Raw genomic sequence first — 45,404 nt, forward strand, 5'->3', positions numbered from 1 at the left:
CGGAGATCGAAGACGAATTCGCCGCGGTCACCGTGCCATCCTTGCGGAACGCAGGCTTGAGGCTGCCTATCTTGTCCAGTTGCGCCTTCAGCGGCTGCTCGTCCTTGTCCACCACGACATCGCCCTTGCGCCCGGCCACGGTCACCGGCGCCACCTCCCAGGTGAAGGCACCGCCATTGATCGCGTTCTGCGCACGTGTGGTGGAGACCACCGCAAATTCGTCCTGCGCCGCGCGGGTGAAGTCGAAGTGCGACGCGCAATCCTCGGCGAAGGTGCCCATCAGGCGCCCCCTGGTCTCTTTCGAGTAGCTGTCTTCGAGGCCGTCGAGGAACATGTGATCCAGCATCTGCCCGTGGCCGAGACGGTATCCACCGCGCGCCTTCGGCAACAGGTAGGGGGCGTTCGACATCGACTCCATGCCACCCGACACCATGATGTCGTTGGTGCCGGCCAGCAGCAGGTCGTGCGCCAGCATGGTGGCCTTCATGCCCGAACCGCACACCTTGTTGACCGTAGTGCAACCAGCCGACAGCGGCAGGCCCGCACCCAGCGACGCCTGGCGGGCGGGCGCCTGCCCCACCCCTGCGGGCAGCACGCAACCCATGATGACTTCCTGCACCTGCTCCGGCGACAGACGTGCACGCTCGACCGCGGCCTTGATGGCAACGGCCCCCAGCTGCGGCCCGGTCAGGCCGGAAAGCTCGCCCTGAAAGCCCCCCATGGGGGTGCGGGCGACGGAAACGATAACGACGGGATCAGACATGCGATTCTCCATTGTGGTCAGTAAGTGCACTCTTTGCCGAGTGCTTCGAGCGCCGCGGCATAGCGCGGCATCAGGTCTTCGCTGCGGCTGACGTTAATCCCCAGATCACGAATCAGCCCATTCTTCAAACCGTAGATCCAGCCATGCACGGTCAGGCGCTGACCGCGCGCCCAGGCGTCCTGCACCACCACGGTCTGCACGACATTCACCACCTGCTCCATGACATTGAACTCGCACAGGCGATCATGACGCAGCGGCGCCGGCAAGCTGTCCACTGCCTGCTGATGCTTGACGTGCACATCCTGGACATGGCGCAGCCACAGATCGACGAGGCCTACGCGGTCGCGATTGAGCGCCGACTTCACGCCGCCACAGCCGTAATGGCCGACGACCATGATGTGCTTGACCTTGAGCACATCGACCGCGAACTGGATCACCGAGAGGCAGTTAAGGTCGGTGTGCACTACCACATTGGCCACATTGCGGTGAACGAACACCTCACCCGGCAGCAGGCCGACGATCTGGTTGGCCGGCACGCGCGAATCCGAGCAGCCGATCCAGAGATATTCCGGACTTTGCAGATGCGACAGCTTCTCGAAGAAACCCGGGTCGACCTGCTGCATCTGGCGCGCCCAGGCCACATTGAAGTCGAACAGGTGAAACAGGTTCTCGTTGTTCACTTCGGTCTCGGACCAGTTGTCGAGGTCGAGCGTCAGGAATACCGTGCCCTCGATTGGCGTCTGGTAATAGGCCGGGGCCTCGGTGAAGCCGAGTTCACGATACAGCTTCACCGCGATCCGCATCGCCGGCAGGGTGTCGAGCATCACCTTGCGGTAGCCCAGCGCCTTGGCCGCCTGAATCGCCGCCATCGCGAGCTGGCGCCCCACGCCAGCGCCCCGCATATCGGGCTCCACGTAGAGCCGTTTCATCTCGCACACACCTTCGGACAGCCGACGCACGCCCACGCAACCGGCCGGACGCTCATCGACCTCGGCATAGAACAGGCGTCCATTGGCAGCGCCGTACGCACCGGGCAGATTGGCAAGCTCATCGGCAAAGCCCTGAAAGCTCAGATCGACGCCCAGCCACGCCGCATAGTTGCGAAAGAACTGGCGCACATGGGCGAGTTCGGACGCATCGCTGGCGGTGATGTTGAGCAGGCGAACGCTCATGCTTCGGTCTCCTCGTTGTCCTTGTTCCGACGACGGCACACTTGCCGCCCCGGCTTCAGGCGACGCCGTCCTTCTTTCCATGCATGGCGATGATGGTCTGCTGCATCACCGCACACAAGGTCCAGTTTTCGTCGCGCACCGCAAACACCTCGGCGCGCGTGATCAACAGCGTGCGCCCGGGCTTGATCACCTCGCCGCGCGCCACCAGACGCTGACCGTGGGCCGGCGCCACCAGGTTGAGCTTGTACTCGACCGTCAGCACGCTGGTGTCGTGCGGCGTCAGCGTGTTTGCCGCATAGCCCGCCGCCGAGTCGGCGATCATGCCCACCACCCCTCCATGGATATAACCGTGCTGCTGGGTGATCTCCGGCCGATGCGGCAGATGAATTTCCGCATAGCCCGGCTCCAGCTCGGCCAACTCCGCCCCGATCAGGCGCATGGCCTGCTGCATGTCGAAACTGGCTCGCACCCGGGCGGCGTAGTCCGGGTCCTTGGGCTGAAACAGCGGCGGCTCGTGTCGCATGAGGTCTCCTGCTGGGGATGTTCTTTATTTGACGTTTACGTTAACGTAAACTAAATCACAAGAAAATCAAGTGTGGCCCCATCCGGGCGATCAGGCGGTACTTGCGCTGTCGATATGCTTTACCAGTTCGGCCCGTGCCGCCGCCGCGCCCTCCGGGTTGTGACCAAGCAAGGCGTTGCACTGGCGTTCGAGACTGTCGATCTCGATCAGCACCGCCTCGATATCGATGCGCTGCTGCTCAAGTGCGGCGCGGCGCTGGGCCAGTACCTTGGTGAAGCGTTCGAGCTGGGGTGCGGAGTTGCGCACCCCACCGTACATGTCGAGCAGTTCGTTGATTTCGGCCAGTGACAGGCCGAGACGCTTGCCGCGCAGGATGAGTTTGAGCCGCGTACGATCGGACTTGGAATAGACGCGGGCGCGTCCGGTGCGCGCAGGCGCAAGCAGGCCCTGGTCTTCGTAAAAGCGGATTGCGCGCGGCGTGATATCGAACTCGCGCGCAAGGTCGGTGATGGTGTAGGTCTGTTCGCTGGCCATATTGAGCTGTCGAGGTTGCCGGCTCAGGGCATCGACCTGGACACGGTGCATGCGTTACAAGGATTGACAATCGCTTCAGTACTGCGGAAAAGTTAAGCAGATTCCGGGAATTTGGGCAACGTGCATATCGCCCGCCGGACACCCATTCGAGACACAAGATGACAATTACCGACGAAATCGACTACCCCATCGACACCCTGCCCGCCCCCGGGACAGCAGCTTCGGTGGCACCCGGCATCGCCTGGGTCCGCATGCCACTGCCGTTTGCACTGGACCACATCAACCTGTGGCTGCTGGACGACGGTGACGCCCTGACCGCAGTCGACACCGGTTTCGGCCTCGACCCGATCAAGACCCACTGGTCGCAGATCCTCGATGCCGACCCGCGCCCGCTGTCGCGCCTTATCGTGACCCACTGCCATCCCGACCACCTCGGGCTGGCCACCTGGCTGTGTGCGCGCGACGGCGCCAGTCTGCACATGACCCAGGGAGAATTCCTCGGTGGGCACGCGCTATGGCATCAACAGCCAGGGTATTCCGTGATCGACATGATCGAGCAGTTCCGCCGCCACGGTCTCGACGCGGCCCGCCTCGACGCGCTCGCGGACCGCGGCAACGGATATCGCCGCGGCGTGCCGGAAATGCCGCAGCACTATCACCGCCTGTTTGCAGGCGACAGGCTCACTGTCGGCGCACACGAGTGGGAGGTCATCGTCGGCTACGGCCATGCGCCGGAGCATGCCAGTCTGTACTGCGCGGCGCTCGGCGTCCTGATCTCGGGAGACATGCTGCTGCCACGCATCTCGACCAATATCAGTGTTTTTGCGGCGACTCCGGACGACGACCCACTGGGCTGGTTTCTCGATTCATTGCATCGCATCAATCACTTGCCCCGTAACACGCTCGTGCTACCATCCCACGGCAAGCCTTTCCGGGGAATTCAGGCACGTGTCGCTCAGTTGGTCGAACATCACCGCGAACGCTGCGCCGCACTATTGGCTGAATGCACCACCGCACGGAGCGCCGGCGAGTTGCTGGGTACGCTTTTTCCGCGCGAACTCGACACCCACCAGGTGATGTTTGCCATGGGTGAGGCAATCGCCCATATGAACCATCTCGTGAAGCAGGGAGTGCTTCGCAGGGTGGAGGGAGAGGATGGAACGATCCGTTTCATCAAGACTGGCTGAATGGTCCATCGGACCGTTCCAACAAGGAGCAAAAAGACAATGGCCGCACCTAACGAGAATGCTCACACCGAGCTGCCGGACCCACAAGAAGTCGCAAAGACCTATGCAGAGGTCGCCAAGCGCGCTTCGCACCTGATCAGCGAGCACGTCCAGCGCCAGCTGAAGAAGGGCGTCTCCGCGCCAGCCGACGAGCTCGGCATCGCCCAGGCCTTCATGGACATGATGGCCAAGCTGCTGTCGAATCCGTACAAGCTCGCCCAGACGCAGATGAACCTGGTGTGGGACTACTTCTCCCTTTGGCAGCATTCAATGCTGCGTTTCGCCGGCATGAATGCCGCGCCGGTGGCCACACCCGAGCGTTCCGACAAACGCTTCAAGGACGAAGAGTGGCAGGAACACTTCATGTTCGATTTCGTGAAGCAGTCCTACCTCATCGCCGCCCGGCACATTCACGATACCGTGTGCTGTGTCGATGGTCTCGACGAACAATCGCAGAAGAAAGTCAACTTCTACACCCGTCAGTACATCGACGCCCTGTCGCCGTCCAATTTCGCCCTGACCAACCCGGAGGTCTTCCGCGAAACGGTCAAGAGCCACGGTCAGAACCTGATCAAGGGCCTCAACAACCTGCTGCGCGACGTCGAGGATGGCGGCGGGCAGCTGCGTGTCAAGATGACCGACACTTCCGCCTTCGAGCTGGGCAAGAACGTTGCCACAACGCCGGGCAAAGTGGTATTCCAGACCGACATGATGCAGCTGCTGCAATACACGCCGAGCACCGACAAGGTCCTGAAGCGCCCGCTGCTGATCGTGCCGCCCTGGATCAACAAGTTCTATATCCTCGACCTGCGCGAGAAGAACTCCTACATCAAGTGGTGCGTCGACCAGGGACACACCGTATTCGTGATCTCCTGGGTCAACCCGGACGAGCGTCAGGCCGAGAAGACCTTCGAGTCCTACGTCAAGGAAGGCATCCTCGCAGCGCTCGACGCCATCGAGCAGCAGACCGGCGAGAAGGAAATCAACGCCGCGGGCTACTGTCTGGGCGGCACGCTGCTGGCCACTACGCTCGCCTACCTCGCGGGCAAGAAGCAGAAACGCATCGCCTCGGCGACCTTCTTCACCACGATGACCGACTTTTCAGATCCGGGCGAACTGGGCGTCTTCATCGACGAGCAGCAGGTCTCCAGCCTGGAGAAGAAGATGTTCGAGCGTGGCTATCTCGAGGGCTCGGAGATGGCCGGCACCTTCAACATGCTGCGATCGAACGACCTGATCTGGTCCTTCGTGGTCAACAACTACCTGATGGGCAAGGATCCCTTCCCCTTCGACCTGCTGTACTGGAACTCCGACTCCACCCGCATGCCGGCCAAGATGCACAGTTTCTACCTGCGCGGCATGTACATGGAAAACCGCCTGGTGCAGCCCGGTGGCGTGGTCATCGACGGCGTGCCGATCGATCTGGGCAAGATCAAGGTGCCGTGCTATTTCATCTCCGCGATCGAAGACCACATCGCTCCGTGGAAGAGCACCTATGCCGGCTCGCTGAATTTCGGCGGTCCAGTGCGCTTCGTGCTTGGCGGCTCGGGTCACATCGCCGGCATCGTCAACCCGCCGGTCGCTAACAAGTACGGTTACTGGGTCAACCCTGCGGCGAAGTCACCCGCCACCGCAGATGCCTGGTTCGAAGGCGCCAAGCAGCAGCCGGGCTCGTGGTGGACCGACTGGCAGGCCTGGGTATCGAGCCATGACGGCGACCAGGTCGATGCGCGCGACCCGGCCAAGGGCAAGCTCAAGACCATCGAGGACGCCCCCGGCTCTTTCGTCAAGATGCGCCTCGACACCGCCAAGGCTGCCTGATCGCCGCATTTGGCGATGCTGTACAGGGGGAAGGGCTCGCCCTTCCCCCTTTTCTTTTCGGACCCCCGATGACGGCCCCAAAGAACCTCGTCCTCGACACCAATACCGTGATGGCCCTATGGCATTTCAGGGATCCCGCGCTGCATGCACTGGACGATGCCATCCATACCGGCGACCTGATCCTGTACAGCCGCGACGATGCACTCGAGGAGTATCGCCGGGTGCTCGCATATATGCAGTTCGGCATCAGCCCGGACCGGCAGGCTGAATTGCTCGACGCCTACCGCAGCCGTGTCATCGAGGCGCCGCCGCCGACCGCCGCCCCCCTGCTCTTACCCGCGTGCCGGGACCGTGACGATCAGAAGTTCCTCGAGATTGCCCGTGACGCAGGCGTCAGCCATCTGCTGACACGAGACAAGCTACTGCTCAAGCTCGCTCGTCACCGCATTTTGCGCGACCGCTTTGCGATCCTCACGCCGGAAAGATTCATCGCCGACGTACTGGCCTGAACGCTCAATCGCCCGAGCGGCGCGCCAACCGCCGGCGCAAATTGGCAAGATAGTGCAAACCTTCGATGGCCCGATTGCCGTACCACGAGGCCATCTCGCCGTCGATCAGCGAAGCCGGCCGGGCTGCCAGCGATTCGACTTCGGCAACATGGCCGGCAGTGAAGCGATAGGGCTCTGAAGACAGGAAGACCCTATCCACGCCCTCCAGCCACGGCACAGACCATTCAAGTTCGGGATAGCGCGGCGCATCCTGCACGGGAAGCGTGTGCCAGCCAACGGCCCTGAGCATGGCCGATATGTAGGTTGCCCGCGACACCGTCATCCAGGGCTGGCGCCAGATCAGGTAGAGCACCGATTCCGGGGTGTGCTCGCGAGCGGCCGTATCGGCATCGGCAAGCGCTGCCCGCAATCGGTCCGCAAGTGCTGCGGCCTCCGCCTCGCGCGCGAAAATCCCCCCGAACAGTCGGTAGAGCTCTAAGTTGTCATGCGGCACACAGGGATGCGTCACGATCACGTGTGGCACGAATTCCGCCAACGCATCCACCGTCTCGCGCCGGTTCTCGTCGATGTTGACGATCAGGTGCGTTGGCGCCAACGCGCGCACGACGTCTATTTTCACGTCCTTAGTCCCACCCACCTTGCGCACCCTGCGCAAGGCGTCACGCGGATGAATGCAGAAACCGGTGCGCCCCACCAGTGCGTCGACCAGCCCCAGCGCGCACAGCAGCTCGGTCAGCGACGGCACCAGCGAGACGATTCGAGGCACCGCAGTCACCGTGCGATGCACGTGTCCGACCGCATCGGTCAGGGGTGCAATGGCTGGCGAGGCGTGGGACGGCGTGGGTTTCGCGGGACTCATGCGGCAGATGATAGCAAGCCTGAAGTCCGCCGCAATGCGATTGCGGGGTGCCATTGCCGCCTGAACCTTGATTGCATACCACGGCCGAATGCAATGGCGGGACAAATGGCGCATGCTCGTCACTTCGGGGTATCCCGAATAGCCAGGAACCCGGGTCTGTGCGATGGTGCACACTCTTCAAGCCCTGCTTGTCCGCCTGGGCCGGCCGTGGTTTCGTCCCGGCGGGTTGTCATACACTGAATGCAGTCTGTCATTCTTGCGTCAGTTACTCTGTTAGGAGATACCATGAAAAAATTCACCACTCTCGCTGCGGCACTCGCAATTGTCGGCTCCATGGGCATGGCGCCGGCGCATGCTCAACAGAAGTTCGTGACCATCGGTACGGGCGGCGTGACCGGCGTGTACTACGCCGCGGGCGGCGCGATCTGCCGCCTGATGAACAAGGACCGTGCCCAGCATGGCATTCGCTGCTCGGTCGAAAGCACGGGCGGCTCGGTCTACAACGTCAACACCATCAAGGCAGGTGAACTTGACTTCGGTGTCGCCCAGTCCGACGTCCAGTACAACGCCGTCAAGGGTCTGAACCAGTTCAAGGATGGCGGCGCAGTGTCTGAATTGCGTGCAGTGTTCGGCCTCCACCCGGAGCCGCTGACCGTGCTCGCCCGCAAGGAAGCAGGCGTCACGAAGTTTGAGGACTTCAAGGGCAAGCGCTTCAATATCGGCAATCCGGGGTCGGGGCAGCGCGCGACCATGGATGTGTTGCTGCCGGCGATCGGCATGAAGACGTCCGACTTTTCGCTGACGTCGGAACTGAAGCCCGATGAACATGGTGCCGCGCTATGTGACAACAAGATCGACGGCTTTGCCTATGTCGTCGGCCATCCGGCCGCCAACATCCAGGATCCGACCACGACCTGCGGCGCCAAGCTGGTGCCGATCACAGGGCCGGGCGTGGACAAGCTGATCAAGGAATTCCCATACTACGCAGCAGTTACGATCCCGGGCGGCATGTATGCGAACAACCCGGACCCGGTCAAGACCTTCGGTGTCGTCGCCACCTTCGTCACGTCGGCGAAAGTGTCGGATGACGTTGTCTATACGATGGTCAAGTCGGTGTTCGAGAACTTCGAGGATTTCAAGAAACTGCATCCGGCATTCGCCAACCTTGACCCGAAGGGCATGATCAAGGACGGTCTGTCGGCGCCGCTGCACAATGGCGCAGTCAAGTACTACAAGGAAAAGGGCTGGATGTAATCGGCTCTTCCCGGGGGCAGGCTGCGGCAACCGTGACCTGCCCCCGAATCACCCGCGGCAGCAAAGGCCAAAAGCACTCGCTCCGTTTGCGTATCACCTGAACCGGGGAGGCGCGGCGTATGACCCGCTCTGAAAAGAAAGCCACGACGCACGAACTGACCGACGAACAGCTCAAGCAGATTGTTGCCGAAGCCGACACCGGCGGCCGGAAACCTACCGGCTTTGCAGCGAAACTGCTGCTTGCGGTGGCCTTGGCATGGTCGCTGTTCCAGCTCTGGATTGCGTCGCCGCTGCCATTTTCGTTCGGTATCTTCGTTCTCAACGACACCGAATCGCGCTCCCTGCACCTTGCCTTCGCCGTGTTCATGGCGTTTGCCGCCTACCCGGCATTCAAGCGTTCTCCGCGCGCCTATGTCCCGGTGGTCGACTGGATATTGGCGATCGGAGGCGCATTCTGTGCGTCCTACCTCTTCTTCTACTACGCCGAGCTGTCCGGCCGCCCCGGGCTGCCCACGACGCTCGACCTGGTCGTGGCCGTTGGCGGCATCGTCCTGCTGCTGGAAGCAGCGCGCCGTGCGTTGGGTCTGCCGATGGTCATTCTGGCCGTGGTGTTCCTGGTGTATATCTTCTTCGGCCAGTACATGCCCGATGTCATCGCTCACCGTGGCGCTTCGTTGTCGAAAGGCATGAGCCACATGTGGCTGACGACGGAAGGCGTGTTTGGCGTGGCGCTGGGTGTGTCGGCCAGCTTCATCTTTCTGTTCGTGCTGTTCGGCGCCCTGCTCGAGACCGCCGGCGCGGGCAACTATTTCATCAAGTCGGCCATTGCACTGCTCGGCCACATGCGCGGCGGTCCGGCCAAGGCTGCGGTCGTTGCGTCGGCCTCGACCGGCCTGATCTCGGGATCCTCGATTGCCAACGTGGTCACCACCGGCACCTTCACCATTCCACTGATGAAGAGTGTCGGCTATCGCGCCGACAAGGCCGCCTCGGTCGAAGTCGCCTCGTCCGTCAACGGTCAGCTGATGCCACCGGTCATGGGCGCAGCGGCCTTCCTGATGGTCGAATACGTCGGCATCACCTACGTGGAAGTGATGAAGCACGCCATCGTGCCGGCGCTGATTTCCTATATCGCGCTGTTCTACATCGTTCACCTCGAGGCGATGAAGATGAACCTGCAGGGCCTGCCGCGTCGCGAACCCCTGCCCTGGCAACAGGCCACCGTCACCACGCTGATGACGGTCTCGGGTCTGATCATCCTGTCTGCCATCGTCTATTGGGGCTTCGGATGGCTCAAGACGGTGGTCGGCGAATCCGCCTTCATGATCGTCGGCGCGCTGATGCTCGCCGCCTATGTGGCCATCATCCGCTTTGCCGCCAAGTACCCCGAGCTGCACATGGAGAAGCCGGGCGACAAGATGGAATATCTGCCCGAAATCGGGCCCACGTTGAAGTCGGGTCTGCATTACCTGCTGCCGGTGGCCGCGCTGATCTGGAACCTGATGGTCGAACAGCTGTCTCCGGCGCTCTCGGCATTCTGGGCAACGCTGTTCCTGATCTTCATTCTCGTCACCCAGCGCCCGCTGTTCGCGTTCTTTCGCGGCCAAGGCGATTTTGGCGCTGCCGTCCGACACGGTTTCCAGGATCTGTTCGACGGCCTCGTGACCGGCGCCCGCAACATGATCGGTATCGGCATTGCCACGGCCACCGCCGGCATCATCGTCGGCACCGTCACGCTGACCGGCATCGGCCTGGCGATGACCGAACTGGTCGAGGTCCTGTCGGGCGGCAACCTGATGATCATGCTGTCGCTGGTCGCGGTCATCTGCCTGATCCTGGGCATGGGCCTGCCGACCACTGCAAACTACATCGTGGTATCGACGCTGATGGCGCCGGTCATCGTCGAGCTGGGCGCACAGCAGGGCCTGCTGGTGCCGCTGATTGCAGTCCATCTGTTCGTGTTCTACTTCGGCCTGATGGCCGACGTGACCCCTCCGGTCGGGCTCGCCTCCTACGCTGCCGCCGGCATCGCCAAGAGCGACCCGATCAAGACCGGCTTTACCGCCTTCGGCTACAGCGCGCGTACCGCCATCCTGCCGTTCATGTTCATCTTCAACACGCAGTTGCTGCTGATCGGCATCACCGACGGCATCCACCTCATCCTGACCATCGTCAGTGCCACCATCGCCAGCCTGATGTTTGCGGCGGCCACGCAGGGCTGGTTCGTCACCCGCAACCGGGTACATGAAACGCTGATCCTGCTGCTGGTCACCTTCACCCTGTTCCGCCCGGGCTTCTGGCTCGACATGGTCTATCCGGCCTACGACGAAGTGCCGACCACCGAACTCACCCGACTGATCGAGGAAGCGCCCCCGAAAGGCAACCTGCGTGTATGGGTGAATGGCCTGACGCTCGAGGGCGATGAAGTATCGAAAGGCGTGCTGCTGCCGCTGGGAGAGCCCGGCAAGGCGCGCGAACGCCTGGCGAACATCGGCCTGACGCTGATGACGCTCGGCGATGAGGTTCAGGTGGCCGCGGTGAAGTTCGGCAGCCGGGCCGAAAAGCTCGGGCTAGAACAAGGCTTCAACATCACCTCGATCGAACTGCCGGCAGCCGATCGTCCGGACAAGGAATGGATATTCGTACCCGCCCTGCTGCTGCTGGCAATGGTCTGGCTCATGCAAAAGGCACGCGCGCGCCGCGAACCGCCACGACCGGCTTTCGACCCGAACGCCCACTATTAACCCGGCAATCAATTAGATGACAAATGCTGGGGTGCAGCGCGGTCACTCCCTCCCCTTCAAGGGGGCGAAGCAGGGAATTCGGCGAGCGTCGCTCGCCGCCTGCGAAGCGGCGTAGCGCAGCGGAGACTCCCGGGCTGGGGTGGGGATGGGTTCTCCCTACGCCGCAAATCACCCACCCCCCTCCTAACCTCCCCCTTGAAGGGGGAGGAACGCGGTGCCGACAATGACTTCATCTGTTTCATTGCCGGGTTAATAGGCACGGGGCGCCCATTCAGGGCGCCCTTTTTATTCCGCGCCGAACGCGCGGTGCAATTCAGATCAGCGATGGTCCGCTGACGATCGCGGTCGCGTCGCGTTCATTGATTCTCACGGTCGCATTGGCGAGCACGTGCGCAATCAGCCACTCCTTGAGCCTTTCGACCTCTTCGCCGTCGATCTCGACAAAGCGGCAGCCCGCCTTGCGCAGGCCGCCATCGGTGATCTGGTTGACGACCTCGGCCCGACCTTCGATACGGTCGGGCACGCCTTCGCGCTGGAGCACGAAGGAAAAACTCACCCCTGCGCCCAGATCGGCGGAAACAGGCAGCGAAAATCCCTCGAGCGACAAGTCGTTGAGCGGACGGCGCACGCCATTGACCAAGGCCCAGAAACAGACGTCACCCCGACGCTTCGCGACGAATCGCTGACGCGCCCTGCGCTCTGCCGAGTCCACTTTCGCGGCGGAATTCATGCACATGCTCCAGAGACAGAATGGACGCTATGGTAGCGCAGTCGCGACCGATACATGCGTGAGGAATATCTCACAACGGTAGCCCTCGCGGCTTGCGGCCGGCGTGGGCAAACAGACGGTCATAAAGACCGCGCGGAAGCACCCGTAACAGCTTTGCGACCCAGGCCATCTGCCACGGCGTCACGGCAAAGCGATCTCCACGCTCGATGATCCGCACAATGCGAGCGGCCGCGATGTCGGCCTCGAGCATGAAGGGCATGGGGTAGGTGTTGACGGCCGTCATCGGCGTACGGATGTAGCCTGGCGCTACTGTCACCACCTTCACCCCGCTACCGTGCAGTTCCACCCGCAGACTCTCGAGATAGGCCAGCGCCCCGGCCTTCGATGCACTATAGGCACCGGCGCCCGGAAGCCCCCTGATACCGGCAACGGATGCGATGCCCGCCAACCTGCCGCTGCCGCGTTGACGCATACCTTCGATGAAGGGCTGAAACGTGGCGACCATGCCAATCAGGTTGATCTGCACCAGGCGCGCAAAGGCATCGATATCCTCCGCATGTTCGGTGAGCGTACCCACCGACACACCTGCATTCGCGATCACCACATCGGGAAGGCCAATGTCGTCAACGAAGCTTTTCGCCGCTGCCTGAATCGACTGCGCATTGGCGACATCGGCGACGAAGATCCTGTGCGTTCCCGACAGTTCATCGATAAGTCGCCGCATCGGCGCTTCGCGACGCGCGACCAGTCCAAGCACCGCGCCCTGCCCCGCGTAATGACGCGCGAGCGCGGCACCGAGGCCGCTGGAAGCCCCGGTAATGAAGACGCGCTGCGGCATCGAACGCCTCGCCGACGCGGCGCTCACGCCGCACGTGCTCCGATCAACTGCTGCGCGGCTCTTTACGCACGCGGGCAAGCAGCAGGTCGACCTGCTTCAGCGTCCCTTCGTGGCTGCCGGTCATCGACGCGGAGGTGATGAAGCGGCCATCGACAGCCATCGTCGGCACGCCCTGCAGCTTGTAGTCACGCGCCGACCGATCGGCCTGCTTGAGCATGGACTCGATACCGAAGGACTTGTACGCTGCCATGAACGACTTGGCATCGACGCCGTTCTTTTCAATCCAGCTCCGTACGCCGTCCTCCGTGTGCAGCGGCACTTTGTCGTCCTGCACCGCAGCGAATACCTTCTCGTGCAGCTTGTCGACCTGCCCCGTAATTTCGAGCGTGTAGTACAGCCGCGCGAGCGCCTGAAGCTGCGGATTGCCCCAGATCGCAGGTACGCGAACGAAGTGCACATCCGCCGGCATTTGCTTCTTCCACTGTTCGAGCAGGGGATCGAACGCGCGGCAGTGGGGGCAGCCGTAATGGAAGAACTCGATCACCTCGATCTTGCCCTTCGCCGACGTCGGCACCGCCGGGTCGAGTGTCTGATATGCCGGCCCAGCCGGATTCTGAGCAAGTACATGCCCCGCCGGGCCCACGAGCAGCGCAAGTGCGCCCAGTTGTTGCAGCGCATGACGACGATTCATTGATGACTCCTGTTCGGTTTAGGCAGCTTGAGACGGGATTACGTCGCGTTTCGTTCCATCGGTCGCGAAAAAATCACTGCCCGGCACGCGTCACGGTGGCATTGAACCCGGACGTGGCCAAGCGGCTGCGCACGGGATTCATCTCCTCCGGACTGGCAAAAGGACCAACCCGCACTCGGTGTATGGTTCGGCCGTCGGGCAACTGACCGCGCTGCGAACTCGCCTCGACCCCAGCCAGCGCGAGCCGCGCTTTGAGGTTGTCGGCCTCGGCCGCATTCTCGAACGCACCCAATTGCAGGTACATGCGCTCAGCCGGCTTCTCGTCCACCGCCGCCTTGACCGGTACTTCCGGCGTCTTGGCCTGGGGCGCAGGCACATTGTCCCCCTGCGGCAGGATCTTGTAGAACTCGAAATCCTGCTTGACCACCGGGCGATCGCCCGGCTTGCCCGGCAGAGCCACCGGGGGCTGATTCACCGCGGGCACGCGAGGCGCGACCGGGGCCGACTGAAACGGGTTGGCACGGGTAAAGTACCACGCCGCACCCGCAGCGATCAGCGCCCCCATCATCAGGCCGATGAAGATCCCGATGAGCGTTCCGCCGCCACTGCGTGCCGGCGCGCGGCCGGACTTGCGTGGCGCTGCTTTGCGTTGCTGACTCACTGCGTTCTCCTCGCTTACATCGATTCCGGCGCAGACACACCGAGTACCGTCAGACCACTGACCAGGACCTGGCGAACCGCCTCCGCCAGCGCCAGGCGGGCAAGCTTCAGGGCTTCGTCATCGACCAGCATGCGCTCGGCGTTGTACCAGCTGTGGAAATCCGCAGCGAGATCCTTCAGGTAAAACGCAATCTGGTGCGGCGCGTAGTCTGCCGCGGCCGATTGCACCAGTTCGGGAAAGGTGGATAGCCGCGCACACAGCGCGAGCTCGCGCTCATTCTGCAGCAGACCGAGATCGGCCGCGGCCAGTTCGGCGCGCTCGCCGTCCCACTGGTTGAGCACCGAGCAAAGGCGGGCGTGCGCATACTGCACGTAGTACACCGGGTTCTCGTTGCTCTGGCTCTTGGCCAGATCGAGATCGAAGTCCAGGTGCTGGTCCGACTTACGCAACACGTAGAAGAAGCGGCAGGCATCATTGCCCACCTCCTTGCGCAGTTCGCGCAGGGTCACGAACTCGCCTGACCGGGTCGACATCGACGTCTTCTGGCCGTCGCGATACAGCACCGCGAACTGCACCAGTGCCACGTTAAGCTTCTCCGGCGCCAGACCAAGTGCGGCAATCGCCCCTTTCACCCGCGGGATGTAGCCGTGATGGTCCGCCCCCCAGATATCGATCATCAGATCGAAGCCGCGTTCGTACTTGTTGAGATGGTAGGCAATGTCCGACGCAAAGTAGGTGTAGAGCCCGTTCTCACGCTGCACGACACGGTCCTTCTCGTCGCCGAAGGCGGTAGAGCGGAACCACTTGGCACCGTTCTGCACGTAGATGTGGCCCTGCTTGTCGAGTTGGGAGATCGCGCGCTCGACCAGTCCGGTATCGAACAGGCTCTGCTCCGAAAACCACTTGTCGAAGCGGACACCGAACTCCTGCAGGTCTTCACGTCCGTCGCCAAGCTGCTCATTGAGCGCAAAGCCGTGCACCCAGGGGTAGTCCTCGCCAAGCAACCGTTTCGCATTGGAGATCAGCGCATCGAGGTGCAGCTCGCGCTGCGCCTTGGCTTCGTCGTCCTTGCGCTCTGCGAGCGGCAAACCCGGCGTGCCGGCGGTGAGCTGCGCTGCGGTCACTTTTGCAAAACGGTCCTGATGGGCATTGCGCAATTCACGCGCCATGTCGACCACATAGGCGCCCTGGTAGGCGTTGGGCGGGAAGGCCACCTCGATATCGAACAGGGCCAGATAGCGCAGCCAGGTCGACAGGGCAAGAATGTCCATCTGCCGCCCGGCATCGTTCACGTAGTACTCGCGCGTCACGTCGTAGCCGGCAAAGGCCAGCACGTCCGACAGCGAAGCACCGTAGGCCGCACCGCGACCGTGACCAACGTGCAGCGGACCGGTCGGATTGGCCGAGACGAATTCGACCTGTACCTTCACGTTCTTCGCCGCCCCGCGACCGTAGTTGGCGCCTGCCGCAAGTATCGCGCTCACGACCGCCGTCTTGGCTGCCGACGCGAGGGTGAAATTTATGAAACCGGCCCCGGCAACCTCGGTCTTCGCGACCAGCGGCGAGGTCGGCAACTCGGCCAGCAGTTTCGCCGCCAGATCACGCGGATTGCGTTTCATCGGCTTGGCCAGTTGCAGCGCCAGATTGGTGGCAAAATCGCCATGGCTCGCCTGTTTCGGGCGCTCAAGCAGGATGGGGGTATCGCTCAGATCGGGCGCCACACTCTTGAGGGCGGATTGCAGGAGGCTGGTAATCAGAACTTTGGGGTCGGCGCTCATGACACGTGTAGGGACATCGAAAGGCGTGATTATAGCGGATCGCCCCTCACCTCCCCCGTTCCGCGTGTGAGCGCAGGTTTCCGGTTGCTGCTTCCACCACTTCACCTTTCCCGTTAAAGTCCGGGGTTCTCCCGCAACCGGCTTTCCAAAGTGCGTCTCCTGCGTCTCGCCAAGATCGTTTCCGTCAGCCTGCGTTTCGGTCTCGACCGCATGATTCTCGACACGGATTCGAGCGGCCGCCTGGGCCGCATCTGGCATGTGGTGTTCTTCTGGCGCACCTTCAGCGAGCCACGCGCGGTACGCCTGCGCCAGGCCCTCGAATCGCTCGGCCCAATCTTCGTCAAGTTCGGGCAAATGCTGTCTACCCGGCGCGACCTGCTGCCACCAGACCTGGCCGACGAGCTGGCCAAGTTGCAGGACCGGGTCCCTCCTTTCCCCATCGAACAGGCCCTGGCGCTGCTGCAGACCATGTACGGCAAGCCGGTCGACGAGGTCTTCGGCAACTTCAACCGCACACCGGTGGCGTCCGCATCGGTTGCGCAGGTGCATTTCGCGGAGCTGCCCGACGGCACCGAGGTAGCGGTCAAGATCCTGCGCCCGGGTATCGAACGCGTCATCGCGCATGACCTTGCACTGCTCGAAGTCGCGGCCATGCTACTGGAGAAGATCTGGATCGAAGGGCGCCGCCTGAAGCCACGCGAGGTCGTCGCCGAGTTCACCAAGTACCTCAATGACGAACTCGACCTGATGCGCGAGGCCGCCAACTGTTCGCAGCTGCGGCGCAACTTCAAGGACTCCTCGCTGATGATCGTGCCCGAGGTGTACTGGGACTGGTGCGGTCGCAACGTCATGGTCATGGAGCGCATGCATGGCATCCAGATCTCGCAGATCGAAGCGCTCAAGGCCCAGGGCACGGACTTGCCGGCGCTGTCGCGGGCGGGGGTGGAGATCTTCTTCACCCAGGTCTTCCGCGACGGCTTCTTCCATGCCGACATGCACCCCGGCAACATCTTTGTGCATCGCGACGGCCGCTACATCGCGCTCGACTTCGGCATCATGGGCACGCTCAACGAAGTCGACAAGAGTTACCTAGCGCAGAATTTCCTCGCATTCTTCCAGCGCGACTACCACCGCGTCGCGATGGCACACATCGAAGCCGGCTGGGTTCCTGCAAAAACCCGTGTGGATGAATTCGAAGCGGCCATCCGCACCGTGTGCGAACCCATCTTCGACAAGCCGCTGAAGGACATCTCCTTCGGCAAGACGCTGCTGCGCCTGTTCCAGACCGCACGCCGCTTCGAGATGGAGGTCCAGCCGCAACTGGTGCTGCTGCAAAAGACCTTGCTCAACATCGAAGGACTGGGTCGCCAGCTCGACCCCGAGCTCGACCTGTGGAAGACGGCCAAGCCCTTTCTCGAACGCTGGATGCACGAGCAGATCGGCTGGCGGGCGCTGATCCGCGAGATCAGGACCGAGGCGCCGGGCTGGGCCGGCACCCTGCCGCAACTGCCCCGGCTGATCCACCACACCCTGACCGAAAGCAACAGGCACCAGGCTGTACAGCAGGCGCAATTTGAAAAGCTCGCCCGCCAGCAACGGCGGCAAGGCTGGCTGTTGACCCTGCTGACGCTGCTGTTCTCCGCCATACTCGCGCTGGAAGCCTGGTACGTGCTGTCGGCCTGATGGCACCGCCGTTCGCGCATGGTCTCCCCCGAGTGCGAACGATTCGGCCGGTTTTCCATCCAACGCTGTAACGTCACACAAGCACCCGCCACAGGGGCGGAACGGGAGGTGCCTCATGACGAATACACGCCAATTGCCGGCTGGGCCGCACAGCCGGCTCACCATCATCGGCGCCGCCTCGGCGCTGGGTGCGCCGCACCCGGGCTCCGCCGATGCCGCGGAATTTCTTCGCGCCAACGGGCTTCCGGAACGCCTTGCCGGGACCGGCATCCGCAGCACGTGGGCCGATACCCTGTACCCGACCCGCCCCCTGCCCGAGAACGCCGACATGTCGACACGGATCGCAGCCAATGCGGCGTTTGCGACCCGTCTCGCCGACAGCGTGGCGGCACTCGACCCAACGCTCTTTCCGCTGATCCTGGGCGGCGATCATGCGGTGGCAGTCGGCACCTGGCGAGGCATTGCCAGGCGGGCCGGCGGCGCACCGGGTCTGATCTGGATCGACGCCCACCTCGACAGCCATACCGATGCCTCGACGCATTCGGGCAATATCCATGGCATGCCGCTGGCCGCCCTGCTGGGAGACGGCGACCCCAATCTGGTCGGCGTACCCGGACCGCATCTGGACCCGGCGCGCGTGTGCGTCATCGGCGCGCGGGCGTGGGAGGCCGAGGAACTCGAACGTCTGCAGCAGCTGGGCGTACGCATTTTCGACATGGATGAGGTCCGCAGCCGCGGCTTGCCGGCGGTGTTCTGTGATGCGCTGTCCATCGTCCGTGGCAATGCCAGCCAGCCCGGGTTCGGCATCAGTCTCGATCTCGACGCGCTTGATCCGGGCGCGGTTTCGGCCGTCACCTGCCCGGCAGCGGCCGGCCTCGACCCGCAAGCGCTGGCCCAAGTGCTGCTGAGTCTGCGAACCTGTGGTGACTTCATCGCCATGGAGATCACCGAATACCGCCCCGATCTCGATACCGACCTGCGCAGCGCCGCCTGGGTGGCGGAATTCGCCTGCGCCGCGCTCGGTCCCGGCAGCTACTGGCTGCGCGAGAAGGAGCGCCACTTTGGCGCCGCCAACTATGCGCCGCTGCCCGTGGTTTTCAACCGCGGCGAGGGCGTCTGGCTGTGGGATGTGGAGGGACGACGCTACCTCGACATGATGAGCGCCTATTCGGCGGTGAGTTTCGGCCACGCCCATCCACGCCTGCTGCGGGCACTCGGGGACCAGGCGCAGCGCCTTGCGCTGACCTCACGCGCGTTTTCCAATGACCGTCTGCCACTCTTCCTGGAACGCCTGTGCGGCCTGTTCGGCTACGAGCGCGCCCTCCCGGTCAATACCGGCCTCGAAGCCGTGGAGACCGCGCTCAAGGCTGCGCGCAAATGGGCCTACAAGGTCAAGGGCGTCGCACCCGACAAGGCCGAGATCATCGCCTGCGACGGCAACTTCCATGGTCGCTCGATCACCATCGTCGGATTGTCGTCGAATGCGCAGTATCGTGACGGATTCGGCCCCTTCCCGGCGGGTCTGCGCCGCATTCCGTTCGGCGATTCAGAGGCGCTCGAGGCAGCCATCACGCCGGACACGGCGGCGTTCCTGGTCGAACCCATCCAGGGCGAGGGTGGCATCATCGTTCCGCCGCCGGGCTACCTAGCGCGATGTGCGGCGATCTGTCGTCGCCACGATGTGCTGCTGATCGCCGACGAGGTGCAGACCGGGCTCGGCCGCACCGGCCGCCTGCTCGCCTGTGACCACGACGGCGTCCGCGCGGACGGCCTGATCCTGGGCAAGGCGCTGGGCGGCGGCCTGCTGCCGGTGTCCGCCTTCCTCGCCGACCGCCGGGTCATGGACGTCTTCCACCCCGGCGACCACGGCTCCACCTTCGGCGGCAATCCGCTCGGCGCGGCGGTGGCGATCGAAGTGCTGGCATTGTTGGCCGAAGACCGACCGTGGGAACACGCGGAGCGCCTCGGCGAGCAACTCCGTGCCCGCCTCACCGACGCGGACCTGGCCTGCATCCGCGAGATCCGTGGCCGCGGGCTGCTGATCGGCATTGCCCTCGATCCGGCATACGCCGACGCCGCACAGGTCGCGGAAACGCTCCTGTCGCGCGGCATCGCCACCCGCGACACGACCGGCAACGTCATCCGCCTGGCACCGCCACTTGTGATTGACGGCGCCACGCTCGACAACGCGGCAGACACCGTCATCAGTACCCTTTCGGCCTTCAGCGACGAACGTCCGGCACACGCACGAAAGTCGGCCTGACGGTGGTCAGGCATCACCGTACCTGACCAACCCGCTTGCGTTTGACCCGGGTCAAAGCACCCGGGCCGGGGGGCCACTAAGGTGGCGGGGCTTCAAATCCGCCACCCGGGTGCCCTCCAATGAATTCGTCCCAGATCGAGCTCGTCTGCCCTGCCGGCAGTCTGCCTGCGCTCAAGACCGCCATCGACAACGGCGCAAACTGCGTCTACCTAGGCTTCAAGGACGCCACCAACGCGCGCAACTTCACCGGACTCAATTTCGATCCCAAGCAGATGCGTGACGGCATTGCCTATGCACACCAGCGCGGCGGCAAGGTGCTGCTCGCACTCAACACCTATCCACAGGCCGACAACTGGTCGAGCTGGACCGCAGCGGTGGACCGCGCGGCCGAGATGGGGATCGACGCGGTCATCCTCGCCGACCCCGGCCTCATGGCCTACGCGGCCAGGACCCATCCCCAGCTGCGCCTGCATCTGTCGGTGCAGGGCTCGGCCACCAGCTACGAAGCGATCAACTTCTACCACGAACGCTTCGGCATCCAGCGCGCGGTGCTGCCGCGGGTGCTGTCGCTGCCGCAGGTGGAGCACGTCATTGCCAACACCCCGGTCGAGATCGAGGTATTCGGTTTTGGCGGCCTGTGCGTGATGGTCGAGGGACGTTGCGCGCTGTCCGCCTACGCCACCGGCGAATCGCCCAACTGCAACGGCGCCTGCTCGCCCGGCAAGCATGTGCGCTGGGAACAGACACCCAAGGGCATGGAAACCCGCCTCAACGGCATCCTCATCGACCGCTTCGCCGACGGTGAGCGGGCCGGCTACCCGACATTGTGCAAGGGCCGCTTCGAGGTCAACGACGAGACCTATTACGCGATCGAGGAGCCGACCAGTCTGAACACGCTGGAACTGCTGCCCGAACTCGCCCGCATCGGCGTGCGTGCGATCAAGATCGAAGGCCGCCAGCGCAGCCCGGCCTACGTCACCCAGGTCACCAAGGTATGGCGCGCAGCGCTCGATCAGGTCATGCGTGCGCCCGAAGCATTCAAGGCCCTGCCGGCCTGGATGGCCGATCTCAATAAGGTGTCCGAGGGCCAGAGCCATACCCTCGGCGCTTACTACCGTCCGTGGAAATGATCCCGATGAAACTCTCCCTAGGCCCCCTGCTGTACTACTGGCCCCGCCAGAGCGTGCTCGACTTCTACGCCGACATCGCCGACAGCTCGGTAGACATCGTGCATCTGGGCGAAACCGTGTGCTCGCGTCGCCACGAACTGCGTCTGGACGACTGGCTCGAGGTCGCGGCCATGCTCGCCGATGCCGGCAAGGAGGCAGTGCTCTGCACCCAGTCGCTGATCGAATCCGAATCCGACCTCAAGCCCCTGCGCCGACTGTGCGCGCAGACACGTTTCCGCGTCGAGGCCAACGACATGGGCGCGGTGCGGCTGCTCGCCGAAGCCGGCCGTCGCGACTGGATCGCCGGCCCCACACTGAATATCTTCAACCCGCACACCCTCGATCTGATGGTTGATGCCGGCGCAACGCGCTGGGTGGTGGCACCGGAGATGTCAGGCAGTCAGCTCACGGGATTGCGCAACGCCCGGCCAAGCGCAATCGAGACCGAAGTGTTCGTCTACGGCCGCCTGCCGCTGGCACACTCCGCACGCTGCTTCACCGCGCGTCACTACAACCTGCAGAAGGACACCTGCGAGTTCCGCTGCCTCGGCATCAGCGACGGACTGCGCCTGAGCACCCGCGACGGCGAGCCCTTCCTCACCCTCAACGGCGTACAGACGCAGTCGGCACGGGTGCATAACCTGCTCGCCGACCTGCCTTCGCTGGCGAACAGCGCCGAGATCCTGCGCATCAGCCCACAAGGCAGCCACACCCGCGAGATCGTCGAACTCTTCCGCGCCGCCCTCGACGCCCGTCAAACACCAAAGACCGCTTTCGACGCCAGCCTGACACTGATGCCCGACGCTCCCTGCAACGGCTTCTGGCATGGCAAGCCGGGCGTCGATCAATTGGTCAGTGCCTGAAGGAAATATCCGTGACTCGCACCCCTGCGTTTCCCGTCCCCCGTCTCTCCCATCTGCTGCCCGGCAGCCTGCGGCAGCGCATCGCGCATCGCCTCGGCGAACTCAAGCTGCCGGCCTTTACCCTGCCGGCAACGCTCGCACGCGTCGTCGCCCGGCTGCCGCAGCAGCCGCCGGCGCAGGCGCTCGTCGGCGCACTCAACCTCGCGCTCGATCGTGTTCTGCCCCGCGACCAACTCGAGCCACTGATCGGACGCAAGCTGCGCATGCGCGTGAGCGATGCCGGACTGACCCTGGACTTCACTTTCGACGAGCGTGGATTTCATCGCGGCAAAGGCATCTCGACGCCGGACCTCACCCTGTCGGCAACGGCCCGCGACTACCTCGCGCTGGCCTTGCGCGAGGAAGATGCAGACACCCTGTTCTTCAGTCGTCGTCTCATCATGGAAGGCGACACCGACCTCGGCCTCCTGGTCAAGAACACGCTGGATGCAGTGGACTGGGACGCGCTGCTGGGTCGGCGCGGCTGAGGCGGGTGTCGGTGGTAAGCAAACGCGCCACCGACATCCGCCGCCCTGATTTAGTGCATACAAATTATTGATTAATATGCGCTTGTCTGGTCACGAGGGCTGCATCAGAATCGCGCCTGATTTTTTCCCGGATCTATTGCGCGATGCCGTATCAAGACAACAGCACACAGCCCTTCTTCCCCACACCCGTCCAGATCGGCGGGACTCACCGCTATGTCGTCAATGGCGATGAGGTGACCCTCGAAGCCGAGCTTCATGTGGTCGATCCTGTCGCAGCCGGCTATCTGAACTGGAGCCTGCAACTATGGGCGGATGAGGTGCTGGTTGCCGATGCCTTCTTCGGCGCGCTCTATCCGGATTCATTCGGTATTGCACGGGTCGGCGCAACGACGGCTGCAAACCTGCCTGCGGGCACCGGTGAACACAGGATGACGCTGGCGCTTGCCGGCGACGATGGCGCCGGCCTGCAGCGTTTCGACGCGGTCTCCTACCCACGCCACGAACACTTCCCGCTGCCGCGAATCGAGGGCGCGGTAGCTTACCGGTTCGAAGAGGATCACACCGAAATCAGCGCCGAAAGTGTCCGCAACCCGCGCCCGGCCGACAACATGAGCGGCTCGCTGGTGCTCGAACTGTGGGCCTTGCCGGCCGCATACCAGGGCGGCGCCTTCAGCGGCATACTGATCGGGAGCGAGTTCATCGGCGCACTGGCCGGGCAGTCGCAGTGGAACAACATCTGCGCGCGCCTGCCCGCCTGCGAACTGCCCGAAGGCCGCTGGCATCTGGTGCTGATGCTGCGCGAATGGGTCGGCCATACCTACCTCACCCGCGACTATCGCAACTTCGCACTCATGGTCGATGGCCCACTGCCCGCGCCAAAGGCCGCGCCCGCAGTGGACGTCGCGGCACAGCCCACGACAGTCGATGAAACTGTTGCTGCATCGACAGAGGCTGCGGAAGCGAAAGCCGACCTGAAGCCTGCGACGAAGGCCGCCCCGAAGGCGGCAGTGAAGAAAAAGACAGCGGCCGCTGCCTCCGCAACCACTGCGGCAGCCCCTGTCACCGCGGCCAAACGCAACGCCAAGCAGTCGACACCGGCGCACAAGCTGGCCCGGGTTTCGGTGAATATGGCGAGCGTCAGCGACCTGAGTGCCGTGCGCGGCGTCAACAGCGCCACCGCAGAAGGCATCGTCGCCGGACGTCCGTGGAAGTCGCTGGACGACCTGATCGCAGTCAAGGGCATCGGTAGCAAGTCCCTCGACAAGCTCAAACCCCTGCTCAAGCTCTGAGGGGAAGGGCGGGCACACAGGGCGGCGCCCGCCGCACAAGACCACCCGGCCTGAGAATGGCGGAGCTCGCTGCAGGGCAATGCGACGGGCACGAAAGCTGCGTCGGCACCATATCAATCTCTCGCAGCGAACCGCCATGAACAAGCTCGACAGCGCCCTGCTCGCCATCCTGATCAAGGATGCACGCGCCTCATTTGCCGACATTGCCAGACAGCTCGGCATCTCACGCGCTCATGCCCGCACGCGGGTGCAGGCCCTGGTCGAGAGCGGTGTCATCGAACAGTTTTCGGCAGTGGTCAATCCCGAGAAACTGGGCAAGGTGGTGTCCACCTTCATCGACCTCAAGGTGACCCCGGCACGACTGGAGCCAATCGCCGACGAACTGGCCAGCTGTCCCGAAGTGGTCAGTCTCTACATCATGAGCGACCTGCAGAGCCTGCACATTCACACCCTGACCGACAGTTACGAAACCTTCGACGCCTTCGTCCGCCTGCGCATCTTCAACCGCCCCGAGATTCTCTCCGTCGATTGCAAGACCCTGATGTCGCGCGTCAAGAATCGTCGCGGCGGCGCCCGCCTGTAGCCCTTCTCGGCGGCAAGGGGGCAGCCGCTTTCGCCCATTTATGGTGCAGAAAGGCCAGCGCAGTGCATCCAAGCCATTCGACACGCTGCGCTGCCGATGCGTCGACATCCGGTGCCAAATGATCTTTCGCGCCTTCCGAATGTAATCCGACAGGCCTCGAGCCGGTCACTTGTATACCTGCCAGTTTCATCCCGCGCCCCACTTTGTGCATCGCACCACGCCTGCAGACCCATCCACCCACATCGATTAAGCCATACAAAACAATCTCTTATAAATAAATCTGAACTGGCACGGCCATTGCTAAACCTGTCTCGAGTCACATTACAAATGGCACCTCACCAAGGTGCCCACTCGAAATCCCAACAGGAGCACCTAGCCATGACCCTGAATCGCCGCAAGTTCCTCACCGGTGCAGCCGTCTCCGGCGCCATCCTCGGCGCACCTGCCATTGCCAGCGCACAATCGAAAGCCACCTTCAACTGGAAGATGACCAATGCCTATGGCCCGGGGTCGCCCTTCTATGTTCAGGGACCGGGCAGCCCGACCGACTTCTGCAAGAAGGTCGAGGAGATGTCCGGCGGACGCATGAAGATCCAGCACTTCGCCGCCGGCGAACTGATTCCCGCACTCGAGGGCTTCGACGCCGTGTCCAAGGGCATGGTCGAGATGAACGCTGCCAACGCCTATTTCTGGGCCGGCAAGATTCCCGCCGCACAGTATTTCACCACCGTCCCCTTCGGCATGAACACCCAGGGCATGAACGCCTGGATGTATCACGGCGGCGGCATTGACCTGTGGAACGAGCTCTACGCTGCGCACGGACTCGTTGCCATGCCCATGGGCAACACCGGCACCCAGATGACGGGCTGGTTCCGCAAACCCATCGAAAAAGTGGCCGACCTCGACGGTCTCAAGATGCGCATCCCCGGCCTCGCCGGCAAGGTGTATGCCCAGCTCGGTGTGGCCGTGCGTCTGCTCCCGGGTGGCGAGATCTTCCCCGCACTCGAACGGGGGGTGATTGACGCCGCCGAATTCGTGGGGCCCTACCAGGACCGGCGCATGGGCCTGCACAAAGCAGCCAAGAACTACTACACCACCGGCTGGCACGAACCCACCAACGTCACCGAGCTGATGATCAACAAGAAGGCTTGGGAAAGCCTGCCCAAGGACTTGCAGGCCATCGTCAAGGCCGCCGCCGCGGCCTGCAACGTCGAGAGCCACGCCTGGTGCGAATCGGTGAATGCCGACGCGCTCACCGACCTCGTCACCAACCAGGGCGTGATCGCGCGCCCCCTGCCCAACGACGTCATCCTCAAACTGAAGGAAGTCACTGCCGACACGCTGGAGAGCCTGGCCAAGGCCGACCCCGACACGCGCAAGGTACACGACGCCTTCATGGCCTTCCGCAAGAAACACGAGTCGTGGGCCGCCGTCAGCGAAAAGGCCTTCCTGTCGCTGTAAGCATGCTCCGGAGATTCTGATGAACAAGCTGCTGAAGCCGCTCGAACTCGCAATTGTCGGGTTCGGGTGGGTGGCACGGGCTGCGGTCCTGACGCTGGTGTTGATGGTCGCATGCAACGTGTTGCTGCGCTACGTCTTCTCGTGGAGCCCGGTCGCAGCGCAGGAGCTCGAGTGGCACCTGATCTCGCCAATCGCACTGCTCGGCATGGCCTACGCCGTCTACCACCGCGCGGACGTCCGGGTGGATTTCATCTACGACCGACTCGGCGCCAGAAGCCAGGCCGCGATCGACCTTGTCAGCGGGCTGCTCACGCTCGCTATCGGCGTGATCATCGCCTGGCTGGCAGTGCCCTACGTGATGCAGGCGTACGACATCGGTGAGATCTCACCCGACCCTGGCGGGCTTCCGATGCGCTATCTGGTCAAGGCCTTCATCCCGCTCGGCTTCTCGTTGCTTGCCATTCAGGGTCTCATCGACACGCTGCGCGCCGCCGCGACGCTGATCAGCGGTGCGCCGCACATCCCGCACGACTCGCTGGAAATACGTACATGAGCCCCAACGAATGGATTGCGCTCGGTCTCATCGGCGGCTTCCTGGCGCTGATGATGATCGGCATACCGGTGGCCATCGCCCTCGCGGTATCGGGCTTCGTCGCCGGTTATATCGGCTTCGGCGACATGCTGTTCTCACTGCTGCCGGCACGCCTGTTCGGCGTCGTCACCAACTACACCATGCTGGCGATTCCGCTGTTCGTTTTCATGGGCGTGATGCTGGAGAAATCCCGCGTCGCAGAGGACATGCTCGAGACTATCGGCCGCGCCATGGGCGGACTCAACGGCGGCATGGGTATCGCGATCATCCTGGTCGGCGTGCTGATGGGCGCCTCGACCGGCATCGTCGGCGCCACCGTGGTCACCGTCGCCATGCTCACCCTGCCGACCCTGATGCGGCGCGGCTACAAGCCCAGCATTGCCTGCGGCACGATCTGCGCTTCCGGCACGCTGGGCCAGATCATCCCGCCCAGCCTGGTGCTGATCCTGCTCGCCGAGATCGTCGGCGAATCGGTCGGCACCCTGTTTGCCGCGGCCTTCGTGCCGGGTCTGGTGCTGGCGCTGGTGTATGTGCTCTACCTGCTGGTGCTGGGCAAGCTGCGCCCATCGTGGGTACCGGCAATTCCGGCGGAGGAGCGCGCCCGTGCCATACCCGGCTCGCTGCCGCGCGACCTGCTGCGCTCGGTACTGCCGCCACTGCTGCTCGTCATCGCCGTGCTGGGCTCCATCATCGGAGGCATTGCCGCACCAACCGAGGCGGCTTCGATGGGTGCGCTGGGCAGTGCGCTGATCGCGCTGCTCGCACGTCGCATGAACTGGACGCTGATGCGCGAGACCCTTCACGGCACGCTGACGATCACCGCCATGGTGTTCTTCATCCTGTTGTGTGCGCAGCCTTTCTCGCTGGCCTTCCGCGGGCTCGGCGGCGAACAGATGGTGCACGACCTCTTCTCCCTTCTTCCCGGCGGCGAGCTCGGCGCACTGCTCTTTCTGATGGTTCTGCTGTTCGTGCTCGGCTTCTTCCTGGAGTGGATCGAGATCTCCTACATCGCACTGCCGATGTTCCTCCCGGTGTTCCAGAATTACGGCACCGACATGGTGTGGCTGGCCACCCTGGTGGCGATGAATCTGCAGATGTCCTTCCTCACGCCGCCTTTCGGCTGGGCGCTGTTCTTCCTCAAGGGCGTGGCGCCACCGGGCATTACCACGCGCGACATCTATGTCGGCGCCCTGCCCTTCGTGCTGCTGCAGATGCTCGCAGTCGCCCTCATTTTCATCTTTCCCGGCATCGCCACCTGGCTGCCCAAATTCATCGGCTGGTAAGCCTCCGGAGCGAACACAATGGAAATTTTTGACGGCTATAGTGCCACCTGGCTGACAGGGCTTGTCCTTGCCCTGATCACCACCGGGGTGGTGGCCGGCGTGCTTGCGGGACTGCTCGGCGTTGGTGGCGGCATCGTCATCGTGCCGGTGCTGTACCACCTCTTCACGCTACTCGGCATCGACGAGTCGGTGCGAATGCATGTGGCAGTGGGCACCTCACTCGCCACCATCATTCCGACCTCGATCATGTCGGCGCGTGCCCACAGGAAAAGAGGCAGTCTGGACCGCAAGCTGCTGGGAACCCTGATCCCCGCGGTCGTCATCGGGGTGGTCGTCGGCAGTGTGCTGTCGGGCTACCTCAGCGGCAAGGTGCTGACCTCCATTTTCGCCGTCATGGCGCTGCTGGTGGCCATCAACATGGCTTTCAAGCGCGACGGTTTCGCGCTTGGCGACGGTCTGCCCGGCACCGTTGGCACCGCTCTCATCGGCGGTGTGATCGGCGGGATCTCCACCCTGATGGGTATCGGCGGCGGCACGCTGTCGGTTCCCGTGCTGAGCGCTTTTCGCACGCCGATGCATACGGCCGTCGGAACGGGCGCCGCGCTCGGCATCATTATCAGCATTCCGGGAACCATCGGCTTCCTGATCAACGGCTTTGACGTTCCCCTGCGCCCGCCCGCGACCATCGGCTACGTCAATCTTCTGGGCTGGGCGCTGATCGTACCGGCGACCATGCTGACCAGCTCCTGGGGCGCAGCGCTGGCCCACTCGATCGATGCGCGCCGTCTGCGCCAGGTGTTCGCCGCCTTCCTCGCCCTCACTTCACTGCGCATGTTCTACGGCCTGCTCGCCTGACCGGGCGCAGGCCCCGCCACCAACAAGGAAACGCTTATGCTGCACACCCTTACAGCCCTCGGCGGCATGCAGGTTGCCCCTCACCACCTCGCGGCTCAGGCCGGGCGCGACATCCTGCGCGAAGGCGGCAACGCGGTCGAAGCCATGGTCGCCGCAGCGGCAGCCATCGCAGTCGTCTATCCGCACATGAACGCGATCGGCGGCGATGGCTTCTGGCTGATCCACGAACCGGGCAAGACGCCAGTCGCCATCGACGCCTGCGGTTTTGCCGCCGGACTTGCCGACCGCCAGTTTTACGCGGGCCTGGATACCATCCCGGCCCGCGGACCGAAGGCGGCCCTCACGGTTGCCGGCACGGTCGGCGGCTGGAACAAGGCCCTTGAAGTCGCTTCCGGCTGGGGAGCCGCACTGCCACTGTCGCGCCTGCTCGCCGACGCCATCCGCCACGCGCGCGACGGCGTGGCCGTCACCGCCAGCCAGGCCGCACTGACGCGTCAGAAACTCGACGGCCTGAAAGATGCCCCCGGATTTGCCGACACCTTTCTGGTCGATGGCGCACCGCCCGAAACCGGTCACCTCCTGCGCCAGCCAGCACTCGCCTCCACGCTCGAAACACTCGCGGCGCGCGGCCTCGATGACTTCTATCGCGGCAGAGTTGCCGAACTGATCGGCGCCGAACTCGAACGCGTCGGCAGCCCGGTGCGCACCCATGACCTCAACGCCTACGCGGCACAGATTGTCGATCCTCTTTCGGTGCGACTGGACGACAGCACGGTGTACAACCTGCCGCCGCCGACCCAGGGCCTGGCCGCGCTGATGATTCTTGGCATCTTCGAGCGCCTCGGCGTCGGCGAGGGTGAAGGTTTCGCCCATGTGCACGGCCTGGTCGAAGCCACCAAGCGCGCCTTCCGCGTGCGCGACCGCGTCGTCACCGACCCCCGCCGCCTGCCCGCCGACCCGTGCAGCTTCCTCGACGCGCCTGCGCTCGACGCCCGCGCCGCCGATGTGAACATGCAGGTCGCCCTGCCCTGGCCCGACCCCGCTGCGCCGGGCGACACCGTCTGGATGGGCGCGATCGACCGCGAAGGGCGCGCGGTGAGTTTCATCCAGAGCGTGTATTGGGAATTCGGTTCCGGCGTGGTGCTGCGCGACACCGGCATCACCTGGCAGAACCGCGGCACGAGCTTCTCGCTCGACCCTGCCGCGCTCAATGCACTGGAGCCCTCACGCAAGCCCTTCCATACCCTGAACCCGTCGCTGGCGCTGTTCGACGACGGCCGCGTGATGCCCTACGGCACCATGGGCGGCGAAGGTCAGCCTCAGACCCAGGCTGCCGTGTTCACCCGCTACGCCCGCTTCGGTACTCCCCTGCAGCAGGCAGTCAGCGCACCGCGCTGGCTGCTGGGGCGGACCTGGGGCGACGTCAGCACCAGTCTCAAGCTGGAGAGCCGCTTCCCGCCGGAACTGGTGCAGGCCTTGCGCGATGCGGGACATCAGGTCGAAGTGCTGGACCAAGCCTACAGTGACACCATGGGACACGCCGGTGCGCTGGTCAGACACCCGAACGGTCTGATCGAAGGCGCCGTCGACCCGCGCAGCGATGGCGTGGTGGCGGGCATCTGATCAAGACCCGGTGTGCCATCGTACCGGGCAAACCCGAACGCTCACACCGCCTTCAGCACCGGAGCTTCCCAGTCCTGATAGTCGTCGGCAGGGGTCGCCTGCAGGCTGCGTTCGGCCGAGCGCAGGGTGTTCTCGATCAGCATCGTCACCGTCATCGGCCCCACCCCACCGGGTACCGGCGTGATCCACGAGGCTTTCTCCTTCACCCCGTCGAAAACCACGTCGCCGACGATGCGGTTGTCCGCCAGGCGGTTGATGCCGACGTCGATGACGATGGCGCCTTGCTTGACCATCTGCGGCACGATCAGCCCCGGCTTGCCTGCGGCCACGATCAGGATGTCGGCCAGAATGGTGTGCTGCGCCAGGTCGCGCGTCTTCGCGTGGCAGATCGTCACCGTGGCTTCGCGCTGCAGCAGCATCAGCGCCATCGGCTTGCCGACGATGTTGCTCGCCCCCACCACCACCACGTTCTTGCCCGCGACCTCGGCGTCCGCGTGGTGGTTCGCCTCGGTGATCCAGCCCTGGTGGCTGGAGAAAAAGCTACTAACAGTGGTCACGATGCCAACCCGGTCCGGGCAGGAAAGTGACAGGGTGTAACGTCTCTCTGAGGTACTCATGGGGTACTGTTTTCCTGTTCTCGGTTTTGTTGCGCGGGGGCGTAGCGGGCGCACTCGCGGCGCCCTTGCAAGGCTTCGCCTCTCAGCCCTTGGCGGTGCGCTTGAGCTTTTCGGGATCGTCGAAAGGCAGCGTATGCGTGGTGGCTGCACAACGCAGGGTAACGCCGCGCAGTTCCAGCGCACGCCCGGGAACGGCGTAAGCGGGGTCCATGCGTGCGATGGCCATCGCGCGCCCGGTGAGCCTGGAATACATCGCACAGGTCACGAAGCCGACCTTGGTGTCGCCGTCCCAGATGGCATCGCCGCCTTGCGCGATCTCCGTGGTATCGAGCTCGACGCCGTAGATCTTGAAGCGCTCCTTCCCTTGCAGGCGGAAGTGCTCGGCCGCGCCGCGGAACTCGGTCTTGCCCGGAGACACGGTGAAGTCGAGGCCCAGCTCCCAAAGGGAGTCACCGATCGCCTCGCCTTCCATCGGGTACATGTCGGAGTTGTCGTAAGGGTAGAACAGCAGATAGCTCTCGACCCGCAGCCAGTCGAGCGCGGTGAAGGAGCAGGGCATGATGCCCATCGCCTTGCCTTCCTCAACGATCGTGTCCCAGATCAGCGGTGCATCGACGCCCTTGCAGAAGATCTCATAGCCGCGCTCACCGGTGTAACCGGTACGCGAAATCGTCACCGGGCAGCCGAAGAGCCTGGTCTGCGTGTGATGGAAATACGGCAGGTCGCGGATGCCCGGCACATGCTTCGACAGATACTCCACCGCCAGCGGCCCCTGCAACGAAAGGTCGTGCAGGTCGTCGTCGAACAGCACCGCGACGTTGCGCCCCGCCGCGCCGCGGGTCAGGATTTCGTGGCCCTGGCCCGAACCATGCACCACCATGAAGGCGTTGGGGCCGTTGCGGTAGATCACGCAGTCGTCGATGAACTTGCCGGCTTCGTTGAGCATGCAGGCATACACCGATTTGCCCGGATAGAGCTTGCCGACATCACGCGTGGTCGCATAGTTGATCAGCGCTTCCGCATGCGGTCCAACCAGATGAACTTTCTTGAGACCGGATACATCCATCAGGCCTGCGCGGGTGCGAATGGCCTCATGCTCGTCGGCGAGATCGGTGTTGTAGGTCCAGGCGGTCGCCATTCCGTTCCAGTCCGCAAGCGACGAACCCAGTGCGCGATGCCGGTCAGCCAGTGTCGACTGTCTCCATGAACTCATTTGAAGCTCCCTTCTCGGTCAAGAGTGATTTGAGTTCATTAAGCCAGTGTGCCGGGCACGCGAAAATACTCCTCTGGTACTACGCCCCGGCCTCCCCCTCACGTCAGGTCTTGTACCTTTCGTCCTCTCGCAGTTCGCGCAGCCACACCGCCGCTTCAAAGCGGTTACGCAAATTGAGTTTCTGCAGCACGTGTTTCACATGCACCTTAACCGTGCTTTCGGCAATGCCGAGCGCACGTGCCACGATCTTGTTCGACGCGCCCTTGGACACCAGTTCCAGGGTTTCCTGTTCGCGCGCAGTCAGCGACGCCCAATGCTCGTCGAGCGTTTCCCGCGACGGCGGCGAAGGCTTGGCCAGCAAACCCCCGACCTCAGCCGACAACACCGTGCCGCCGGCCGCTACCTGACGCAGCTTCATGCAGAACTCGTCGGGCTCCATGTCCTTGAGCAGATAGCCGCTGGCGCCCGAATTCAGCGCCTCCATCACGTCGAAACTGGAATCGGACACGGTGAGCATCACCAGCCGGGTGGTCGATCCGGCGGTCTTCAGTGCCCGCAGCACGGAAATGCCGTCAAGCCCCTTCATGTGCAGATCGATCAGCGCCACATCCGGCCGGTGCGTCAGCACTGCCTCGATGCCCTCCGCGCCCGACGCCGCCTCGGCGACGACCTCGACATCGTCGTACATGGCCAGCAGCTGGCTGACCCCCTTGCGAAACAGTGCGTGGTCATCCACGACCACCAGTCTGATCGGTGTGCCACTTCGATCAGGATCGATGCCTGTTGCGTTCTCCATGCCGTCCGTCCTCATCGCTCGTTCAATCCGTTTCAGGCGCTGCCCGGCCGCGGCCGAAAGCGCATCTCGACGCAGGTTCCCCGCCCACCGGCACCCGCACGCAAATTCAGTGTTCCGCCAATCTGCCCGGCGCGGTCACGCATGATCGACACCCCATGGTGCCCCTCTCCGCCGCCGCCTTCACGCAAGCCGCGACCATCGTCCTCGACCGTAAGCACGATCTGTCCGTCGTCGTCCTCATCGAAGCGCACCTGTGCGTGCCGCGCCCGCGCGTGACGGACGACATTGGTCAGCGCCTCGCGAACGATCTGCAGCAGGTGGAACTCTTCGTTGACCGACAGGTGCCGGCTGCCCAGGCGGTAATCGAAGCCGAGTTCGGTGCCCGAGCGTGCGGACAGCTCATCCACCACCTCGCGCAGCGCCTGTTGCAGGCCGCCCGGCGGCATGCTGGTGCGAAAGGCCGAGAGCAGCTCGCGCAAGTGACGGTAGGCGCTGTCGAGCCCATTCTTGATCTCGCCCGACACCTCCAGCACGCGCTCACCGGGACCACAGGCTGCGCAGCTGCGGCCGACCTCCAGCTGCAGGCGCGCCACTTGCAGCTTCATGTAGGACAGGGCCTGGGCGAGCGAATCGTGCAACTCGCCGGCGATCGCGCTGCGCTCGTCCATCAGCGCCAGACGCCGGCGCCGGTGATTGCGCTGCAGATTGCCCAGCGACAGTGCAAACAGGGAGGCCACCGCCTCGATCAGCCGGCTGTGGCGGCTCTCGAACATGAAGTCGCCCGGCGCCTCGACAATCAGCACGCCATAGATGTCGCCGGCATCGCGCACCGGCACCGCGAGCTCGACGTGTTCGCCTTCGGCCGCAGTCGATGCCCTGTGCCGGCCATTTCCACGCGACAGCTCCTCAACCGGAAACACTTCCAGCAACTGCAGGCGGCGGACATCGCCCAGCTGTGACGGCACTCCCAGCCCCTCTGCCACCGGCTCCAGCAACACCAGCGCACACGCGCGCACCGCCAGGCAGTCGGCCATGTCCTCCAGCAGGGAATTCAGCCACGGTGCGCTCGCGCTGTGCTCCGCAAGGCAGAGACTGGCCTGGCAGATGAATTCGAGTGTCCGGGTGGCGAAGCGCTCATGCTCGGACGCCTGCCGCGACAGCCGTTCGGCCTCCGCAAGGTGGCAGGCGAGCTGGGTCGACACCCCATCGAGTGCCCGATGCAGCCGGTCCACCTCATCCACGCCCTCGTCCCACGCCACCGTGGCACCAAAGACGTGCCGGTTGAGCCGCTCAAGGGCGAAATCGGTGCGCACCACGAGCATCTTGCGCGCGATCCGCAGCGTGGCCCCGCACCCGAGGAGGAACATCAGCGCGAGCAGGGTCTGCAGCAGTTGCAGAACCGCAAGACGGGACGAAAGCGTCGGGTCTGCAGCGGTTCCGAGCGTCACTTGCAGCTCGGCGGCAATGCCTGCGCTGACGAACAGGGTCGCGCACAGGCAGGCGAGACACACCAGGACAAGCACAAGACGCGAGAAAAGCGGGTGTTTTTTCAAGATGGGCGGTCAGCAGGATGCAATGATCAGGCGTTTAGCCGTTTAACCAGAAGCAACTTCTGCGCCCAACAGGAATCAAGCACCGCAGCATATTTCTGCGTGCCAGCCCTCGTACTGGAGTGAATCCTGCTTTGACTGTCATACCCGCCACCCACCTGCCGCCCTGAACATTGCAACGATGACGCTTTACCTGATCGCCACCCTCCTTGCCTGCTCGACGGCCTTGCTCGTGCTCGGCGATGGCAGCAACACCTCTCCGCTGCTGTGGATGCTGACCATGATTCCACTGCTGACCTGGATCGTGCTGCGCCAAGGCGGCCGCCACCGTGGCAGTAGCCCGACAACAGACGCGCTCTCCGCGCTGCAGTCGCTGAGCCGCTTTGCCGAGCACAGCAGCCAGCCCGCGCTGCTGCTCGACGGCGAGAACATCGCCAACGCCAACCGCGCACTGCTCAGGCTGATCGGACTGGAGGATCGCGGCGATGAACTGATCGGAATGCCGATCGACAACATCGTGCATCCAAAACATCACCGCCGGCTTGCCGCCCTCTTTTCACCCGGGGCGGACAACAGCGACGCCGGCACCCTGTCGCTGATGCGTGCCGACGGCACCCCGTGGCCTGCCCGCGTCAGTGTGTTCCAGGGGCACCGCTCACAGCTCACCCTGCTGCAGTTCTCCGCGCCCCAGAATGGTCCGGACAACAACGGACACGAGCACCTGCAGGCGACCCGGCTGACCCATTTCTCGCGCGAAATCCTGTTCTCCCTTGATGCCCAGCTGCAGCTCAGCTACGCCAATGCGCAGTGGCAACGCAGCACCGGACGCAGCGTTGCCGAAAGTGCGCAACAGCCCTTTCTCTCGACCTTCCACAGCGAAGACCGCGCAGCCCTCGGCACCGGGCTGCGGCAGCTGCAGGCCGGCAAGCGCGACGGCCTGACGCTCGAGGTGCGCATTCGCGCCACCCGCGCCCACGCCGCACGCTGGGTCGAACTGCGCGCCTGTCCAATGCCGCTGCCGGCGCTCGGCGAAACCGGGGTGAGCGGCATCCTGCTCGATATCGACCAGCGCCGCCGCAGCGAAGAGGCCTTGCGCGCACAACGCCGCGGCCTGCACACCATGCTGGACAACCTGCCGGGGATGATTTACCGCGGCCAGAACGATCGCAACTGGACGATGGAGTTCGTCAGCGAGGGCTGCTTCGAACTCACCGGCTACACCCCGCTGGAACTGGTGGATAACCACTCGGCCTGCTTTGCCGAAATGATCCACGAGGAGGACCGCGACTTCGTGTGGAACTTTGTGCAGATGCGGCTCGACCGCCGTGAACGCTACGAGCTGAGCTACCGCATCGTGGACCGCGACGGCCAGACGCGCTGGGTCTGGGAGCAGGGGCGCGGCATCTATTCCAGCCGGGGTGAGTTCCTTGGCCTGGAGGGCTTCATCACCGACGTCAGCGCCAGCCGCGGCGCTCAGGAGGAAGCGCGCAGGCGCCTGTTTTTCGACAACGCCACCGGCCTGCTGAGTCTGAGCCTGTTCCTTGATCGTCTGCAGCATCTGCACCGCCACGCAGCGATTGCCGATTATCCGTTTGCACTGATTCACATCGAAATCGCGACGATTGCAGAGATTGCGGAACGCTACGGGCCAGCGATGAGCGAACGCGTCAGCGTCGAGATCGGCAAACGCCTCCAGATCGCGCAGAACGACTGCAACGGCGTCGCCCGGCACGCCGGCGGCTTCGCCGTGCTGATCTCCGACTTTAGACCGCAAACGCTGGGCTGGGCCGGGCCGCCAAGTGCCGAGCCTGCTTCGGAAGCCGGCCTGCTGCATCTCGCCCATGCGCTCTCGGCAGTCATCAGCCGACCGCTACGCATCGACGGCCATAATCTCAGCCTGAGCGCACGCTTCGGCATCGCCAGCGATCGCGAAGCTTATGCCGATGCGCATGCCATGCTCGAACAGGCAGCGCGCCATGATCATCCCGGCGCACTGACGCCGGCCTAGCTGCGCACCCTGGACTTGGTCGGATCGTAGTGCGGAAAGGCGACGACGCGCGCGTCGAGACGCTTGCGGTGGCCGTCGAGCTGGCCTATCTGCAGTGCGGTATCCAGCGCGGAACAGGCGACATCCACCCGCGCCAGTGCGATTTGCGCATCGAGCACCGGAGAACGCACCGCACTGGTGATCTCGCCCACCCTGGCGCGACCGATATAGACGCCGTCGCCGTGATGCACCGCTTCGTTGCTGTCGATCGCAAGCCCGACCAGCTTGCGCCGCGGGTGAGCCTTGCGCTCCTCGAGCGCCGCGCGGCCGATGAAATCGTCCGGTTTGGACAAGGCCACGGTGAAGCCGATGCCGGCCTCGAAGGGATCGGTCTGGTCGCAGAACTCCTGACCGGCAAAGGCCAGCCCGGCCTCGATGCGCAGCATGTCGAGCGCGTCGAAACCGAGCGGCACCAGACCGAGCGGCGCGCCAGCCTCGGCCACGGTCTCCCACAGTTCGACACCGTCGTCGGGATGGCACCACAGTTCGAAGCCGAGTTCGCCGGTATAGCCGGTGCGGGACACCACCAGCGGACGGCCGGTGGGTCCGCCCAGACGCGCCGCCATGAAGCGGAACCAGCCCAGTTCGGCGATACCCGGCTGTGCAGGGGCCGTCCACAGGATCCTGGCCAGCAGGTCGCGGCTGCGCGGTCCCTGCACGGCAATGTTGTGCAGGCTGTCGGTGGCGTCGCGCACATGCACGTTGAAGCTCCCCGCGGCGGCCTGCTCCTTCAGCCACAGGCCGGTCGTGTCCTCACCGCACACGAAGCGGAATACATCGCGCCCGAGGCGGAAGACGGTACCGTCGTCCATCATGCCGCCGTGGGCATGGCACACCGCGGTATACACCACCTGTCCCACTGCCAGCTTGCGCATGTCGCGGGTCACCACCTTCTGCAGCAGGGCCTCCGCATCGGGCCCGGTGATGTCGAACTTGCGCAGCGCGGTCAGATCCATCACCGCGACCTTCTCGCGGCACGCCCAGTATTCGGCAATCGTGCCATGGCCGACGAAGCTGCGCGGCAGCCAAAAGCCGTGATAGTCGATGAAGTCCCGCGTCAGCGTTTCGGTCACGCCGGCAAAGGCCGTGGGACGGGTCAGGCGTACAGGGGCGTCGGGAGTCATTCGGTGGGCCATCGCGCGAGGGAATGAATGGGCCGCGTCATAGACACGGACCTCGATGTCGGTCGGCTGCCAGGCATTGGCAGGGTCGATGTCGTCGGCGCAGGACGACACTGCCACCACGAGGTCCTTGAGCGCCCTGAGCAGCACGTAGTCACCTGCTTTCGACCACGGCTCGGCAAAGCCGAGGCTGCCGCAGGGCAGGATGAAGGTATTGTAGAAAAAGTTGATCGCCGGCCAGCCTGCACGGGGACGAACGCCCATCGGTTCGAGCACCGCATTGAAGTTGTCGCTGCAGTTGGCATGACCGGGAAAGCCCTGATCCTCGTAGTACTTCGCGGTGCAGGCAAGGGCAAAGGCATCGTGCCGACCCACGGTGTCCTGCACGGTTTCGAGCAGGGGCTGCATGCGCGCGTCGAAATACTTCGCATGCAGACCGGGCATGGGATAGGACGCGCCCGCGAGGGTGCGGGTCACGGTCGGATCCAGCCCCCATTCTTCGCCGGCTGCAAGCGCTGCGGCATCGAAGGCGAGGAGATCCGAGCACTGGCGCCCCTCGACGTCGATGACCTGAATGAACTGCCCGGCCTTGAGTTCGAAGGCCCGGGCGCTCGCCGCCCCGACCCGGACCACCGTCAGCGGCGCGGGAAAGACCTGCTGCAGATCGGGCCGTACGTCCGCCTGCAGCAGGAAGGGGTCCTCTTCGATGAACGGCGGTGCCTTGTCGTTCATGCGCAGGCGTCCTTCGCAGCCAGCTTGCGATAGCCGCCCGCACAGAACACCAGCGGCTCACCGTCACGAAAGCGCAGGTTGTCGACTTCGGCGACGAAGATGACGTGGTCCCCGCCCGGGTACTGTGCAAACAGGCTGCACTCGAAACAGGCCAGGGAGTCGTCGAGCAAGGGCGCGCCAAGTTCGCCCGGCGCATAGTTCAGATCGACCCATTTGTCCCCGCCGCCACGGGCAAAGCGCGATGACAGCTCGCTCTGCTCGTGGCCGAGCACATGGATCGCCAGCGCCCCACCCGCGGCGAAGGCCTCACAGCAGGCGCTGTTCCGCGCCAGGCTGAAGAGCACCAATGGTGGGTCGAGCGATACGGTATTGAAGGAGCTCACGGTCGCCCCCACCGGCCGTCCCTGATCGTCCCACGTGGTAACGATGGTGACGCCGGTGGGAAACAGCCCGAGGACCTGACGGAACATCCGGCCGTCGAAGGGGGCGTGATGGGCGGCAAGCGGTTCCGGCACGGCGGCCGGAACCTGCTTGAGTGCAACAGCGTGCATGGCAGGCTCCGTGGATTGGCTCAGGCCTGAGCGTCTTCAAGCAGTTTGGCGGCGAACGCAGCCTTTTCCGGTTTGCTCATCTTCTTCAACTCGTTGTTCAGCACGCGCTGATTCACCGACTGGTTCCAGTAGTCGAGCACCTCGAAACCGAGCAGCGCCGACTTGCCGACGAACTGGCGCAGCACCTCGTTGGTGGGACCCATCACCCAGCCCGCCTTGCCGTCACGCAGCAGTCGCTCGATGCCCAGTGCGGGCTTGTAACCGGTGCCGCCGCAGGCGTGAAGCATCTTGTCGACCACGTGGGAGACATTCTTGGAGGAGAAGAACTTGACCTGCCACAGCCAGTTCAGCAGGCCGGTGCGCGGAAGATGGGCAAGATCGGCATGACCGGACCAGTCGCAACCGTTGGTCTGGTCATCCAGCGCTCTTGCTGCCAGATAGACATAGCTGCGGCTGGCGTTGGTATCGATCAGGCATTCGCCCACGTAGTCCTGGATGGTCGGGTAGTCCGCAACACGCATGCCGACGTCGTTATGCACCTTGCGCGTGGTGTGGTTCTTGGTGATGTCCATGGCGGCCAGGCTGATGCCGTTCCAGCACGCGGACGAGCACAACAGGAAGAAGGGATCGACCACTTCGTCATTGGACTTGGCACCGTCGCCAACCGGGCCGACCAGCGCATCAGGCGCGATATCCACACCATCGACCGAGATCGGGCCGGACTGGTTGCCGCGCATGCCCAGGCCATCCCAGTTGGCGGGGTCGGCCTGGATCTGGTCCTTGGTCACCAGGAAGCAGGACAGGTCGGAGTAGTTGCCGCCGAAATCGGGCGAGGTGGTCTGGATGATGTACCAGTCGGCGAAACCGCCGGAGGTCGTCCAGGATGCCTTCTTGAACACCTTCCAGCCATTCTCGGTGCGCTCGGCACGCGAGGACATCGGGTACCAGAAGTGGGAGCCGGTCTCCGGATCGGAAAAGGACAAAGTGCCGATCAGCACATCCTCGTCGACACGGCTGAGGATCGCCTTCAGGCGCTCGTTGTCGTGGTGACGCAGCAGCGCGGCGGCGCATGCACCGAGGTGCATGGTGTAGCACATCGCGGTGGAGGGGCAGCCGTAACGGGCGATGGTCTCGACCACCATGGCGGCGCACAGGTGGCTCTCGCCGCGGCCGCCCAGCGCCTTCGGCACGGTCAGACCCAGCAGCCCCATCGCAGCGAGTGCCTCGAAGTTCTTGCGCGGATAGACGTAGTTCTTGTCGCTGTCGATCGCGTTCGGGCGCATCGTGCTCTGGCACACGGCGATCAGTTCGGCCTGCAGGGCCAGCTGTTCGGGGCTAAGCATCCAATGCGGACTCCATTCCGAGCTGATACCGGTGGGGGCGAGTTCATTGATGGCGTTCATGGCGGTGTCCTTGTATGAAAAGTAATGAATGAGGAATGCGCTGAAGTCGGGTCAGACGGGAGCGAGTTCGGTGATGTCCGGGCCGGTGCCGGTGGCGAGTTCGGCGCCGTCATCGAGCGGTGCAAGCCAGGCCAGCGTGGCCGGCAGGTAACGGGTCAGGCCCTTGTACTCGGCCAGCTCGGGCGGCAACGAGGACAGCACCCGGTGCAGGCGCTTGCCCCACTTGGGCACGCGCGCCAGCTCTTCGATCGAGATCAGGAAGCAGCGGATCGGAAACAGGATCGCGTTGCTGCGCGGCAGGCGCCACAGGGTCTGCAGTTCGACCCGCAGGTGCACCTTGCCGCCAGCGTTTTCAACGGTGACCGAGGCACGGTCCGGTCCCCACGCCGGATAACTCTCGGGCGAGGTGTCGAGGCGCGGATTGATGCTCATGGTCCAGTTCAGGCGGCGCACCGGCTGGCCCAGGCGCAGCATCAGCAGATACTTGAGCGCACGCTCGAACACCCCGGCCTGATGCGCGAGCGGCACCGGTCCGTGCCACTCCATGAAATTCATGCCGACGTTGAATTCCAGCGACCAGTCGGCCTGCGAGGTGATCATGCCGGCGTCGAGGTAGAGGTTGTCCTCGCGCTGATCGCAGATCGCGAAGTCGCCCTGAGCCTGACGGGTGATGTATTCGAAGGGCTCGCACGGCAGTGTGTCGGGGTCGCCGAAGATGAACTGCTGCTCGATACCCAGCGGGCGGTTTATCCACGTCCAGCGACTGCCGAACACGTCGCCTTCCTTGGTCAGCGAGAACTGCTCCGGGTAGTCCGCCGCCATGTTCTCCATCAGCAGCTCGAGCGTGTCCCACTGCGCGGTCATCATGTGCGGCAGCACCTGGCAGCGGCCGGGGTCCTGCTCCAGCGTCAGCGCACGGTCGCGACACTCGGCAATATAGTGCTCGTCGATGTCGAAGGGGCGGCAAAAGGCATCGGTCGGGCCGCTGCGGACATGCGGCTCGATGTTGACGCTGTACATGTAGCGATCTTCCGGGAACGGAAACGGGAAGCGCAGGATGGCCGCGTCGCTGTTGCGGTAGGTGTAGTCGCCGCGGAAGGTTTCTTCGGGCTTGAATACCAGGCTCATGATTGCCTCCGGCTGATGTGATAATTCAAAGATCGAGGACGAGACGGGCCGAGCGTGCCCGCGACACGCAAGGCATGATCAGTTGTCCGCCCTCGCGCTCGGCTGCGCCGAGGTAGTGGTCGCGATGCTCCGGCTCGCCCTCGAGCACGCCGGTGACGCACACGCCGCAGGCGCCGCCGCGACACAGGCAGGGCGCTGTCGCCCCGATGCGCTCGATGGCTTCGAGCAGGCTCTCGCTTTCGCCCACCTCGACCTCGATGCCGGAGCGGCTTAGGAAGGCGGTGAAGGGCGTGCCGCCCGACAGCGCGGCACCGAAGTGCTCGCAATGCACATGGCTTGCAGGCCAGCCGGCATCGGCCGCGGCCTGAATGACCTCGTCGTTGAGCGCAGCGGGGCCGCACACATACAGGTGAGTGCCTGCAGGCTGCTGGGCGAGCAGCGCCGGGATGTCCAGACGATGGCCGTCGGCGTCCCAGTAGTAGTTCAGGTCGCCGCACGCCTGCAGCCAGGGCGCAAAGGTGCCAGTCTCGGATTCGCGGCAGCACACGTGCAGCGCATGACTCGTGCCGTTGTGGGCAAAGTCCGCGACATACGACAGAAAGGGCGTGATGCCGATGCCGCCGGCAATCATCAGGTGATGACGTGCGGTGCGCTGCGGCGCGAACAGGTTGCCCGGCCAGCTCGCGACCAGGCGGTCGCCCGGCTTGAGCACTTCATGCACGAAGGCGGAGCCGCCGCGGGATTCAGGCACCCGGCGTACGATGATTTCGTACTCGTCGCGCCGACCCGGCTGACTGATCAGCGAGTATGCATTGCGCCAGGTGCGCGCCTCACCCTGCAGCCGCAGCTGGATGTTGGCCCCGGCCGCAGCCGGCGGCAGCTGCCCGCCGTCAGCCGCCGCCAGGCGGACGTGGCGCAGGCTGGGTGCAATGTCGTCGACGGCGACGACGGTGAGTTCGAGGGTTTCGCCGATCATGGAAAGACCTCCTCGCGCTGCGGCACTTCACCGGGCACTTCCGCATCCACCATCACCCCCATGAAAGCCCCGAGCCGGCGCGAGAAGTGATCGCGAACCAGCAGTTCGCGCCCGCAACCGGCACAGGTCGCGATGTTGGTGGTGACGTTTTCGGTGGTCTGGTGGCAATGGGTGCACCACACCCGGCGCTTCAGACTGCCGGCGTGCTGCATCCGGATCTGGCTCGCGCTCAGCCCGGCACGCCCGGCCACCGTCGCCAGCGACCACATGAAGGGCTCGGTGCCCTGCAGGTAGAGCCGGTCGGCGATGCCGAAGCCTTCCTGCAGGGCGTCGAGCGCCGCGGCAGCTTCGTCGACAGTCTGCAGCTTGCGCACCTTGCCAAGGGCGAGCGCGGTGGCCGGCGCGCTCACCAGCCAGGTCTGCAGCCGATCCGCAACCGGGGCGAAGGCCGCCGCCAGCGCGGCCATCTGTCCGGGTGCGAGGGTATCGCCCTCCACGATCAGCAGATGGGCACCCGCGGTGTCTTCAGCAGCCAGCTCGCGATAACGCGGGCGGCTGACGATCTGCGATTGCATCATGTCCGCCACCCTCAGAGCACGGCCACGGCGTGGGCGACATAGACCACGGCGGCACCGGCAGCAAGTGTCAGGTAAGGCAGCACGCCGGCCCGGCTGCGTACGCCTTCCTCTGCACCGAGGTGCATGTCCTCGACCATGGCCGCCGGAAACTTGCCCTTGTCGGTGATGTAGTGGCGGAAGATGAACACCGGCACGATGCTCGCCGCCATCACCAGGCCGGACACCAGCGTGCCTGCGCCCCAGATATCCGCACCCATGCCCATCAGCCCCATGTTGCAGAACGCCAGCACGGTACCGACGGCGAGCAGCCAGTTCGGCGCCTTGAACGGCCGCGCCCAGCTCGGACGGTCGAGGCGGTGAATCCAGGCGGCGTTGAGGTTGAGGAAGTTGAACAGGACGTAGCAGACATTGGAGATGGCGAGGACGAAGATGTAGTCCGACATCATCAACAGCAGCAGGTTAAAGCCGAGGTCGGTCCACATCGCCGGGGTCGGCGCACCGTTGCGATTGACGTGGGACAGGTACTTCGGCAGCCAGCCATCGACCGAGGCCTGGTACAGGGTGCGCGAGGAGCCCGCCATCGAGGTCATGATCGACAGCACCAGTGCCAGCACCAGCATCGCCATCAGCACGCGCTCGACCATGGCCCCGCCGCCGATCATGTGTGCCATGGCCTGCGCAACACCCATGCCGCTGTAGATCTCCGGCGCGAGAATGCCGTCATACACGGCAGCGCTCACCACGTTGCCGGCAGCGTCGGTCACTTCCGGCGTCACCAGCTGACCGAGGCCAAGCGTGCCCTGAAAGGCAAGCGGCACCACGGTGAACACGAAGATGCACAGCAGACCCGAGTACAGGATCGCCTTGAAGGTATCGGTACGCGGGTTCTTGAACTCGCGGGTGTAGCACACAGCCGTCTCGAAGCCGTAGGTCGACCAGGCCGCGATGAAGAGACCGCCGGCGATCAGGGTCAGGCCGCCCATGTCCCAGGCACCGTCGATCACCGCACCGGAAGCGTCATGGGCCAGCGGATACATCGGCGCCAGATTGGCGGTCGAAACATCGCCCGAGAGCAGCGGCCACAGGCCGACGAGCATCAGCGGTGCGAGTGCGGCAATGCCGAGCACCATCTGCATCCGCGCAGCCTGCAGGATGCCGCGGTGCTGAATCGCAAACGCGCCGAGCAGGACCGCCGCGCCGAGCACGAAGGTGGCGTTGATGCGCAGCGCCAGATCCGCGCGAATCCAGCTCAGATCCAGCAGCGTGAGTTGCCAGGTGTTGATCGCCGCATCGGGCGCGAACAGGATGCTCAGGATGTAACCCGCAGCCAGGCCGGAGCCGATCGCCAGCACCGGCGACCACGCCAGCCAGTTGCACCACACCGAGAGCGGCGCGAGGATCTTGCTGTAGCGCACCCAGGCCACTGCGCCATACACCGACGCTCCGCCCGATTTGTGCGGAAACAGCCCGGCGATCTCGGCATAGGAAAACGCCTGCAGAAAGCCGAACGCGATCGAAACGATCCAGATCGCCCACGACGGCTTGCCCACCGTGGCGGCAATCGAACCAATTGAAAACAGCACCAGGGCAGGTACGCCACTGGCCACCCAGAACGCGCCCGCCCAGCCGATCTTGCGGTGGAGCGTCGCGCTCTGCTGGCTGCCCCCCGCGAAACCGGCGGCAAGCGGATCAAGCACCGTTGTGTTCATCCGAGTTCTCCTGAAGGTCGAAACAAAAAAGTCGCAAACCGCCTGAACGCGGCATGGCCTTCAATGTCCGCTTTGGTGCTGCGACGCACAATCCGACTTTGGGAGTAGCCCGGGGGAGTAGGCCAGGGAGTACGCCTGCATGCGGAGACAAATGCACTCGACACATGCAGATGGAAAGAGGAAGAAATGGGCCCGCCCGCACGGGGCGGGCAGGCAGGTATGCCTCAGAGGGCCCGTGGCGCGATCAGGCTGCAGCCCTGACCGCCGGCACCTGCAGCGGCCACTCCGCCGCCCGGCTCACCGACACCCGCCGCGCGCCCGGCACCGCCGCCGGCTTGGCGATCGTCACCTCCAGGCGCCTAATGGCGAAGCGTTCGCCGAGGGTGTCGAGCATCACCTGGCTTAGGTGTTCGAGCAGGTTGTAGTGGCGCGCTGCGATCAAGGCTTCGAGACACGCCACCACCTCGTCGTAGTCCACAGTGTGGCGGATGTCGTCGCTGCGCCCGGATGCGGCGCCGTCGATGCACAGGGTCAGATCCACCAGCAGGGTCTGGCGCGCGGCCAGTTCGTGCGGGTAGATGCCGATCGACGATTCCAGCGCCAAACCTTCGAGACGGATCACACACTCGTCGGCATTCATCTCACACCGCCTTCAGCACCGGAGCTTCCCAGTCCTGATAGTCGTCGGC

General features: G+C 64.2%; 40 protein-coding genes (1 of these 40 only partly in view). 18 read left to right on the forward strand and 22 right to left on the reverse strand.

Going from position 1 to position 45,404, the window contains the following annotated elements; all coding sequences use genetic code 11:
- The 4 genes from J5J83_RS12760 to J5J83_RS12775 all read right to left on the reverse strand — a co-directional run.
- A protein-coding gene (locus tag J5J83_RS12760) for an acetyl-CoA C-acetyltransferase (protein ID WP_212349671.1) crosses the window boundary here: on the reverse strand, nt 1-763 show its 5' portion. 446 nt of this gene lie to the left of the window's left edge; 763 of the gene's 1,209 nt are visible here — the first part of the coding sequence; the start codon lies at nt 761-763; its stop codon lies beyond the left edge, outside the window.
- Nucleotides 764-780: 17 nt separating this feature from the next.
- Complete coding sequence (gene can, locus J5J83_RS12765; RefSeq protein ID WP_212349673.1) at nt 781-1,935, reverse strand: carbonate dehydratase; 1,155 nt, start codon at nt 1,933-1,935, stop codon at nt 781-783.
- Nucleotides 1,936-1,990: 55 nt separating this feature from the next.
- The gene (locus J5J83_RS12770) at nt 1,991-2,458 is read right to left on the reverse strand and encodes a PaaI family thioesterase (RefSeq protein ID WP_212349675.1); all 468 of its coding nucleotides are present in this window, start codon (nt 2,456-2,458) and stop codon (nt 1,991-1,993) included.
- Nucleotides 2,459-2,548: 90 nt separating this feature from the next.
- Nucleotides 2,549-2,992, reverse strand: a complete 444-nt coding sequence (locus J5J83_RS12775; protein ID WP_212349677.1) for a MerR family DNA-binding transcriptional regulator — start codon at nt 2,990-2,992, stop codon at nt 2,549-2,551.
- A 158-nt stretch (nt 2,993-3,150) separates the two neighbouring features.
- Here J5J83_RS12775 and J5J83_RS12780 point away from each other — a divergent pair, with 158 nt between their 5' ends.
- The 3 genes from J5J83_RS12780 to J5J83_RS12790 all read left to right on the forward strand — a co-directional run bounded on the left by J5J83_RS12780 (nt 3,151) and on the right by J5J83_RS12790 (nt 6,548).
- Entirely contained in the window at nt 3,151-4,179 is a 1,029-nt protein-coding gene (locus tag J5J83_RS12780; protein WP_212349679.1) for an MBL fold metallo-hydrolase, read from the forward strand.
- A 39-nt stretch (nt 4,180-4,218) separates the two neighbouring features.
- Entirely contained in the window at nt 4,219-6,039 is a 1,821-nt protein-coding gene (gene phaC / locus J5J83_RS12785) for a class I poly(R)-hydroxyalkanoic acid synthase (RefSeq protein WP_212349681.1), read from the forward strand.
- 68 nt (nt 6,040-6,107) lie between these two features.
- Nucleotides 6,108-6,548: a PIN domain-containing protein gene (locus J5J83_RS12790; protein ID WP_212349683.1), complete on the forward strand. Its 441-nt coding sequence runs from the start codon at nt 6,108-6,110 to the stop codon at nt 6,546-6,548.
- A 4-nt stretch (nt 6,549-6,552) separates the two neighbouring features.
- On the opposite strand, the gene J5J83_RS12795 is transcribed toward J5J83_RS12790, so the two are convergent.
- Nucleotides 6,553-7,407 (reverse strand): helical backbone metal receptor, encoded by an 855-nt coding sequence (locus tag J5J83_RS12795; protein WP_212349685.1) that lies wholly within the window; start codon nt 7,405-7,407, stop codon nt 6,553-6,555.
- A 285-nt stretch (nt 7,408-7,692) separates the two neighbouring features.
- Between J5J83_RS12795 and J5J83_RS12800 the strand changes: the two genes are divergently transcribed.
- Nucleotides 7,693-8,661 (forward strand): TAXI family TRAP transporter solute-binding subunit, encoded by a 969-nt coding sequence (locus J5J83_RS12800; protein WP_212349687.1) that lies wholly within the window; start codon nt 7,693-7,695, stop codon nt 8,659-8,661.
- Nucleotides 8,662-8,780: 119 nt separating this feature from the next.
- Entirely contained in the window at nt 8,781-11,405 is a 2,625-nt protein-coding gene (locus J5J83_RS12805) for a TRAP transporter permease (RefSeq protein ID WP_212349689.1), read from the forward strand.
- A 313-nt stretch (nt 11,406-11,718) separates the two neighbouring features.
- Here J5J83_RS12805 and J5J83_RS12810 read toward each other — a convergent pair whose 3' ends face one another.
- The 5 genes from J5J83_RS12810 to argS all read right to left on the reverse strand — a co-directional run bounded on the left by J5J83_RS12810 (nt 11,719) and on the right by argS (nt 16,103).
- A complete protein-coding gene (locus J5J83_RS12810; RefSeq protein WP_249115708.1) occupies nt 11,719-12,135 on the reverse strand; it encodes a PilZ domain-containing protein in 417 nt (138 codons plus the stop codon).
- 70 nt (nt 12,136-12,205) lie between these two features.
- Complete coding sequence (locus J5J83_RS12815) at nt 12,206-13,000, reverse strand: SDR family oxidoreductase (RefSeq protein WP_349251891.1); 795 nt, start codon at nt 12,998-13,000, stop codon at nt 12,206-12,208.
- A gap of 16 nt (nt 13,001-13,016) precedes the next feature.
- Nucleotides 13,017-13,664 carry a thiol:disulfide interchange protein DsbA/DsbL gene (locus J5J83_RS12820; RefSeq protein WP_212349693.1) on the reverse strand — a complete coding sequence of 216 codons (648 nt, stop codon included), beginning with the start codon at nt 13,662-13,664 and terminating at the stop codon, nt 13,017-13,019.
- 73 nt (nt 13,665-13,737) lie between these two features.
- A complete protein-coding gene (locus tag J5J83_RS12825; RefSeq protein WP_212349695.1) occupies nt 13,738-14,325 on the reverse strand; it encodes an SPOR domain-containing protein in 588 nt (195 codons plus the stop codon).
- Between the two features lie 14 nt (nt 14,326-14,339).
- On the reverse strand, nt 14,340-16,103 hold the full coding sequence (gene argS / locus J5J83_RS12830) for an arginine--tRNA ligase (protein ID WP_212349697.1): 1,764 nt from the start codon (nt 16,101-16,103) through the stop codon (nt 14,340-14,342).
- Between the two features lie 150 nt (nt 16,104-16,253).
- On the opposite strand from argS, the gene ubiB reads away from it, so the two are divergent.
- From ubiB to J5J83_RS12890, 12 genes are all read left to right on the forward strand, one after another.
- Entirely contained in the window at nt 16,254-17,786 is a 1,533-nt protein-coding gene (ubiB, locus tag J5J83_RS12835; RefSeq protein ID WP_212349699.1) for a ubiquinone biosynthesis regulatory protein kinase UbiB, read from the forward strand.
- Between the two features lie 115 nt (nt 17,787-17,901).
- The gene (gene rocD, locus J5J83_RS23145; protein ID WP_212349701.1) at nt 17,902-20,049 is read left to right on the forward strand and encodes an ornithine--oxo-acid transaminase; all 2,148 of its coding nucleotides are present in this window, start codon (nt 17,902-17,904) and stop codon (nt 20,047-20,049) included.
- A gap of 119 nt (nt 20,050-20,168) precedes the next feature.
- Nucleotides 20,169-21,179: a peptidase U32 family protein gene (locus J5J83_RS12845; RefSeq protein WP_212349703.1), complete on the forward strand. Its 1,011-nt coding sequence runs from the start codon at nt 20,169-20,171 to the stop codon at nt 21,177-21,179.
- A gap of 5 nt (nt 21,180-21,184) precedes the next feature.
- On the forward strand, nt 21,185-22,081 hold the full coding sequence (locus J5J83_RS12850) for a U32 family peptidase (RefSeq protein WP_212349705.1): 897 nt from the start codon (nt 21,185-21,187) through the stop codon (nt 22,079-22,081).
- 11 nt (nt 22,082-22,092) lie between these two features.
- Nucleotides 22,093-22,608: an SCP2 sterol-binding domain-containing protein gene (locus J5J83_RS12855; RefSeq protein ID WP_212349707.1), complete on the forward strand. Its 516-nt coding sequence runs from the start codon at nt 22,093-22,095 to the stop codon at nt 22,606-22,608.
- 143 nt (nt 22,609-22,751) lie between these two features.
- Nucleotides 22,752-23,897: a helix-hairpin-helix domain-containing protein gene (locus J5J83_RS12860; protein WP_212349709.1), complete on the forward strand. Its 1,146-nt coding sequence runs from the start codon at nt 22,752-22,754 to the stop codon at nt 23,895-23,897.
- A 136-nt stretch (nt 23,898-24,033) separates the two neighbouring features.
- The gene (locus J5J83_RS12865) at nt 24,034-24,480 is read left to right on the forward strand and encodes an Lrp/AsnC family transcriptional regulator (protein ID WP_212349711.1); all 447 of its coding nucleotides are present in this window, start codon (nt 24,034-24,036) and stop codon (nt 24,478-24,480) included.
- 378 nt (nt 24,481-24,858) lie between these two features.
- Nucleotides 24,859-25,941, forward strand: a complete 1,083-nt coding sequence (dctP, locus tag J5J83_RS12870; RefSeq protein WP_212349713.1) for a TRAP transporter substrate-binding protein DctP — start codon at nt 24,859-24,861, stop codon at nt 25,939-25,941.
- A gap of 19 nt (nt 25,942-25,960) precedes the next feature.
- Nucleotides 25,961-26,494 (forward strand): TRAP transporter small permease subunit, encoded by a 534-nt coding sequence (locus J5J83_RS12875; RefSeq protein WP_212349715.1) that lies wholly within the window; start codon nt 25,961-25,963, stop codon nt 26,492-26,494.
- A complete protein-coding gene (locus J5J83_RS12880) occupies nt 26,491-27,816 on the forward strand; it encodes a TRAP transporter large permease subunit (protein WP_212349717.1) in 1,326 nt (441 codons plus the stop codon). Before J5J83_RS12875 ends, J5J83_RS12880 begins: the two co-directional genes overlap by 4 nt.
- Nucleotides 27,817-27,834: 18 nt before the next feature.
- The gene (locus J5J83_RS12885) at nt 27,835-28,671 is read left to right on the forward strand and encodes a sulfite exporter TauE/SafE family protein (RefSeq protein WP_212349719.1); all 837 of its coding nucleotides are present in this window, start codon (nt 27,835-27,837) and stop codon (nt 28,669-28,671) included.
- Between the two features lie 36 nt (nt 28,672-28,707).
- Nucleotides 28,708-30,294: a gamma-glutamyltransferase family protein gene (locus J5J83_RS12890; RefSeq protein ID WP_212349721.1), complete on the forward strand. Its 1,587-nt coding sequence runs from the start codon at nt 28,708-28,710 to the stop codon at nt 30,292-30,294.
- Nucleotides 30,295-30,335: 41 nt separating this feature from the next.
- On the opposite strand, the gene J5J83_RS12895 is transcribed toward J5J83_RS12890, so the two are convergent.
- The 4 genes from J5J83_RS12895 to J5J83_RS12910 form a co-directional block, all read right to left on the reverse strand.
- Entirely contained in the window at nt 30,336-30,911 is a 576-nt protein-coding gene (locus J5J83_RS12895; protein WP_282959126.1) for a hypothetical protein, read from the reverse strand.
- An 82-nt stretch (nt 30,912-30,993) separates the two neighbouring features.
- The gene (locus J5J83_RS12900; RefSeq protein WP_212349723.1) at nt 30,994-32,124 is read right to left on the reverse strand and encodes an aminomethyltransferase family protein; all 1,131 of its coding nucleotides are present in this window, start codon (nt 32,122-32,124) and stop codon (nt 30,994-30,996) included.
- A 103-nt stretch (nt 32,125-32,227) separates the two neighbouring features.
- Nucleotides 32,228-32,920, reverse strand: a complete 693-nt coding sequence (locus J5J83_RS12905; RefSeq protein WP_212349725.1) for a response regulator — start codon at nt 32,918-32,920, stop codon at nt 32,228-32,230.
- A 32-nt stretch (nt 32,921-32,952) separates the two neighbouring features.
- Entirely contained in the window at nt 32,953-34,473 is a 1,521-nt protein-coding gene (locus tag J5J83_RS12910) for an ATP-binding protein (RefSeq protein WP_212349727.1), read from the reverse strand.
- Nucleotides 34,474-34,651: 178 nt separating this feature from the next.
- Between J5J83_RS12910 and J5J83_RS12915 the strand changes: the two genes are divergently transcribed.
- Nucleotides 34,652-36,478, forward strand: a complete 1,827-nt coding sequence (locus J5J83_RS12915; protein WP_212349729.1) for a PAS domain S-box protein — start codon at nt 34,652-34,654, stop codon at nt 36,476-36,478.
- On the opposite strand, the gene J5J83_RS12920 is transcribed toward J5J83_RS12915, so the two are convergent.
- The 8 genes from J5J83_RS12920 to folB all read right to left on the reverse strand — a co-directional run bounded on the left by J5J83_RS12920 (nt 36,475) and on the right by folB (nt 45,355).
- The gene (locus J5J83_RS12920; protein ID WP_212349731.1) at nt 36,475-38,370 is read right to left on the reverse strand and encodes an aminomethyltransferase family protein; all 1,896 of its coding nucleotides are present in this window, start codon (nt 38,368-38,370) and stop codon (nt 36,475-36,477) included. The two genes, J5J83_RS12915 and J5J83_RS12920, sit on opposite strands and share 4 nt — an antisense overlap.
- Nucleotides 38,367-38,921 carry a flavin reductase family protein gene (locus J5J83_RS12925; protein WP_212349733.1) on the reverse strand — a complete coding sequence of 185 codons (555 nt, stop codon included), beginning with the start codon at nt 38,919-38,921 and terminating at the stop codon, nt 38,367-38,369. The genes J5J83_RS12920 and J5J83_RS12925 overlap by 4 nt, the downstream gene beginning before the upstream one ends.
- A gap of 20 nt (nt 38,922-38,941) precedes the next feature.
- Nucleotides 38,942-40,324 carry an acyl-CoA dehydrogenase family protein gene (locus J5J83_RS12930; protein ID WP_212349735.1) on the reverse strand — a complete coding sequence of 461 codons (1,383 nt, stop codon included), beginning with the start codon at nt 40,322-40,324 and terminating at the stop codon, nt 38,942-38,944.
- 51 nt (nt 40,325-40,375) lie between these two features.
- Nucleotides 40,376-41,452 carry a DUF3445 domain-containing protein gene (locus J5J83_RS12935; protein WP_212349737.1) on the reverse strand — a complete coding sequence of 359 codons (1,077 nt, stop codon included), beginning with the start codon at nt 41,450-41,452 and terminating at the stop codon, nt 40,376-40,378.
- 25 nt (nt 41,453-41,477) lie between these two features.
- The gene (locus tag J5J83_RS12940; protein ID WP_212349739.1) at nt 41,478-42,428 is read right to left on the reverse strand and encodes a PDR/VanB family oxidoreductase; all 951 of its coding nucleotides are present in this window, start codon (nt 42,426-42,428) and stop codon (nt 41,478-41,480) included.
- Nucleotides 42,425-43,006: a dimethylamine monooxygenase subunit DmmA family protein gene (locus J5J83_RS12945; RefSeq protein ID WP_212349741.1), complete on the reverse strand. Its 582-nt coding sequence runs from the start codon at nt 43,004-43,006 to the stop codon at nt 42,425-42,427. Before J5J83_RS12945 ends, J5J83_RS12940 begins: the two co-directional genes overlap by 4 nt.
- 11 nt (nt 43,007-43,017) lie before the next feature.
- A complete protein-coding gene (locus tag J5J83_RS12950) occupies nt 43,018-44,715 on the reverse strand; it encodes an APC family permease (protein ID WP_212349743.1) in 1,698 nt (565 codons plus the stop codon).
- 244 nt (nt 44,716-44,959) lie between these two features.
- Nucleotides 44,960-45,355: a dihydroneopterin aldolase gene (gene folB, locus J5J83_RS12955; protein ID WP_212349745.1), complete on the reverse strand. Its 396-nt coding sequence runs from the start codon at nt 45,353-45,355 to the stop codon at nt 44,960-44,962.
- Nucleotides 45,356-45,404 lie beyond the last annotated feature (49 nt).

The sequence above is a fragment of the Azoarcus sp. L1K30 genome, assembly GCF_018122735.1.
In the GTDB taxonomy this organism is placed as follows: domain Bacteria; phylum Pseudomonadota; class Gammaproteobacteria; order Burkholderiales; family Rhodocyclaceae; genus Parazoarcus.

Coding starts and splice junctions, on each gene's coding strand:
- can (WP_212349673.1), bottom strand. CDS start 1,935: ATGAGCGTTCGCCTGCTCAACATCACCGCCAGCGATGCGTCCGAACTC.
- J5J83_RS12770 (WP_212349675.1), bottom strand. CDS start 2,458: ATGCGACACGAGCCGCCGCTGTTTCAGCCCAAGGACCCGGACTACGCC.
- J5J83_RS12775 (WP_212349677.1), bottom strand. CDS start 2,992: ATGGCCAGCGAACAGACCTACACCATCACCGACCTTGCGCGCGAGTTC.
- J5J83_RS12780 (WP_212349679.1), top strand. CDS start 3,151: ATGACAATTACCGACGAAATCGACTACCCCATCGACACCCTGCCCGCC.
- phaC (WP_212349681.1), top strand. CDS start 4,219: ATGGCCGCACCTAACGAGAATGCTCACACCGAGCTGCCGGACCCACAA.
- J5J83_RS12790 (WP_212349683.1), top strand. CDS start 6,108: ATGACGGCCCCAAAGAACCTCGTCCTCGACACCAATACCGTGATGGCC.
- J5J83_RS12795 (WP_212349685.1), bottom strand. CDS start 7,407: ATGAGTCCCGCGAAACCCACGCCGTCCCACGCCTCGCCAGCCATTGCA.
- J5J83_RS12800 (WP_212349687.1), top strand. CDS start 7,693: ATGAAAAAATTCACCACTCTCGCTGCGGCACTCGCAATTGTCGGCTCC.
- J5J83_RS12805 (WP_212349689.1), top strand. CDS start 8,781: ATGACCCGCTCTGAAAAGAAAGCCACGACGCACGAACTGACCGACGAA.
- J5J83_RS12810 (WP_249115708.1), bottom strand. CDS start 12,135: ATGAATTCCGCCGCGAAAGTGGACTCGGCAGAGCGCAGGGCGCGTCAG.
- J5J83_RS12820 (WP_212349693.1), bottom strand. CDS start 13,664: ATGAATCGTCGTCATGCGCTGCAACAACTGGGCGCACTTGCGCTGCTC.
- argS (WP_212349697.1), bottom strand. CDS start 16,103: ATGAGCGCCGACCCCAAAGTTCTGATTACCAGCCTCCTGCAATCCGCC.
- rocD (WP_212349701.1), top strand. CDS start 17,902: ATGACGAATACACGCCAATTGCCGGCTGGGCCGCACAGCCGGCTCACC.
- J5J83_RS12845 (WP_212349703.1), top strand. CDS start 20,169: ATGAATTCGTCCCAGATCGAGCTCGTCTGCCCTGCCGGCAGTCTGCCT.
- J5J83_RS12850 (WP_212349705.1), top strand. CDS start 21,185: ATGAAACTCTCCCTAGGCCCCCTGCTGTACTACTGGCCCCGCCAGAGC.
- J5J83_RS12860 (WP_212349709.1), top strand. CDS start 22,752: ATGCCGTATCAAGACAACAGCACACAGCCCTTCTTCCCCACACCCGTC.
- J5J83_RS12865 (WP_212349711.1), top strand. CDS start 24,034: ATGAACAAGCTCGACAGCGCCCTGCTCGCCATCCTGATCAAGGATGCA.
- dctP (WP_212349713.1), top strand. CDS start 24,859: ATGACCCTGAATCGCCGCAAGTTCCTCACCGGTGCAGCCGTCTCCGGC.
- J5J83_RS12875 (WP_212349715.1), top strand. CDS start 25,961: ATGAACAAGCTGCTGAAGCCGCTCGAACTCGCAATTGTCGGGTTCGGG.
- J5J83_RS12880 (WP_212349717.1), top strand. CDS start 26,491: ATGAGCCCCAACGAATGGATTGCGCTCGGTCTCATCGGCGGCTTCCTG.
- J5J83_RS12885 (WP_212349719.1), top strand. CDS start 27,835: ATGGAAATTTTTGACGGCTATAGTGCCACCTGGCTGACAGGGCTTGTC.
- J5J83_RS12890 (WP_212349721.1), top strand. CDS start 28,708: ATGCTGCACACCCTTACAGCCCTCGGCGGCATGCAGGTTGCCCCTCAC.
- J5J83_RS12895 (WP_282959126.1), bottom strand. CDS start 30,911: ATGAGTACCTCAGAGAGACGTTACACCCTGTCACTTTCCTGCCCGGAC.
- J5J83_RS12900 (WP_212349723.1), bottom strand. CDS start 32,124: ATGAGTTCATGGAGACAGTCGACACTGGCTGACCGGCATCGCGCACTG.
- J5J83_RS12905 (WP_212349725.1), bottom strand. CDS start 32,920: ATGGAGAACGCAACAGGCATCGATCCTGATCGAAGTGGCACACCGATC.
- J5J83_RS12915 (WP_212349729.1), top strand. CDS start 34,652: ATGACGCTTTACCTGATCGCCACCCTCCTTGCCTGCTCGACGGCCTTG.
- J5J83_RS12920 (WP_212349731.1), bottom strand. CDS start 38,370: ATGAACGACAAGGCACCGCCGTTCATCGAAGAGGACCCCTTCCTGCTG.
- J5J83_RS12925 (WP_212349733.1), bottom strand. CDS start 38,921: ATGCACGCTGTTGCACTCAAGCAGGTTCCGGCCGCCGTGCCGGAACCG.
- J5J83_RS12930 (WP_212349735.1), bottom strand. CDS start 40,324: ATGAACGCCATCAATGAACTCGCCCCCACCGGTATCAGCTCGGAATGG.
- J5J83_RS12935 (WP_212349737.1), bottom strand. CDS start 41,452: ATGAGCCTGGTATTCAAGCCCGAAGAAACCTTCCGCGGCGACTACACC.
- J5J83_RS12940 (WP_212349739.1), bottom strand. CDS start 42,428: ATGATCGGCGAAACCCTCGAACTCACCGTCGTCGCCGTCGACGACATT.
- J5J83_RS12945 (WP_212349741.1), bottom strand. CDS start 43,006: ATGATGCAATCGCAGATCGTCAGCCGCCCGCGTTATCGCGAGCTGGCT.
- J5J83_RS12950 (WP_212349743.1), bottom strand. CDS start 44,715: ATGAACACAACGGTGCTTGATCCGCTTGCCGCCGGTTTCGCGGGGGGC.
- folB (WP_212349745.1), bottom strand. CDS start 45,355: ATGAATGCCGACGAGTGTGTGATCCGTCTCGAAGGTTTGGCGCTGGAA.